This window comes from Kitasatospora sp. NPDC088861, assembly GCF_044750105.1.
Lineage (GTDB): Bacteria > Actinomycetota > Actinomycetes > Streptomycetales > Streptomycetaceae > Kitasatospora.
This window is the reverse complement of record NZ_JBIVJF010000029.1, coordinates 1-55480: the sequence shown is the minus strand read 5'-3', so window position 1 is coordinate 55480 and position 55480 is coordinate 1. Positions and strand designations below refer to the sequence as shown.

At 72.2% G+C, this 55480-nt stretch carries 56 protein-coding genes and 1 pseudogene (1 of these 57 cut by a window edge); 26 read left to right on the top strand and 31 right to left on the bottom strand.

What is annotated here, in order from left to right:
* Both ACIP37_RS31830 and ACIP37_RS31825 read right to left on the bottom strand, forming a co-directional pair.
* Positions 1 to 244, bottom strand: partial view of a hypothetical protein gene (locus ACIP37_RS31830; protein ID WP_400810497.1) — the 5' portion only. 113 nt of this gene lie to the left of the window's left edge; only the first 244 of its 357 coding nucleotides appear in the window; its start codon is at positions 242 to 244; its stop codon lies beyond the left edge, outside the window.
* Positions 241 to 681 carry an ATP-binding protein gene (locus tag ACIP37_RS31825; RefSeq protein WP_400810499.1) on the bottom strand — a complete coding sequence of 147 codons (441 nt, stop codon included), beginning with the start codon at positions 679 to 681 and terminating at the stop codon, positions 241 to 243. The genes ACIP37_RS31830 and ACIP37_RS31825 overlap by 4 nt, the downstream gene beginning before the upstream one ends.
* Before the next feature lie 252 nt (positions 682 to 933).
* Between ACIP37_RS31825 and ACIP37_RS31820 the strand changes: the two genes are divergently transcribed.
* The 6 genes from ACIP37_RS31820 to ACIP37_RS31795 all read left to right on the top strand — a co-directional run bounded on the left by ACIP37_RS31820 (position 934) and on the right by ACIP37_RS31795 (position 6649).
* The gene (locus ACIP37_RS31820; protein ID WP_400810501.1) at positions 934 to 1791 is read left to right on the top strand and encodes a helix-turn-helix domain-containing protein; all 858 of its coding nucleotides are present in this window, start codon (positions 934 to 936) and stop codon (positions 1789 to 1791) included.
* Between the two features lie 28 nt (positions 1792 to 1819).
* A complete protein-coding gene (locus ACIP37_RS31815; RefSeq protein WP_400810503.1) occupies positions 1820 to 2029 on the top strand; it encodes a DUF397 domain-containing protein in 210 nt (69 codons plus the stop codon).
* A 790-nt stretch (positions 2030 to 2819) separates the two neighbouring features.
* Positions 2820 to 3674, top strand: a complete 855-nt coding sequence (locus tag ACIP37_RS31810) for a class I SAM-dependent methyltransferase (protein WP_400844918.1) — start codon at positions 2820 to 2822, stop codon at positions 3672 to 3674.
* 875 nt (positions 3675 to 4549) lie between these two features.
* Positions 4550 to 5188: a helix-turn-helix transcriptional regulator gene (locus ACIP37_RS31805; protein WP_400844915.1), complete on the top strand. Its 639-nt coding sequence runs from the start codon at positions 4550 to 4552 to the stop codon at positions 5186 to 5188.
* Positions 5185 to 6087: an NAD(P)H-binding protein gene (locus ACIP37_RS31800; RefSeq protein WP_400844912.1), complete on the top strand. Its 903-nt coding sequence runs from the start codon at positions 5185 to 5187 to the stop codon at positions 6085 to 6087. The genes ACIP37_RS31805 and ACIP37_RS31800 overlap by 4 nt, the downstream gene beginning before the upstream one ends.
* Positions 6080 to 6649 carry a cupin domain-containing protein gene (locus tag ACIP37_RS31795; RefSeq protein ID WP_400844909.1) on the top strand — a complete coding sequence of 190 codons (570 nt, stop codon included), beginning with the start codon at positions 6080 to 6082 and terminating at the stop codon, positions 6647 to 6649. The genes ACIP37_RS31800 and ACIP37_RS31795 overlap by 8 nt, the downstream gene beginning before the upstream one ends.
* Before the next feature lie 23 nt (positions 6650 to 6672).
* Here the strand turns inward: ACIP37_RS31795 and ACIP37_RS31790 are convergent, their stop codons facing one another.
* Positions 6673 to 7560 carry a fructosamine kinase family protein gene (locus ACIP37_RS31790; protein WP_400810510.1) on the bottom strand — a complete coding sequence of 296 codons (888 nt, stop codon included), beginning with the start codon at positions 7558 to 7560 and terminating at the stop codon, positions 6673 to 6675.
* A gap of 119 nt (positions 7561 to 7679) precedes the next feature.
* Here ACIP37_RS31790 and ACIP37_RS31785 point away from each other — a divergent pair, with 119 nt between their 5' ends.
* The gene (locus tag ACIP37_RS31785; protein ID WP_400810512.1) at positions 7680 to 8243 is read left to right on the top strand and encodes a YbaK/EbsC family protein; all 564 of its coding nucleotides are present in this window, start codon (positions 7680 to 7682) and stop codon (positions 8241 to 8243) included.
* 123 nt (positions 8244 to 8366) lie between these two features.
* Positions 8367 to 9155: an SDR family NAD(P)-dependent oxidoreductase gene (locus ACIP37_RS31780; protein ID WP_400810514.1), complete on the top strand. Its 789-nt coding sequence runs from the start codon at positions 8367 to 8369 to the stop codon at positions 9153 to 9155.
* Positions 9156 to 9440: 285 nt separating this feature from the next.
* Here ACIP37_RS31780 and ACIP37_RS31775 read toward each other — a convergent pair whose 3' ends face one another.
* Both ACIP37_RS31775 and ACIP37_RS31770 read right to left on the bottom strand, forming a co-directional pair.
* Positions 9441 to 11108: an FAD-dependent monooxygenase gene (locus ACIP37_RS31775; protein WP_400844906.1), complete on the bottom strand. Its 1668-nt coding sequence runs from the start codon at positions 11106 to 11108 to the stop codon at positions 9441 to 9443.
* A complete protein-coding gene (locus ACIP37_RS31770; RefSeq protein ID WP_363589049.1) occupies positions 11101 to 11688 on the bottom strand; it encodes a PadR family transcriptional regulator in 588 nt (195 codons plus the stop codon). The genes ACIP37_RS31775 and ACIP37_RS31770 overlap by 8 nt, the downstream gene beginning before the upstream one ends.
* A 210-nt stretch (positions 11689 to 11898) precedes the next feature.
* Here ACIP37_RS31770 and ACIP37_RS31765 point away from each other — a divergent pair, with 210 nt between their 5' ends.
* From ACIP37_RS31765 to tpx, 7 genes are all read left to right on the top strand, one after another.
* Positions 11899 to 12435, top strand: a complete 537-nt coding sequence (locus ACIP37_RS31765) for a hypothetical protein (RefSeq protein WP_363589047.1) — start codon at positions 11899 to 11901, stop codon at positions 12433 to 12435.
* A 159-nt stretch (positions 12436 to 12594) separates the two neighbouring features.
* Positions 12595 to 13329, top strand: coding sequence for a class I SAM-dependent methyltransferase (locus tag ACIP37_RS31760; RefSeq protein WP_400810519.1), 735 nt, complete (start codon positions 12595 to 12597; stop codon positions 13327 to 13329).
* A gap of 341 nt (positions 13330 to 13670) precedes the next feature.
* Positions 13671 to 14060, top strand: coding sequence for a type VII secretion target (locus ACIP37_RS31755; RefSeq protein WP_363632285.1), 390 nt, complete (start codon positions 13671 to 13673; stop codon positions 14058 to 14060).
* Positions 14060 to 15826, top strand: a complete 1767-nt coding sequence (locus ACIP37_RS31750; RefSeq protein ID WP_363632284.1) for an alpha/beta hydrolase — start codon at positions 14060 to 14062, stop codon at positions 15824 to 15826. The genes ACIP37_RS31755 and ACIP37_RS31750 overlap by 1 nt, the downstream gene beginning before the upstream one ends.
* Positions 15823 to 16470, top strand: coding sequence for a hypothetical protein (locus tag ACIP37_RS31745; RefSeq protein ID WP_400810522.1), 648 nt, complete (start codon positions 15823 to 15825; stop codon positions 16468 to 16470). Before ACIP37_RS31750 ends, ACIP37_RS31745 begins: the two co-directional genes overlap by 4 nt.
* 159 nt (positions 16471 to 16629) lie before the next feature.
* Entirely contained in the window at positions 16630 to 17112 is a 483-nt protein-coding gene (locus ACIP37_RS31740) for a hypothetical protein (protein ID WP_363589039.1), read from the top strand.
* A gap of 335 nt (positions 17113 to 17447) precedes the next feature.
* Positions 17448 to 17948, top strand: a complete 501-nt coding sequence (tpx, locus tag ACIP37_RS31735; RefSeq protein WP_063350790.1) for a thiol peroxidase — start codon at positions 17448 to 17450, stop codon at positions 17946 to 17948.
* Between the two features lie 242 nt (positions 17949 to 18190).
* On the opposite strand, the gene ACIP37_RS31730 is transcribed toward tpx, so the two are convergent.
* Genes ACIP37_RS31730 through ACIP37_RS31720 form a run of 3 tightly spaced genes read right to left on the bottom strand, consistent with a single transcriptional unit; the run spans position 18191 to position 20204 of the window.
* Positions 18191 to 18946: an SDR family NAD(P)-dependent oxidoreductase gene (locus tag ACIP37_RS31730; protein ID WP_400810524.1), complete on the bottom strand. Its 756-nt coding sequence runs from the start codon at positions 18944 to 18946 to the stop codon at positions 18191 to 18193.
* Positions 18943 to 19926 (bottom strand): beta-ketoacyl-ACP synthase 3, encoded by a 984-nt coding sequence (locus ACIP37_RS31725; RefSeq protein ID WP_363589035.1) that lies wholly within the window; start codon positions 19924 to 19926, stop codon positions 18943 to 18945. Before ACIP37_RS31725 ends, ACIP37_RS31730 begins: the two co-directional genes overlap by 4 nt.
* Positions 19927 to 19943: 17 nt before the next feature.
* Complete coding sequence (locus tag ACIP37_RS31720) at positions 19944 to 20204, bottom strand: hypothetical protein (RefSeq protein ID WP_063350787.1); 261 nt, start codon at positions 20202 to 20204, stop codon at positions 19944 to 19946.
* Between the two features lie 927 nt (positions 20205 to 21131).
* Here ACIP37_RS31720 and ACIP37_RS31715 point away from each other — a divergent pair.
* The 7 genes from ACIP37_RS31715 to ACIP37_RS31685 all read left to right on the top strand — a co-directional run bounded on the left by ACIP37_RS31715 (position 21132) and on the right by ACIP37_RS31685 (position 29769).
* A complete protein-coding gene (locus ACIP37_RS31715) occupies positions 21132 to 22019 on the top strand; it encodes a class I SAM-dependent methyltransferase (protein WP_363589033.1) in 888 nt (295 codons plus the stop codon).
* A gap of 17 nt (positions 22020 to 22036) precedes the next feature.
* A complete protein-coding gene (locus ACIP37_RS31710; protein ID WP_363632279.1) occupies positions 22037 to 23596 on the top strand; it encodes an NAD(P)/FAD-dependent oxidoreductase in 1560 nt (519 codons plus the stop codon).
* A 343-nt stretch (positions 23597 to 23939) separates the two neighbouring features.
* Entirely contained in the window at positions 23940 to 25427 is a 1488-nt protein-coding gene (locus tag ACIP37_RS31705) for an FAD-binding protein (protein ID WP_363632278.1), read from the top strand.
* 718 nt (positions 25428 to 26145) lie between these two features.
* Positions 26146 to 26628 carry an SRPBCC family protein gene (locus tag ACIP37_RS31700; protein ID WP_400844938.1) on the top strand — a complete coding sequence of 161 codons (483 nt, stop codon included), beginning with the start codon at positions 26146 to 26148 and terminating at the stop codon, positions 26626 to 26628.
* A gap of 268 nt (positions 26629 to 26896) precedes the next feature.
* Positions 26897 to 27976, top strand: a complete 1080-nt coding sequence (locus tag ACIP37_RS31695; RefSeq protein ID WP_400812129.1) for a hypothetical protein — start codon at positions 26897 to 26899, stop codon at positions 27974 to 27976.
* A gap of 180 nt (positions 27977 to 28156) precedes the next feature.
* Positions 28157 to 29017 (top strand): DUF3592 domain-containing protein, encoded by an 861-nt coding sequence (locus ACIP37_RS31690; protein ID WP_363589708.1) that lies wholly within the window; start codon positions 28157 to 28159, stop codon positions 29015 to 29017.
* Between the two features lie 92 nt (positions 29018 to 29109).
* Positions 29110 to 29769, top strand: coding sequence for an ATP-binding protein (locus ACIP37_RS31685; protein ID WP_400812131.1), 660 nt, complete (start codon positions 29110 to 29112; stop codon positions 29767 to 29769).
* A gap of 77 nt (positions 29770 to 29846) precedes the next feature.
* Here the strand turns inward: ACIP37_RS31685 and ACIP37_RS31680 are convergent, their stop codons facing one another.
* The gene (locus ACIP37_RS31680; RefSeq protein ID WP_400812133.1) at positions 29847 to 31091 is read right to left on the bottom strand and encodes an MFS transporter; all 1245 of its coding nucleotides are present in this window, start codon (positions 31089 to 31091) and stop codon (positions 29847 to 29849) included.
* Between the two features lie 250 nt (positions 31092 to 31341).
* Positions 31342 to 31617 (bottom strand): hypothetical protein, encoded by a 276-nt coding sequence (locus tag ACIP37_RS31675; protein ID WP_400812135.1) that lies wholly within the window; start codon positions 31615 to 31617, stop codon positions 31342 to 31344.
* A gap of 173 nt (positions 31618 to 31790) precedes the next feature.
* Between ACIP37_RS31675 and ACIP37_RS31670 the strand changes: the two genes are divergently transcribed.
* Together ACIP37_RS31670 and ACIP37_RS31665 are read left to right on the top strand one after the other, a co-directional pair.
* Complete coding sequence (locus ACIP37_RS31670; protein WP_400812136.1) at positions 31791 to 32294, top strand: GNAT family N-acetyltransferase; 504 nt, start codon at positions 31791 to 31793, stop codon at positions 32292 to 32294.
* 190 nt (positions 32295 to 32484) lie between these two features.
* Positions 32485 to 32679 (top strand): hypothetical protein, encoded by a 195-nt coding sequence (locus tag ACIP37_RS31665; RefSeq protein ID WP_363588681.1) that lies wholly within the window; start codon positions 32485 to 32487, stop codon positions 32677 to 32679.
* A 179-nt stretch (positions 32680 to 32858) separates the two neighbouring features.
* On the opposite strand, the gene hypE is transcribed toward ACIP37_RS31665, so the two are convergent.
* The 14 genes from hypE to ACIP37_RS31595 all read right to left on the bottom strand — a co-directional run bounded on the left by hypE (position 32859) and on the right by ACIP37_RS31595 (position 45957).
* The gene (hypE, locus tag ACIP37_RS31660) at positions 32859 to 33926 is read right to left on the bottom strand and encodes a hydrogenase expression/formation protein HypE (protein WP_363588712.1); all 1068 of its coding nucleotides are present in this window, start codon (positions 33924 to 33926) and stop codon (positions 32859 to 32861) included.
* A gap of 40 nt (positions 33927 to 33966) precedes the next feature.
* Positions 33967 to 35091 carry a hydrogenase formation protein HypD gene (hypD, locus tag ACIP37_RS31655; protein ID WP_363588683.1) on the bottom strand — a complete coding sequence of 375 codons (1125 nt, stop codon included), beginning with the start codon at positions 35089 to 35091 and terminating at the stop codon, positions 33967 to 33969.
* Positions 35088 to 35414, bottom strand: coding sequence for a HypC/HybG/HupF family hydrogenase formation chaperone (locus ACIP37_RS31650; protein WP_400812186.1), 327 nt, complete (start codon positions 35412 to 35414; stop codon positions 35088 to 35090). Before ACIP37_RS31650 ends, hypD begins: the two co-directional genes overlap by 4 nt.
* A 60-nt stretch (positions 35415 to 35474) precedes the next feature.
* On the bottom strand, positions 35475 to 37808 hold the full coding sequence (hypF, locus tag ACIP37_RS31645) for a carbamoyltransferase HypF (protein ID WP_400812139.1): 2334 nt from the start codon (positions 37806 to 37808) through the stop codon (positions 35475 to 35477).
* Positions 37805 to 38605, bottom strand: a complete 801-nt coding sequence (hypB, locus tag ACIP37_RS31640) for a hydrogenase nickel incorporation protein HypB (protein WP_400812141.1) — start codon at positions 38603 to 38605, stop codon at positions 37805 to 37807. The genes hypF and hypB overlap by 4 nt, the downstream gene beginning before the upstream one ends.
* A 5-nt stretch (positions 38606 to 38610) precedes the next feature.
* Entirely contained in the window at positions 38611 to 38991 is a 381-nt protein-coding gene (gene hypA / locus ACIP37_RS31635) for a hydrogenase maturation nickel metallochaperone HypA (protein WP_363588689.1), read from the bottom strand.
* Between the two features lie 217 nt (positions 38992 to 39208).
* On the bottom strand, positions 39209 to 39322 hold the full coding sequence (locus ACIP37_RS31630; RefSeq protein ID WP_380345916.1) for a DUF6893 family small protein: 114 nt from the start codon (positions 39320 to 39322) through the stop codon (positions 39209 to 39211).
* Positions 39316 to 39831, bottom strand: coding sequence for a hydrogenase maturation protease (locus ACIP37_RS31625; RefSeq protein WP_363588691.1), 516 nt, complete (start codon positions 39829 to 39831; stop codon positions 39316 to 39318). The genes ACIP37_RS31630 and ACIP37_RS31625 overlap by 7 nt, the downstream gene beginning before the upstream one ends.
* On the bottom strand, positions 39828 to 41198 hold the full coding sequence (locus tag ACIP37_RS31620) for a hypothetical protein (RefSeq protein WP_363633403.1): 1371 nt from the start codon (positions 41196 to 41198) through the stop codon (positions 39828 to 39830). The genes ACIP37_RS31625 and ACIP37_RS31620 overlap by 4 nt, the downstream gene beginning before the upstream one ends.
* A complete protein-coding gene (locus ACIP37_RS31615; RefSeq protein WP_400812145.1) occupies positions 41195 to 41929 on the bottom strand; it encodes a DUF6084 family protein in 735 nt (244 codons plus the stop codon). Before ACIP37_RS31615 ends, ACIP37_RS31620 begins: the two co-directional genes overlap by 4 nt.
* Positions 41926 to 42573, bottom strand: coding sequence for a DUF5947 family protein (locus ACIP37_RS31610; protein ID WP_363588697.1), 648 nt, complete (start codon positions 42571 to 42573; stop codon positions 41926 to 41928). The genes ACIP37_RS31615 and ACIP37_RS31610 overlap by 4 nt, the downstream gene beginning before the upstream one ends.
* The gene (locus ACIP37_RS31605) at positions 42570 to 43031 is read right to left on the bottom strand and encodes a thioredoxin (RefSeq protein WP_363588699.1); all 462 of its coding nucleotides are present in this window, start codon (positions 43029 to 43031) and stop codon (positions 42570 to 42572) included. Before ACIP37_RS31605 ends, ACIP37_RS31610 begins: the two co-directional genes overlap by 4 nt.
* A complete protein-coding gene (locus ACIP37_RS31600; protein WP_363588701.1) occupies positions 43028 to 44812 on the bottom strand; it encodes a nickel-dependent hydrogenase large subunit in 1785 nt (594 codons plus the stop codon). Before ACIP37_RS31600 ends, ACIP37_RS31605 begins: the two co-directional genes overlap by 4 nt.
* 89 nt (positions 44813 to 44901) lie before the next feature.
* Positions 44902 to 45957, bottom strand: coding sequence for a hydrogenase expression protein HypE (locus ACIP37_RS31595; protein ID WP_363588702.1), 1056 nt, complete (start codon positions 45955 to 45957; stop codon positions 44902 to 44904).
* A 176-nt stretch (positions 45958 to 46133) separates the two neighbouring features.
* Here ACIP37_RS31595 and ACIP37_RS31590 point away from each other — a divergent pair, with 176 nt between their 5' ends.
* Entirely contained in the window at positions 46134 to 47387 is a 1254-nt protein-coding gene (locus ACIP37_RS31590; RefSeq protein WP_400812188.1) for an SLC13 family permease, read from the top strand.
* Positions 47388 to 47431: 44 nt separating this feature from the next.
* Here the strand turns inward: ACIP37_RS31590 and ACIP37_RS31585 are convergent, their stop codons facing one another.
* The 4 genes from ACIP37_RS31585 to ACIP37_RS31570 all read right to left on the bottom strand — a co-directional run bounded on the left by ACIP37_RS31585 (position 47432) and on the right by ACIP37_RS31570 (position 52600).
* On the bottom strand, positions 47432 to 49405 hold the full coding sequence (locus tag ACIP37_RS31585; protein ID WP_400812148.1) for a LamG-like jellyroll fold domain-containing protein: 1974 nt from the start codon (positions 49403 to 49405) through the stop codon (positions 47432 to 47434).
* 156 nt (positions 49406 to 49561) lie between these two features.
* On the bottom strand, positions 49562 to 50158 hold the full coding sequence (locus ACIP37_RS31580) for a hypothetical protein (RefSeq protein ID WP_363588706.1): 597 nt from the start codon (positions 50156 to 50158) through the stop codon (positions 49562 to 49564).
* Between the two features lie 102 nt (positions 50159 to 50260).
* A complete protein-coding gene (locus ACIP37_RS31575) occupies positions 50261 to 51421 on the bottom strand; it encodes a GDSL-type esterase/lipase family protein (RefSeq protein ID WP_363588708.1) in 1161 nt (386 codons plus the stop codon).
* Between the two features lie 171 nt (positions 51422 to 51592).
* Positions 51593 to 52600: an AraC family transcriptional regulator gene (locus tag ACIP37_RS31570; RefSeq protein ID WP_350886904.1), complete on the bottom strand. Its 1008-nt coding sequence runs from the start codon at positions 52598 to 52600 to the stop codon at positions 51593 to 51595.
* Between the two features lie 164 nt (positions 52601 to 52764).
* On the opposite strand from ACIP37_RS31570, the gene ACIP37_RS31565 reads away from it, so the two are divergent.
* The gene (locus ACIP37_RS31565) at positions 52765 to 53259 is read left to right on the top strand and encodes a DUF1772 domain-containing protein (RefSeq protein WP_063350758.1); all 495 of its coding nucleotides are present in this window, start codon (positions 52765 to 52767) and stop codon (positions 53257 to 53259) included.
* A gap of 114 nt (positions 53260 to 53373) precedes the next feature.
* Here the strand turns inward: ACIP37_RS31565 and ACIP37_RS31560 are convergent, their stop codons facing one another.
* The 3 genes and pseudogenes from ACIP37_RS31560 to ACIP37_RS31550 form a co-directional block, all read right to left on the bottom strand.
* Positions 53374 to 54078, bottom strand: coding sequence for a polysaccharide deacetylase family protein (locus tag ACIP37_RS31560; protein ID WP_400812152.1), 705 nt, complete (start codon positions 54076 to 54078; stop codon positions 53374 to 53376).
* A 223-nt stretch (positions 54079 to 54301) separates the two neighbouring features.
* A complete protein-coding gene (locus tag ACIP37_RS31555) occupies positions 54302 to 54895 on the bottom strand; it encodes a DUF1772 domain-containing protein (RefSeq protein ID WP_063350756.1) in 594 nt (197 codons plus the stop codon).
* Positions 54896 to 55076: 181 nt separating this feature from the next.
* A pseudogene (locus ACIP37_RS31550) lies at positions 55077 to 55480 on the bottom strand (NmrA family transcriptional regulator); the annotation flags it as partial.

The window sequence follows — 55480 nt, the reverse complement described above, 5'->3', positions numbered from 1 at the left end:
CGACGAAGGCGATCGTGCGCAGCGCGCCGACGTCGGTGAGCCGGCGGGCGACGCGGGCGGTGGATTCGGGGGCGAACAGGTCGGTGAGATAGGCAGCGTGGTCGTCGTCGAGGGGAAGGCGGGCCAGGGCGGTGCGCACGGCGGCCAGGGCGTCGGCGAGCCGGGCGAAGGTGGCGGTCCGGGTGACGCCGCCGATCTCGACGGTGACCGGGTGCGGGTAGTCGCGGGGAGGGATGGCAGTCACGACGCGTCCCCGCTCTGGGGTCCGAGGACCGCCCACACCGCTTTGCCGACCCCGCCCGCGCGGGGGCGACAGCCCCATCGGAGGGCGAGTTCGGACACCAGCCACAGCCCCCGCCCGCATTCTTCGTCCCCGCCCACGCGGCGCAGCACGGGCCGGCGGGAGTCGGCGTCGTGGACCTCGATCCGCAGGTCGTCGGCCGAGAGGGCGAAGCGCACGAACAGCAGCCGGTCGGACGGGGTGCGGGCGTGCTGGACGGCGTTGGTGACGAGTTCGCCGAGCACCAGCCCGGAGTGGTCGGCGAACAGTTCACCCCCCGCGTGGTCGGAGAGGAAGCCGCGCAGCAGCCCGCGTGCGGTGGGCACGGACTTCTGGTGGCGCGACAGCCAGCAGGAGTACTCCCCCACGGCGGAGGGCGGGATCTTCAGCGTTTCGGACATGGCGACGCCTCCTCGGCGGCGTGGTGATCCGGGCACGTGAGGCAAGGCCCGAGGACGGTCGGCGGGCATGGAGATGCCCGGGTGACGATCCATCAAGATCACGCTGTGTCTTTCATGGACTACTCCCTGTAGCATGCCACTGCGCCAATGCTGTCTGCAACAAGAACGACTGCAACCGTGCAGATTTGCGAGGCGCGTGGCCCCGACGGTCCGTCACGGGGCAGACTGGGCAGTTCAAGGGAGGAATCGCGCATGACCGACGAACCGAGGCCGACCGTCCGCGGCCGCCGCCTGGGGTCGGAGCTCCGTCGGCTCCGGGAATCAGCGAACAAGACCACCGAGGACGCCGCATCCGCGCTCGCGTGCTCGCGCGCGAAGATCAGCCGGATAGAGACCGGCGCGGTCGGGATCCGCCGGCTGGACCTCGGCGTCCTGATGGGCCTGTACGGCGTCACGGAGCCGAGGGACCGCGATTCCCTTGAGACGCTGGCCCGCGACAGCAAGAAGCGCGGCTGGTGGCACGACTACGGCGACACGGTCCCGCCCGCCTACGCCGAATTCCTCGGGCTGGAAGAGGACGCCCGCTACATTCGGACCTGGCAATCCCTGGTCGTTCCAGGCCTGTTGCAGACCGAGGACTACGCCCGCGCTCTGCTTCAGGCCAACCCCGCCGCCGTCCGCCCGGAACGCATCGACCAGTTGGTCAAGATCCGGATGGAGCGCAAGGAGGTTCTGACCAAGCCCGATCCGGCCCGGTTCTGGGCGATCATCTGGGAACCGGCTCTGCGATGCCCCGTGGGCGGCGCAGAGGTACGCCGGGCGCAGTTGGGCTATCTCACCGAAGCAGCACGACTTCCCAACGTCACACTGCAGGTGGTACCGCTCGATGTCGGCGCGACCGCCGGAGCGTGCGGGGCATTCGTGATGTACGGATTCACAGACTCACCCACGCCCGGCGCGGTGTTCCTGGAGACGCTGACGAAGAGTCACTATCTGGAACAGGAGGCGGAGCTGGACGGCTACGGACTCGCCTTCGAGTACCTGCGGTCAGCGGCCCTGAACCCCGCCCAGTCGCTGGATATGATCACCACAATCGCAACAGAAACGTGAGTACGAGATCAGACAAGAGGGTGAGCGCATGACCAAGCCGGAGATCTCAACTCAGGGCTGGCACAAAAGCAGCTACAGTGCGCAGGCGAGCGAGTGCGTGGAGGCGGGGCGCGTCGTCGTCGGCGGCATGGCCGTCCGCGACTCCAAGGACCCCGACGGCCCCGCACTGGTCTTCCCCGCCGACGCCTGGGCCGCCTTCGTCACCGGAGTCAAGGCCAGCGACTTCCCCACCGCCTGACCCTTCAACCACCTCCGCCACCGCCGGGGCTGCGACGTACCGTGAGCGCCAAGGACCCGCCCCGGCGGATCCACCGGGCCTCGGAGCGGGAGCCGAACAGGACCCGGTAGGACGGGGGCCCGACAAACCAGTGGTTCCGCGCGGGAAGTCGGACCGGCCGACTTCCCGCGCTTCGGTCCGCCCTCGTCGCCTTCGCCGCCCTGCGGGCCTTGGGGACTCGGGGGCGGCGGCCGGCCGCAGCCGGCAGCGCTCCGGCCTCCTGCGGGTGCGGGGTGCGGGGCGCCGCTGCCCCGCCGTGCTCGCCGATGGCGGCGGTCAGGCTCCGGCGACAGTCCTCCGTCTGCGCCCCGGGCTTGACACCGGGCAGAAGACTGCGCGGCTGCGGCCCGCCGGCCTCGACACTCAGCTGGCAGCGGGGCGCCCCACGCACCCACCACACCGCCTCGACCAGCAGAATCACCAGGCCGAACAGAACGGCGAGCACGAGAAGGACCGGAAAGCCGTCGGAACAGGCCGCGCCGCCGTCCGGCGGAAGGCCGTGAACAGGTCCGTACAGCCGCAGTGTCTGCAGCAGGTTCCGCTGGTACCACCGCGGCAGCTCGAAGTGGCTCCACTGAGGAGCAAGTTGACCTGGCTCCAGTTGTCCCGTCCCGGATGATCTGGTCGTCATCACGGCTGGATGGTCGGCCATGTCTGGTAGTTCTTGGGGATCAACGAGCGGCGCCGATCCGGACCTGCGCAACAGCGGTCTCGGCACGTACCGCTCCCGAAGAGCACGACGAAGGATTCTGTGAACAAGACCGACCTGATCGCGACGGCACCCTCGATCGCGGCCGCCATGGCCGCCGCCGACGTGAGCCCCGACATCCAGCTGACCCAGACCCGCTACCGGGCCGCACTCGTCTCCAGCTGGGGCATCCCGGCCGGAGCGTCGGTCCTGGAGGTCGGCTGCGGACAGGGTGACATGACGGCCGTCCTCGCCGAGGCCGTCGGCCCGCAGGGCCGGGTGGTCGCGGTCGACATCGCGGATCCGTCGTACGGCGCCCCGGTCACCCTGGGGCAGTCGGCGGAGCGCCTCAAGGCGACGCCTCTGGGCTCTCGCATCGACTTCCGCTTCGGCCTGGACGTCCTCGACGAGGCGGTCACCTTCCCCGACAGCGGATTCGACTACGCCGTCCTGGCACACTGCTCCTGGTACTTCGCCTCCCTGGACCAGCTGCGGGAGACCCTCGCCCGGGTCCGCCGCTGGGCACGGAACCTTTGCTTCGCCGAGTGGGACCTCGCACCCTGCTCGGCCGACCAACTGCCCCACCTGTTGGCCGTCCTGATCCAGGGGCAGATCATGGCGAGCGGGTCGCGGGGCGAAGGCAATGTGCGCACTCCGTTCTCCCACGCAAGCCTGCTCCGGGTCCTCGCGGCGACAGGCTGGGATCCCGTCCCGGGGCAGCCCGTGGACACAACCGCCCTACAGGACGGCGACTGGGAGGTGGACGCCTGCACGGCACTGCTCGACACCGTCGACCGGATGGCCGAGCTGCCGCAGCCGGTACTGGACCTGGTGCTGAGCCAGGCGGATGTGCTCCGGTCCCTGGCGAAGGACCACGGCAACACGCCGCTGCCGGCCTACTCGCTGACCGCCCGCTGAGCGGACCGGGACGCCGGTCCGGGGCCGCGACCGCCCGACGGGCGCGAACCGAAATCGGGCCCGGACCAGGCCGCGCGTCCGGTCGACATGCCCGCGCCCGAGTGAATGCGGTACGCCGTCCGCCCGGCACGTCGGGGTGAGTCCGGCGATCACGGTCCTGTCGGAGACCGCTCTGTGGTCGCGGTCATGTCGGGAGGCCGGCGTCGGGATTGCCGCGGGTTGGACCTGACCGCGCCGCGCAAGCAGAAGCACACCATCGAACAGGCCTTCCAGCGGCTGGCGAGCCCGTACGACTTCCGCGACGCGCCCTACGACACGGTGCGCGACTACATCGACAAGCGCCGCCCGGAGACCGCGGACGAGGAGCGCGAGGGCCACCGGCACGTCGACGGGATGGTCCCGCGGATCCACCTGCCCGGCGAGGAAGCCGAGGTGGGGCCTTCGGTCACCGGCAGCAGTCATATCCGCCGGCCCGGAAACCCAGTGCCGGCCCGGCGATTGCCCGCTCCCGTCCAGCCACCGCGGCACTGGGCGACCAGCAGCCCGATTCGAGTCGGGTCGGCTGACACCACGCACCTGTCGGGGAACGCGGCCCGTCGGCCGAGACCACGGCGGCCACGACCTCCCCCGCGCAGGTGTCGGAGACGCCAGGGACGCCCAACTCTGTTGTAACGGCGCCCCCTTGCGGGGAGCAGCGGGGCCGCGGGAACGCTTCGCCCCGGGGCGCACCCGCCCCTGGCGGTGGACGCGGCGGCGTGGGAAGTCGGACCGGCCGACTTCCCGCGCCGTCCCCACGTCCGGGCCCGCAGAACCATCACGGCCCCGCACCCGTAGTCGCGTTTGACTATGGGTCGTAGTCGTGTTCGACTAGTGCTGTGAGCACTTCGCGACTCTTCGCACTCAGCGCGCTGGCCCGGGGCGGGCCGATGCACGGCTACCAGATCCGCCAGGCGGCCCAGCTCGACCGCACCGAGCTGTGGACCGACGTCAAGCCCGGATCGCTCTACAGCGTCCTGCACCGGATGGCCGACGACGGCCTGGTCGAGGTGGTGCGCAGCGAGAAGGTCGGCAACCCGCCCGAGCGGACCGTCTACGCGATCACCGACCGGGGCCGCCGGGAGCTCGCCGCCCTGCGCGACGCGGCGCTGGGCAGGGTGCGCCTGCTGCCCGACCCGGTCGACCTGGCCCTGCAGTACACCGCGGACCTCACCGACGAGGACCTGGCCGGGGCCGTGGCCGCGCGCCGGCGGGCCGTGGCCGACCAGGTGGCCCTGTTCGAGGAGCAGTTCGAGGCCGCCAGGCCGGACCTGACCGGCCTCGAACCGTGGATCTTCGAGCACTGCCTCGCCCGTCTGAAGGCCGACCTGGCCTGGCACGACGACCTGCTCGGCACCCTGACGAAGAACACCCCGTCGAAGAACACCCCGTCGAAGAACACCCCGTCGAAGAACACCCCGCCGAAGAACACCCCGGCAAAAAACACCCCGCCGAGGAACACCCGGAGGACCCCGTGATACTCGTGACCGGCGCGACCGGCACCGTCGGCCGCGCCCTCGTCGGCCACCTGACCGCCCTGGGCGCCCCCGTGCGCGCCGCCACCCGCCGCCCCGACCGGGCCCGCCTGCCGGGCGGCGTGGACGTCGTCGGCGCGGACCTCGGCGAGCCGGACAGCCTGGCCGCCGCCCTGCGGGGCGTGCGCAAGGTGTTCCTGCTCTCCGACGGCCCCGACATCCCGCGCCACGACGCCAACCTCGCCGCCGCGGCCGCCCGCGCCGGCGCCGAGGCCGTCGTCAAGCTGTCCTCCGGCCGGGCCGCCGACCCGGACGCGGACGACCCCGTCGCCCGCTGGCACCGCGCGGGCGAACAGGCCGTCCAGGACAGCGGCCTGGCATGGACGTTCCTGCGCCCGATGGGCTTCATGTCCAACACCCTCGCCTGGGCCGGGACGATCCGCGCGGCCCGCACCGTGCGGGCCCCGTTCGCCGCCGGCCGGGTCTCCGTCATCGACCCCGCCGACATCGCCGCCGTCGCGGCCCGCGCCCTGACCGAGCCCGGACACGACGGCCGGGCCCACCTGCTGACCGGCCCCCAGGCCCTCACCCCCGGCGAGATGACCACGATCCTGGCCGACGTCCTGGGCACCCCGCTGGCCTTCACCGAGATCCCGCCCCACGCCGCCCGCCGGGCACTCCTGGACCACGGCCTGCGCCCGGAGACCGCGGACGCGGTCATGGCGCTGCGCGCCGCCTCCCTGGAACCGTTCGCCGCGACCGTCACGCCCGCGGTCCAGCAGCTCACCGGCCGCGCGGCGACGCCCTTCCGGGCCTGGGCCGAACGCCACCGCGAACAGTTCACCGAGGAACCCGGCGCGGAGCCCGGCGCGGAGCCCGGCGCGGAGCCCGGTCGTGGCTGACACCCACCGCAAGCAGCCCGGCGCGGAACCCGGCGGCGAGCCCGGCGGGGAGCCCCGCGGGGAGCCCGGCCGTGGCGGCGTCCACCGCGAACCCGTCGCCCTGGCCCCCGGACACGGCGGGCGCCGCCACGTGCCGGGCAGCCCGTACGTCGTCAAACTCGCGGGCGCCCAGAGCGGCGGATCGATCGCCGTCCTGGAGTCCACCTTCGAACCCGGCCAGGGCGCACCCCTGCACCTGCACCGCGGCCACGACGAGACGTTCTACGTCGTCAGCGGCGCGTTCCGCCTGCGGTGCGACGAGCACACCACCGAGGCGGGCCCCGGCGCCTTCCTGCACGTCCCGCGCACCCACCCGCACTCCTTCACCGCGATCGGCGACACCCCCGCCACGATCCTGGTGACGCTGACCCCGGCCGGCTTCGAGGAGTTCTTCATCGAGGCCGCCGCCCTCGCCGCCGACGGCCGCCCGAACCGCCGGATGATGCAGACCCTCCTGGCCCGCTACGACCAGGAACTGGTCCCCGACACACCGCAGGACCACCACAGGCCGGACGGCCGCTGAGGCCACCGTCCGAGCGGCCCGCGTCAGCGGTAGGTGCGCAGCACGTCGAGCAGGTCGCCGGTGTGGCCGTCGCGCGCGCCGAAGTGGGCGGCGCAGCTGAGCTGTTCGCGCAGGTGGAGCAGCCGCATGCGGTCCTGCCAGCCGTCGGTGAGGGGGTGGTGTTCGCGGTAGGCGTCGAAGAAGCGGGCGGGGACGCCGCCGGTGCAGAACATCATGCTCAGGTCCGTCTCCGCCCACGTCCAGCACACCGCCGGGTCGATGAACGCCGGTGTCGCGTCCGGGCGGGCGAGGATGTTGCCGTGCCACAGGTCGCCGTGGGTGAGGACGGGTGGTGCGGCGGGGAGGAGTTGGGGCAGCCGGTCGCAGATCCGTTCCAGGTCGGCGCGGCCCCGGGGCCCGAGCACCTGGCGTGCCAGGGGTTCGTCGAGGTAGCGCAGCAGGCGGTGGCGGGCGAAGAACTCGTGTCCGTCCTCGGTCCAGGGGTTGCGCTGTGCCAGGCGGCCGAGCCAGCCGTCCTCGGCCCAGCCGAAGCGCTGTCCGGTGGTGGCGTGCAGGCCGGCCAGCGCGTGTGCGGCGCGTTCCCAGAAGCCGGTGTCGTGCGCGGGCGGCTGTTCGAGGGCTTCCAGGACCAGGCCGTCCGGGTGAAGGGCCAGCACCCGCGGGGTCGCCAGCGCGCCGTGGGTGCGCAGGGCTTGCAGGCCCTGGGCCTCCTTCGCGTACGCGTCGGGGGCCAGTGCCGGGGTGGACTTCACCACCACGCGTCCGCCGCCGGCCAGGGTGACCAGCCAGACGGTGTTCGCGGCGCCGCCGGCCAGGCGCACCGCGTGCGCCGGCGGGCCGGGGAGCAGGTGCGGCGGCGGACCGTCGTGTCCGGCGGCCGCCTCATCGGTGTTCTGCGCAAGATCTTCCATGGCGGGCCCCTTTCCCGCGCCCGGCGCCACCGACTCCGGCCGGCACCGGATTTCGCCGCCCCGGGGGCAGCGGCAGGACCCGCGCCAGGCCTGCCGGGGTGCGCGGTACAGTCCGCTGCATGAACGAGAACGTGCGCGCCCCGTTCGGGAACTTCACCCTCGTCCGCGCGGCGATCGAGGTCTGCGGCGACCTCGCCGCCCCCGTCGCCGACGCGTTGAAGAACGCGGACGCGCAACGGTGGGCCGGATCCGTGCTGTACGTGGACACCGACCCCGACAAGGCGGACACCGCGGTGTTCTGCCAGGCCTACGACGTGCCGCTGGAGCTCTCCGCGAACTGCGTGGTGGTCGCCGCCAGACGCGGCGGCGACGTCACCTTGGCCGCCTGCCTGGTGCGCGCCGACACCCGCCTGGACGTCAACACCGCCGTGCGCAGGCACCTGGGCGCGCGCAAGGCCTCCTTCGCGCCGGTGGACGTCGCCGTCGCCGCCACCGGCATGGAGTACGGCGGCATCACCGCCGTCGGCCTGCCGGACGGCTGGCCGCTGCTGGTCGACGAGGCGGTGGCCGCCGCCGATCACGTGCTCATCGGCAGCGGGCGGCGGCGGGGCAAGCTGATCCTGCCCGGCTGGGCGGTGGCCCGGCTGCCCGGCGCCGAGGTCCTCCCGGGCCTGGCCGCCTGAGCCCGGCGGGGCCGTGGCCGGGCACCATACCCCGCAGTACCTGAGTGGACGTCAAACCCGGCTGAGGCTGACCTTGGGGGTCGGGCGGCGGGATCTGGGCGGAACACGGTCGAAAGGGTGGACATGGGAAACCTCAGCGGGAAGGTCGCGCTGGTCACCGGCGCCAGCCGGGGCATCGGGCGGGGCATCGGGCGGGGCATCGGGCGGGGCATCGCCGAACGCCTGGCCCGGGACGGCGCCCTGGTCGCCGTGCACTACGGCAGCAACGAGGCGGCGGCGAAGGAGTGCGTCGCGGCGATCGCCGGGGCCGGTGGCCGGGCGTTAACCGTGGGCGCCGAACTGGGCGTTCCCGGCGACGTGGACACCCTCGTGGGCGGGCTGGAGGCCGGGCTGCGCGCGCACGGGGAAGCGGCGCTCGACATCCTGGTCCACAATGCCGGGCTCAATCTCATGGGGCGCCCGATCGAGGTCCTCACTCCCGAGGAGTTCGACGAGATGGTCGCGGTCAACGTCAAGGCGCCGTTCTTCCTCACCCAGCGGCTGCTGCCACGGCTGCACGACGGCGGCCGGATCATCAACATCTCCTCCGTCTCCACCCGTATCGCCTCCGCCCACGGCATCGGCTACCCGCTCACCAAGGGCGCCCTGGAGGTGTTCGGCCACACCCTGGCCAAGTACCTCGGACCCCGCAACATCACCGTCAACTCCGTCGTCGTCGGGTTCACCCGCACCGACATGACCGCCGACGTGCTGGCCGACCCGGCGAACCTGGAACGCAACCTCGCCCTGACCGCCCTCGGCCGGATCGGCGAGATCCCGGACATCGCCGACGCGGTCGCCTTCCTCGCCTCCGACGACGCCCGCTGGATCACCGGCACCAAGATCGACGTCACCGGCGGCGTCAACCTGTAGCGGCCGCAGCGGGGGCCGCACCGCGCACAGGCCGTACCGCGCGCAGGCCGTACCCGGGCCCGGGCAACCCGCCGCCCCGGGCGGCCGCGGGAGCTGCCCCGCCCGGCGGGCGGGACGGCGGGCAGGACGGCGGGCGGGCGGGACGGGCCTCGCGGCACAGCGGACCCCTGTGCCGCGGACGCCGCCAACGCCTCGCGCACCACCGCCGGTTCGCCCGGCGGCACACCGGCGGCACACGGCCGGATGGCCGGAGCACCCGGACCCCGCGCGGAACCCGGCGCCGCGTTACGGGAGGTCGGGCGCCCCCGGCCCCGGCACCGCCGCCGCCGGGTGCCCGAACCACAGGTGCAGGGCCGCGCGCAGCTGTTCGGCGGCGGTCTGGGGTGCCTGGTCGGGTGGTGCGGTCCAGGCGGCGTGGCCGTCCGGGCGCACCAGGACCGCGGGCGTGTCGGGCAGGGCGCCGGGCCGCACCGTCGCCGCGCTCACCCGGTCCGCCCAGGGGCCGGCCGCCGTGCGCAGCGCCTCGGCCGCGGTGGTGTCCTCCAGGAGCAGGGCGCCGGCGCCGGTGTGGGCCAGCAGTGGTATCAGGGCGCCGTGTTGGAGGGTTTCGTCGTGGAGGGTGTCGTGTTGGAGGGGGATGTCCGGGACCATCGCGCCTTCCCAGGGGTGGCCGCTGCCGTGGGGGGCCGGGTAGCGGGTGGCGATGCCGGTGATCTCCTCGGCCAGGGGGCCGGCCGTGTCCTTGGCCTGTGCGAGTTCGGCGAGCAGGTCGCGCACCGGCGCGAGTTCCTCGTCGTCGCCGGCGAGCAGTGCCTGGGCGCGGGTGTTGCGCAGCAGTCTGGCGCCGGCCGCGTGCCGTTCGGTGTGGTAGGTGTCCAGGAGGGTTTCGGGGGCTTGTCCGCGGGCGACGAGGGCGAGTTTCCAGCCGAGGTTCATCGCGTCGTCGATGGCGGCGTTGACGCCGATGGCGCCGGCGGGCGGGTGGATGTGGGCAGCGTCTCCCGCCAGCAGGACCCGGCCCTGGCGCAGCCGTTCGGCCAGGCGGGCGGCGTCGCCGAAGCGGGTCAGCCAGTGGGCGCGGGCGATCGGGACGCGGTGTCCCAGGGCGTGGTCCAGTGCCTGCTGGAAGCGGGGCAGGGTGAGGGGTTCGTGCCGGTCCTGGGGCGGGTGGGGGTCTGCGGTGATCAGGCGGACGTAGCCGGGCCTGGGGATGGCGAACACGGTGCCGCCCGGGCCGGTGTTCACGCCGAAGGGGATCTGCCGGGGGTCGGTCAGGACCACGTCCGCGAGCAGGGTGAAGCGGCGGGCGGGGGTGCCGGGGAAGGCGATGGCGGCGAGTTTGCGTACGGTGCTGCGGCCGCCGTCGCAGCCGGCCAGCCAGCCGGCGTGCAGCAGTGCGGGGCCGTCGGGGGTGTCGGTGTGGGCGTGGACGCCGTCGTCGTCGAGGTCGAGGGCGTTCAGGCGGTGGCCGCGCAGGATGCGTACGCCCAGGTGGTGGGCGTGTTCGGTGAGGATCTCCTCCACCCTGGTCTGGGCGATGCCCAGGACGTAGGGGTGGCGGGTGCGCATGGCGGCGAGGTCGAGGCGGGCCTGTGCGGTGAACGCGGTGGTCGCCGCGGTGGGGCCTTCGGCGAGGAGGCGTTCGGCCAGGCCGCGGCGTTCCAGCAGTTCCAGGCTGCGGGCGTTGAGGTTGAAGCCGCGGCAGAAGCCGGGCGGGGCGGGGTCACGTTCCAGGAGCACGGTGCGCACGCGGGCCAGGGCCAGTTCGCAGGCCAGCATCAGGCCGGCGGGGCCGGCGCCGACGACCAGGACGCCCGCGTCTGCGGCCCCGGGCGCGGCGGCTCCGGGCGCGGCGGCCCCGGGCGCGGCGGCGGGTAAGCGCTGTCCGGTACCGGCCGGCGCGGACATGGGCGTGGCGGCGGGGATGGGTGCGGGTGCGGGGGTGTCAGGCATCGGGGGCGGCCTCCGGCCAGGCCAGGGTGCCCTGTTCGATCTCCTCGGCGGTGCGCAGGACCCATTGGCGTTCGGCGTGCAGCATGGCGTGGGCGTACTCGGCCTCGATGACGAACAGTCGGGGGGCGTGGTGTTCGTGGGTGGCGCTGTGGTGGGCGTGTTCGCTCTCGGTGATGCGGGTGTGCAGGGCGGCGGCCCGTTCGCGCAGTGCCTGGGCGGCGCGGTGTGGTCCCAGGGCGCCGAGGTAGCTGACGGCGGACAGGAATTTCGGGTATTCGCGGGAGGGTTCGCGGATGAGTTCGTCCAGCCACTGGGTGAAGTACTGGCGGCCCTGGGGGGTGTGGCGGTAGACGGTGCGGGTGGGGCGCGCGCCGACCTGTTCGGTGTCGGTGGCCTCGATCCAGCCGTCGCGGGCCAGGGCGCGCACCGTGTCGTAGAGCGAACCGGTGGTCAGTTTGAAGGCCTGGTCGAGGTGGCGCTCGCGCAGGGTGGTGGCCATGGCGTGGGGGTGCAGGGGCTGTTCGAGGAGCAGGCCGAGCAGGGCCAGGGCCAGGGGGTTGGCGGGTCGTTTGGCGGTCATGGCACTCCGTGGTCGCACGCGGGGCCCCGGGGCCGGGGCCCCGGGCGTGATACTCGGATCGTACTACTCGGATCGTACTACTCGGATCCGAGTATGTGGAGGGGGTGGCCCGGGTCGCCCGCCGCCGGGCCGTGCCGCACCGGCCGCGCGGCGCGGGGGAGTTCGGGCCCGGCCGCGGCCGGGGCGCCGCCGGGTGCGATCATGGCGGGCATGGCTTTCGACGACGCACGGCCCCGGGCCGGCCTGGTCCATGAGCGCTGGCGTGCCCGCGAGGCGCCCCACGGGGACTTCATCGTGTTCGGCGACGGGTCGCTGTCGGTGATGCGGCTCATGCGGCTCTCCCCCGCCGACCGGCTCCACGACCCGCGGGCCCAGCAGTGGAGTTGGGGGGAACTGCTGCGGGCCGGCACGTGGACCCCCACCGACTGGACGGACGTCGACACGGTGTTCGCCACCAGCACCCACGCCGGCAGCCGCGCGCTCGCGGGCGAGGCGTCCGAGCACGGCAGCATCGGCTGGGTCGCGCTGACCCGCGACGACGAGGAGAACACCCTGGAGTGGCTCGCGATCTCCTGCTCGTCCAACCCGTTCGCCGACGTCGCCCTGGACGACACCACGGTGACCGCCACCAGCACCCTGGGACGGATCTGGACCTTCCCCCGCGACGCCCCGCAGCAGGTACGGATCACCGAGGACCCCGACTACCCCTGGCACTCCCCGGCCGGGCCGGCGGGCCCCGCCTCCTGAGCCGCCCGGGCCCAACCCTCCCTGCGCCCGGCCCGGTTCGGCCCAGCCGGTCCAGCCCGGCCGGCCGACACCACCGGGCGGCGGGTCCGGGCGGCGGATCCGGGCGGGACGGCGGATGACAGCGGCCTCGCGGCGCCCTTCGCCGCTACCGTCGCCCGCATGGCCGACGAGAACTTCACCCACCCCCGGCTCGCCGCGCTCTACGACGCGCTGCAGGCCGGCCGCGACGACCTGGACGTCTACCTCGCCCTCGCCGCGGGCCTCGGCGCGCGCACGGTGCTGGACCTCGGGTGCGGGACCGGGGTGTTCGCGCTGCTGCTGGCCGCACGCGGGGCCGAGGTCGTCGCCGTGGACCCGGCCCGGGCGTGCCTGGAGGTGGCCCGGGCCAAACCCGGCGCCGGGCGCGTGCGCTGGATCCACGGCGACGCCAGGACCCTGCCCCCGCTGCGGGCCGACCTGGTGACCATGACCGCGAACACCGCCCAGGAGATCACCGACCCGCGCCTGTGGCACGCCACCCTCGCCCGGGCCTTCGCGGCGCTGCGCCCGGGCGGGCACCTGGTGTTCGAGACCCGCGACCCGGCCCGGCGGGCCTGGGAGGACTGGCACCGCGACGCCACCCGCACCGTCACCGACGTCCCCGGCACCGGCCCGGTCGAGACCTGGATCGACCTGGTCGCCGTCGACGGCCCACTGGTGACCTTCCGCTGGACCTACGGGTTCACCGCCGACGGGCAGCGGCTCACCTCCACCTCCACCCTGCGCTTTCGCCAACGCGGCGAGGTGGAAGCGGACTTGGCCGCCCACGGCTTCATCCTGCGCGAGGTCCGCGACGCCCCCGACCGGCCGGGCCGCGAACTCGTCTTCATCGCCGCCCGGCCACCGCAGCCGTAGACCCGCGCCACCACCCGGCCGCCCGGTCGCCCCACCGTCCGCCCGTCCCTGCCCCGGATCCGCCGTGCGCGCCCGGGTGACGGGGCGCCACCCCCGGGACACGGGCACCGAAAGCCTCCCCCGGGCCGTCACCGGGCAGGCTCCGGACCGTCACCGGGCAGGCGCCGGGCCGCGGCCGGGTCGCGGCCGGGTCGGCGCCGGTGGGCTGATCTGCTATTTTCGCCATGCTTCGACGCGAACCGTACAAGCGTGCGGTTTCGCATGCCCGCACGGGACCCCGGCCGCGAGCCCGGCCCCGAGGCGGGCACGGCAGTAGGTCGACCAGCGGGGGGACGGGATCCATGAACGCGTACGCGGGCTCCGACGGGCCTGGCCTGTACGGGCCGTACGGGCCGCCGGCGGGCGGGTCCCTGTTCGGGGTGAACCCGGTGGACCTGGACGCGGCGGCGAAGGTCGCCAAGGACACCGGTGAGGCGATGCCGGGCGAGCTCAAGCACATCCACGAGCCCTCCGACACGGCGGTCGCGGCGCTGTCGGGCTGGCGCACCGGGGCGTCGCTGCACGCCTGCACGGCGGCGTGGGAGGAGTGCCTGAACAAGCTGGCCTCGGAGGTGGACGGGGTGAGCCTGAAACTGGGCCAGACCGCCGGCAACTACCGCGGCACCGACACGGGCAACGCCGGCGCCCTCAAGCCGCCCGGCGCCGGACCCTACGCGCCGGCGGTGAACTGATGGTCACCCTCGCCCAGCTGCGCGACGCGGACCTGTCCTCCCTGGCCGGCGCCGCCGGCGCCTACGACACCCTGGCCGGCGCGTTCGGCAAGCACGTCCAGGCGATGGACACCGAGGTCACCAAGCACGTCTTCAACAGCCAGTGGGTCGGCACCGCGGCCGGCGCCGCCAACGCCTCCCTGCAGCGCACCAGCGGGCGCCTGGACGCCGCGCACACCGAGATGTCCGCGGTCTCGGGACTGCTGCGCGAGGCCTCGGAGAGCTTCCAGCTGGCGCAGTCCAAGCTGAAGGAGGCCCTCCAGGAGGCGCAGGGCGCGGGGCTGACGGTCGCCGAGGACGGCACGGTCAGCTGGCCGGCGCCCTCGCAGGCCGAACGCCACGACCCCGGCTACGACACGCCGCAGCGGGCCAGGGCCCTGGCGGATCGCATCTCCCACGCCGTCACCGAGGCCGACGGCGCCGACCAGAAGATCGCCAAGCTGCTGGACGACCTGACCGTGCGGGCCCGCACCGGCACCGGACTGGACCTGACGCAGGCCGGCGCCGACCGCAAGGCCGTCGACGAGCTCGGCACCGGCCTGATGGCCGCCGGCTGGCCGCCCGCCGGCGCCGCCCCCACCGAGGTCAACTCCTGGTGGAAGGGCCTGACCCCGGACGAGCAGCAGCGCCTGCTCCAGGCCCACCCCGACCTGCTGGGCCTGCGCGACGGCATCCCCGCCACCGCCCGCGACCAGGCCAACCGCCTCAACCTGGCACACCTGATCGACACCTACGAGCACAAGCCGAACCCGTCGGACGACGACAAGCAGAAACTGGACGGCTTCCGCGCGATCCGGGACAAGCTGAACGTGCAGAACGGCAAGCAGCCGCCCGCGTTCCTGCTGGGCGTCGGCGAACAGGGCCAGGGCCGCGGCATCCTGTCCTTCGGCGACCCCGACACCGCGAAGAACGTCAGCGCCTACGTGCCGGGACTGGGCACCACACTGTCCGCCGTCGGCGGCAAGGACGCCGACCGGGCCCTGAACGTGTGGACCGCCGCGCACAACGCCGACCCCACCAGCGCGACCGCCTCCATGGTCTGGCTCGGCTACGACCCGCCGCCCGGACTGGAGAAACTCGCCGACGGCGACACCCGGCCCCTGGACGTGATGGACACCGACCGCGCCGCCAAGGGCGGCGCCGCCTACGACACGTTCATGGCCGGACTGCGCGCCACCCACGAGGGCACCCCCGCGCACCTGGTCGCCCTCGCCCACAGCTACGGCTCCACCACCGTGGGCCTGGGCGCACAGCGCCCCGGCGGCACCGGCGCCGACGACATCATCCTGGTCGGCTCCCCCGGCACCGGCGCCGCCAACGCCTCCCAGCTGCACATCGACCCCCACCACGTGTGGGTCGGCGACGCCGAGAACGACCCGGTCAGCCACCTGCCCTCCAAGGGCCGCGTCTCCAACGACCTCGGCGGCGTCCTGGGCGGCGCCTCCGCCGGCCCGCTCGGCATGCTCGGCGGCGGCTACATCGCCGACAAGGTGTACGACTGGTTCGGCCCCGACAACCAGCTCTGGTTCGGCCAGGACCCCGCCGGCGAGGAGTTCGGCGCCAACCGGTTCAAAGTCGCCGACGGAGCGGAGAACTCCTTCCAGTCCCACTCCGACTACATGACCGACCCCGGCGAGAAGGACTCCAAGACCCTGGAATCGGTCAACAACATCGGCCAGATCGTGGCCGGCCGGTACGACAACGTGAAAACCCAGGGCCAGCGATGAACCAGACCCCCCACCAGACCCCCCGGCCCGTCCCCCGGCCCGCTTCCCGGCCGGCGCCCCTGGCCGCGGCCTGCGCCGCCCTCGCCCTCGCCCTGACCGCCGGCGGCTGCGCCGCCACCGGCGGCGGGGGCGGGGGCGGGGACACCAGCGCGACACCCGGCCCGCTCATGCAGCCCGCACAGGCCCTGCACCGGCTCGACGACCTGCTCCAGGAGGCGACCTCCGGCATCCAGCCCGCACTGCGCTACCGGGACGCCTGGCCCGACTGGCGCGAGCAGTACGCCAAGGGCCTGGACGAGCACTCCCTGGGCTACGCCCGGGCCTCACGCCGGCGCAACATCACGACCAAGGTCGCCCCCGCCAAGTACGGCGCCCTGCTCGACGCGGTACGCGGCACCTGGCAGACCAAGGGCTACCGCCTCACCACCGGCCCCGACAGCGTGGCCGCCACCACCCCCGACGGCGCAAGCCTCGGCATCACCATCCACCCCTACGCCGGCAACATCGACATCAGCGCGGCGGTGGGACCCATCCCGCTCCCCCACGGCGCCGACCCCTTCGGCACCCCCACCCCCGAACCGACCCTGCCCGGCGGCAGCCCCGACATCCTCCCCGCCTACGACGACCCCTACTGGTCCACCTGACCCGCCCCCGCCCGCCACACCCTCCCCGGACCCGCCGTCCCCTCGCCAGGACCCGCCCCTCCCCAGGGCCCGCCCCCGCCCCCTCGCCAGGACCCGTCCCCTCGCCAGGACCCGCCCCGCCCCCGCCGCGTGACCCCGCACCAGCCGAAGGCCCCCGCCATGACCCCCGAACAGGCCGTCCACACCCTCGACGCGCTCCTCGACGAGGCGATGTCCGCCATCCGCCCCCCGCTGCGCCACCGGGACGGCTGGCCGCGCTCCACCGAGCAGACCACCGGCGGCCTCCAGGACCGCTCCCTGGGCTACGCCACCGCCACCCGCGAACGGCACGTCACCACCCGGGTCGCCCCCGCCAAGTACGGGGCGCTGCTGGGCGTCACCGAACGCGGCTGGCAGGACCGCGGCTACCGGATCACCGCCGTCAACCCCCGCCAGCCCGCCATGTTCGCCACCACACCCGCCGGATACGGCGTCGCCGTGCTGTTCGGCGCCGCTGGGAACATCACCTTCCAGGCCACCGTCGGCCCCATCCCCGTCATCCGCGACCGCGACCCCTTCGGCACCTACGTGCCCGAACCGACCCTGCCCGACGGCACCCTGGACGTCCTGCCCCGCCACGACGACCCGTTCTGGTCCGCCTGAACGCCAGACCCGTTGGCGGGCACACCCGCAGACCCGCCGGCGAGCGGCACCGGCAGGCTCACCGCCAGCCCCGCCGGCAGACGCACCGGTGAGCGCACCGGCAGACCCACCGGCAGACGCACCGGTGAGCGCACCGGCAGACCCACCGGCAGACGTGCCGGCAGACGCACCGGCAGACGTGCCGGCAGACGTGCCGGCAGACGTGCCGGCAGGCACGGTGGCGGCACCCCACGCCCTCCCGCGTCCGAGGGATGGCCGCCCGGCGTCCGGGACCGGGCGCGCGCAGTAGGATCGGCGGCGTTGTCACCACATTCCACGCTGGTAGGAGGCTTTTCATGGCTCAGGTCACGCTGAAGGGGAACCCGGTCCAGGTCGGCGGCGCGCTGCCCCAGGCCGGCAGCCAGGCCCCGGCGTTCACGCTGGTCGGCGAGGGACTCGCCGACACCTCGCTGCAGGACTTCGCCGGCAAGCGCAAGGTCCTCAACATCTTCCCCAGCATCGACACCCCCACCTGCGCCACCTCGGTGCGCACCTTCAACGCCAAGGCCGGCTCGCTGGCCAACACCGTGGTGCTGTGCATCTCCGCCGACCTGCCGTTCGCGCAGGCCCGCTTCTGCGGCGCCGAGGGCCTGGACAGCGTCCGGACCCTGTCCACCCTGCGCGGACGCGACTTCCACGAGAACTACGGCGTGGCCCTGGCCGACGGCCCGCTGGCGGGGCTGACCGCCCGCGCCGTCGTCGTCCTGGACGAGAACGACACCGTCCTGCACACCGAACTGGTCGCGGAGATCGCCGACGAGCCGAACTACGAGGCCGCGCTCGCCGTCCTCGCCTAGAACCGATGCCGGTGACTTTGCGGTCTTCCACGGCCCTCTGGCCGAAACACTGCCGCAGGTCAGCGGCTCGCGATCGTTGCTAAGTCACCGGCATCGCGCCTAGAACCCCCGCGGCACACCCGCCCCCGGCCCCGGGCCGGCCCGCGCACACCGCCCGCGCACGCCGCCCGGCCCGCCCCCCAGGTCTTCACCAAGGAGGGCGGGCCGGGAAGGGGGCCGGGCGGGCCGGGAACAGGGGCGGGTCAGGTGATGGAGGCTCCCGAGTCGATGCTGATGACCTGTCCGGTCATGCAGTCCTGGTCGAGGAAGAGCCCGATGGAACGGGCGACCTCCTGCGGGGTCACGAACCGCGGCACCGGCACCTTCTCCCGCATCCCGGCGACCACGTGCTCGGGCAGGGTGTCCGTCATCCCCGTGATCATGAACCCGGGCGACAGCGCGTTCACCGTCACCCCCCGGCGCCCGCACTCCGCCGCCAGCGTGCGGGTCAGCCCGATCAGCCCCGCCTTGGACGCCGCGTAGGCGGTCTGCCCGGCGGTGGCGATCAGCGCGGACGGGGAGACGATGTTGACCACCCTGCCCCAGCGGGCCCGCAGCATCGCCGGCACGCACACCCGCGCGGTGTGGAAGGAACCGACCAGGTTCGTGTCGATCACCTGCCGCCACTGCGCCGGATCCTGCATGGCCATCAGCGCATCCCTGCGCACCGCCCCGTTGTTGACGAGCACGTCCACCGGGCCCAGCGCCTCGGTGATCCGCTCGTACATCGCGGTGACCTGCGCGTAGTCCGCGACGTCCCCACTGACCAGGACATGGTCGCCGGCCAGCTTGCCCGCCACCTCCTCCGCGCCCTGGCGGGCACTGTTGTAGTGCACCGCGACCCGGCACCCGGCCGCGTCCAGCGCCAGCGCCAGCTCCCGGCCCAGCCCCCCCGAAGCGCCGGTCACCAGCGCCACCGGGGACGCCGGCCGCTGCCCGAAAGCACCCTTGCCGCTCACCGCGCCCCTCCCCACGTCAACAGGACCGAACCCCACGTCATCCCGGCACCGAACCCGGCCAGCAGCACCGTGTCCCCGTCCTGGATACGCCCGGCGTCCAACGCCTCCGCCAGCGCGATCGGGATCGACGCCGAAGCGGTGTTGCCGTACCGGTCCAGATTCGCCACCAGACGGTCCGCGGGAATCCCGGTATGGGCGAGCACCGAGTTGATGATCCGGATGTTCGCCTGGTGCGGCACCACATGGTCCACGTCCGCCGGCGTCAGCTTCGCCTGCTCCAGCGTCTCGCGGATCGTACGCACCGTGTAGCGCACCGCGTTCAGGTAGATCTCGTTGCCGTTGATCTGCGCGTAGTGCAGACCGCGACGCACCGTCTCCTCGGTCGTGGGCATCCGCGAACCCCCCGCCAGGACCTTCAGACTGTCCTTGCACGAGCCGTCCGCGCCCAGGTTCCACGCCAGGACCCGCTCCACCGGGCCGGGCTGCAGGACCACCGCACCGGCCCCGTCACCCACCAGGATCGACAGGTCCCGGTCCGCCGGGTTCGCGGTCAGCGTGTGGGTGTCCGAACCGATCACCAGGATCGGCCGCGGATCCATGCGCAGCAGACCCACCGCCGTCACCAGCGCGTACACGAACCCCGCGCACTCGGAGTTCACGTCGTGCGCGCTGCCCGCGATGCCCAGCTCGTCGTGGACGAACGCCGACGTCGCCGGCGAGGGCTGCTCCGGCGTCGCCGTCGCCACGATCAGGTGCGCGATGTCCGCACCCGACAGCCCCGCCCGCTCCAGCGCCCGGCGCCCGGCCTGAACCGCCATCGACGCGGTGCTCTGCCCCGCCCCGACCGCCCGCCGCTCCCGGATCCCGCACCTGGAGACGATCCAGTGCTCGTCCACACCGAAACGCTCCGCCAGCTCCACGCTGGTCACCACGCGCTCGGGGACCGAGATCCCCCACCCGGTGATGTCGAAGCCGCTCATCGAGCAGTGCCCCGCGCTCAGACGCCGGCCTGGCCCACGAGCGCCAGGATCCGCTCGTGCACCACCCGCAGCGTCGTCGTGTCGTCGATGTCCGCGAACAGCGACTCGTCCGCCGGAATGTGCGGGTACTGGTTCTGGAACCCGTACAGCCACTCCATCAGATCCAGCGAGTCCACGTCCGCGATGTGCTGCAGCGCCGCGTCCGCGTCGATCTCCTGCGCTCCGGAGACCGCCTGCAACTGCGCGGCCAGGTCCTCGATGGTGGGGATGTCGGACATGAGTGATCGTTCCTTCCTGGACGCCCCGGAACGGGCGCCAACACGTGATGAGGCAGAACAGACCCGGAGAACACACCCCCGGGGGGTGACGGACACCGCCACCGCGCACCCCGCCGCCCACAGGCCACGGGACGCACCGCGACGGAACCCGAAAACCCCCCGGGGAAACCCGGGAAGGCCGTGGGGGCCGCGTGTCTTGTCGAAACCGCATGAAACCCACCCCCACGCAAACGCCCCGCAACCCCGGCCCCCCACCCACGCTTGCGCACCGCTTGCGAGACACGCGCTTACCTGACCCGAGACACCGCACCCACACGCACGACACCCACCACCCACCACCGCGCCGCACCGGGAGGGAACGACCCGCACCACCCCCCACCGCGACGCACCACGGCCCGGACACCGCACCGCGACGCGACCCACCGCACCACCCCGCACCGCGACGCGGACACCGCACCGCACAACGCCGCACCGCACAACGCCGCACCGCCGGCGACCGTGCCGGGACCCACCGCACCAGGAACGCACGCACCGGGGACGCACCACACCGCACCGCGACGCACCGCGGCGTGGACACCGCACCGCCGGCGACCATGCCGGGACCCACCGCACCAGGGCCCTACCGCGCCGGGGACGCACGCACCGGGGACGCACGCACCGGGGACGCACCACACCGGGCACGCACCGCGTCAGGGCGGCCCGGCCACCACACGGACGCCCGCCAACCGCCCTCACCGGCACCAACGCCCGCACCGCACGGGACCGACCACCGCCACCGACACGGCCGTCCACCCGGGCAACGGCGCCCCCGGCCCCACCGCCCGGCCGAGCCCGGCCGGGCACCACCCGGCACCACCCGGCCCGGCCGAACACGGCCGAGCCCAGTCCAGTCCACCCGATCCGCCATCAGAACAGGGGCACACCCGCATGACCACCGCCGAGACCCGCTCCATCAACCCCGACGTCGACGCGATCCGCCACCACTACGAGGTCGGCAACGACCTCTACCGGCTCATCCTCGGCCCCACCATGATGTACTCCGGCGGCTACTGGGAGGACGGCGAGGACCTCGTCGCCACCCTCGACGAGGCCCAGGAACGCAAGCTCGACGTCTTCACCGACCTCGCCCAGGCCGCCGGCAAGGCCAAGGTCCTGGACATCGGCTGCGGCTGGGGCACCATGCTCAACCGCCTCACCACCGTCCACGGCGTCCAGCAGGCCGTCGGCGTCACCCTCTCCCGCACCCAGGCCGACTTCGTCGCCGCCCTCGACAACCCCGCCATCCACGCCCGCGTCGAGAGCTGGGAGGACCACAAGGCCGAAGGCGAGCCCTACGACGCCGCGTTCTGCATCAACGCCCTCGAACACTTCGTACTCTCCTCCCTCACCCCCAAGGAGCGCACCCAGCGCTACCGCGTCTTCTTCAAGCAGGTCCACTCCCTCCTCAAGCCCGGCGCCCGCTTCGTCCTGCACACCATGACCGTCGAGAACCCCCCGCTGCGCCGCCAGCTCCTGGACGACCTCAAGTTCCTCCAGCGCGAGGAGTTCGAAGGCTGCCACATCCCGCGCCTGCCCGAACTCGCCGCCGGCCTCGACGGCCTCTTCGAGGTCACCGAGATCCGCAACGAACCCGAGTCCTTCGCCCGCGCCTGCCGCGCCTGGCTCCAGCTCCTGGCCGCCCGCCGCGACGAAGCCGTCGCCATGGCCGACGAGACCACCGTCCAGCGCTTCGAGCGCTACCTCGACATCTTCGCCTACACCCTCGAAGACCACATCTTCAACAACTTCCGCGTCACCCTCACCCGCCGCGCCTGAAAGGGGACACCCCGGCCATGACCACCACCGCCGAACACCCCGCCCCCTCCGGCGCCGACCAGCCCGAACCCGCCGGCGCCACCACCCACCCCGACACCACCGCCGTACGCCACCTCAAAGTCGCCATCATCGGCGCCGGCATCTCCGGCCTGGGCACCGCGATCCGCCTCCTGCAGACCGGCACCGACGACTTCCTCGTCTTCGAACGCGCCACCGACCTCGGCGGCACCTGGCGCGACAACACCTACCCCGGCTGCGCCTGCGACGTCCAGGCCCACCTCTACTCCTTCTCCTTCGCCCGCAACCCGGAGTGGAAGTCCACCTTCGCCACCCAGGCCGAAGTCCACGCCTACCTCAAGGACACCGCCCACCGCTTCGGCGTCGAACCCCACCTGCGCTACGGCCACGAACTCCTCGACGCCCACTGGGACACCGACCACCGCCACTGGCGCATCCACACCACCCACGGCCGCTACACCGCGCAGATCCTCATCACCGGCACCGGCTACCTCTCCGAACCCGCCGTCCCCGACCTGCCGGGCCTGGCCACCTTCACCGGCACCCTCTTCCACTCCGCCCGCTGGCGCCACGACCACGACCTCACCGGCCGCAACGTCGCCGTCATCGGCACCGGCGCCTCCGCCATCCAGTTCGTCCCCGCCATCCAGAACCAGGTCGCCCGCCTCGACCTCTACCAGCGCACCCCGCCCTGGGTCGCCCACAAACCCGACAAGCCCAACACCCCGCGCCACACCTGGATGCTGCGCCACCTACCCGGCTACCAGCGCTTCCGCCGCGCCTTCAACAAGAACGGCCGCGAGATCGTCGCGTTCTTCATGTCCCGCCCAGGCCGCACCACCGGCATGAAGAACATGGCCGCCGGCCACCTCAAGAAATCCGTCCCCGACCCCGGCCTGCGCCAGCGCCTCACCCCCGACTACACCGTCGGCTGCAAACGCCTCCTCTTCTCCAACACCTGGTACCCCGCCATCCAGCAACCCAACGTCGACATCGTCTCCGACACCATCACCGACATCGGCCCCACCCACATCACCACCGCCGACGGCACCACCCGCACCATCGACACCATCATCCTCGCCACCGGCTTCACCGCCACCGACCGCCCCGTCGCCCGCCGCATCCACGGCCGCGACGGAGCCACCCTGCGCGACACCTGGCACACCCACGGCATGAAAGCCCACCGCGGCACCACCATCCACGGCTTCCCCAACCTCTTCATGCTCCTGGGCCCCAACACCACCCTGGGCCACTCCTCCCAGACCGTCATGATCGAAGCCCAGATCGCCTACATCATCGACGCCCTCAAAACCATCGACACCCACGGCATCACCTCCGTCGAGGTCCGCCCCGAAGCCCAGAACACCTACAACCAGACCCTCACCGACCGCCTGAAGAACACCGTCTGGAACACCGGCGGCTGCCAGAGCTGGTACACCGACCAACACGGCAACAACCCCTCCATCTGGCCCACCTACACCTACCGCTTCCGCCGCCAGACCCGCCGCTTCGACCTCCTCAACTACCAACGCGCCACCGTCACCCACACCACCCCCTAACCCCCACCCCCCTGCCCGGCACACAGGCACACGGGCACACGGGCACAACCACACAGGCACACCCAACACGGCCGGGCGGCACCCGCCCACCCACGGACCCCGCCGCCCGGCCGGCCCACACCCCAGGAACACCCCACCGGAAACCAGAACCGGACACACAACCGACAACCGAACACCCACACAGCCCCCACCACCTCAGGGACCCACCCACCCGCCCTCACACACTAACCACCACCAGGCCGCCCACCCGGCCGCCAACCCCAGAACATCACACCATCAGACACCCACACCACGAACAGACACACACCACCCCAACACCCACCCCTACCCGAACAGGACCCCCATGCCCAACCCCAACCTCACCAGGCGCACCCTCCTCACCACCACCGCCACCACCGCCCTCATCACCGCCTACAACACCACCACCCGCACCTGGGCCACCACCAACACCCCCACCACCCACGGCCACCTCTCCCCCGTCCCCACCCTCGACGGCACCCTCACCACCGACACCGCCACCCTCACCGAATTCAGCCACGACTTCGGCCGCCTCACCACCAACACCCCCCACGCCGTCCTCAAACCCGGCTCCGACCAAGACATCATCAAAATCATCAACTACGCCCGCTGCAACGGCCTCAAAGTCGCCATGAACGGCCGCAGCGGCACCGACAACGACCTCGAATCACACTCCAACTACGGCCAGGCCTCCCCCGCCGGCGGCATCAGCATCGACGCCCGCACCCTCAACCGCATCCACACCATCACCCCCACCAACGCCACCGTCGACGCCGGCGTCACCTGGGCCCAACTCACCGACGCCGCCCTCGACCAAGGCCTCACCCCACCCTGCCTCACCGACTACCTCCACCTCTCCATCGGCGGCACCATCAGCATCGGCGGCATCGGCAACACCGTCCAAAAACACGGCCTCCAAGCCGACACCGTCGAATCCATCGACATCATCACCGGCACCGGCCGCCTCCTCACCGCCACCCCCACCAAAAACCGCGACCTCTTCCACGCCGCCCTCGCCGGCGCCGGACAATTCGGCATCATCATCCGCGCCACCGTCAAACTCATCCCCGCCCCCCAACGCGCCCTCGTCTTCAACCTCTACTACAACAACCTCACCACCTACCTCACCGACCAACAAACCATCCTCAACGACGGCCGCTTCCACACCCAAATCGGCGAAATCATCCCCCGACCCGACACCACCCCCCACTACAAAATCGAAACCGCCACCTACTACAACGGCACCACACCCCCCAACCCCACCCCCCTCCTCACCGGACTCAACCCCGACCCCGGCCAAACCACCATCACCGACCAGACCTACCGCGAATACACCTACCGCGCCGACACCTGGACCCAAAACCTCAAAAACCTCGGCTACTGGAACCAACCCAAACCCTGGCTCAGCCTCTTCCTCCCCGCCACCCAAGCCGCCAACTTCATCACCTACGCCACCCCCCTCCTCACCCCCGAAACCCTCGGCCAAGGCCTCCTCCTCTTCTACCCCTTCCCCACCAACAAAATCACCCACCCCTACGCCATCACCCCCAACGAACCCACCACCTACCTCTTCGACCTCCTCACCTTCCCCCACCCCAACACCAACCCCACCACCCAACTCACCCACAACCGCACCCTCTACGACCACGCCACCACCCTCGGCGCCAAACGCTACCTCGTCGGCGCCATCCCCCACATGACCCCCACCGACTGGAAAAACCACTACGGCCCCCAATGGAACAACCTCACCAACACCAAACACAAATACGACCCCACCCACACCCTCACCCCCGGCCAAAACATCTTCCCCTAACAACACAAACACACAAAAACACACACAGGAACACGCACAGGAACAGACCCACAGAAACACAGACACAGGTAACGCACACAAACACAGACACAGACACAGGTAACGCACGCAGACACAGACACAGGCACAGGAATAGGCGCACAGGCCACGAGCCACCGGCCGCAGGCACACAAGCACAAGCACAAGCCACGAGCACCGAGCACAGGCACAGGCGCCAACACAGGCATAGACATAGGCACACAGGCACCGGCATAGCCCCACAGGCCACGAGCACCGACAAATAAACACACAGGCACGCAAGCACCGACACAGGCACAAAAACGCCGACACGCGGCACACGGAAACGTCGGCACGCAGGCACGCAAACAGAAGACACCAGAAACACGGCAGCCCAGACACAAGAACACACGCGCAGGCACAAGCACACAGCAGACATGCGCCAATAAAACAAGCAGACACAAAAACACAAACAGACCAACAAGCAAACCACAGACACAAGCAACAAACGCCGGACCGCAGACGGCAAGCGGTGAACGGCAAGCGGCAAGCGGCAAGCGGTGAACGGCAAGCGGTGAACGGCAGGCGACAGACAGAAAAGAAATACAGACCAAAATACCAATAAACCAGAAGACCCTAAGGCTCGAACGCCCGAAAAAAGAACTCAGGAACGCAAGGCACCAGAACTCCAGGAACCCAGAAAAAGACAGGAGGGCCCGCCATCCACACCTACGACCTCGTCAACGAAGCCGTCATCCACGCCCCCACCCACCAGGTCTGGAACCACCTCATCGCCGAACTCAACGGCACCACCACCTGGTGGACCCCCCACAACACCCACCAACCCGGCAACCCCACCCCCGAACACCCCGGCGGCACCACCCACATCACCGTCCACCCCAACGGCCACACCAAACCCGGACCCAAAATCCACTTCACCGCCACCACCACCCACATCACACCCCCACACACCCTCACCACCACCCACACCGGCCACTTCACCGGCACCACCACCTACACCCTCACCCCCACCCACAACAACCAACACACCAAACTCACCATCACCTTCACCACCACCCCCCACGGATGGCCCACCCTCCTCCCCAAACACACCATCCCCAACCAACACACCAAAGCCACCCACAACGCCCTCACCAACCTCAACCACCAACTCACACACAACACAAACACAGACACCCGATAGCCACCCGCGGCCCCCTCGTGCCCGACCCGCGACTCGCGCACAGACCACCTGCTCACCGCCAACTCCCGTGAAGTCGACCGCGGGAGCTGGCGAACCGGGCCACCCGTCGAAACCGCCCCCGCGACGGGCGCGACCCGGGACCTGCTTTCCGCCCGTCGCTCCGACTACTACTGACAGCCGTCGCCCACTCCGCGCCCCGCCGGCCCCGCGCGAACAACGCCCGCCCCAGCCCTACCGGCTGTCACCCCGGCCCGGCACAATCACCCGTATGACGATCACCCCGAGCGCGCCGCCTCCGCGCAGCACTCCGGTCGCCCTCGCCCGCAGTTTCCTGACGGGGGCCGTGATCGGGGGCTCGCTGGCCGCGCTCGTCGTCGGCGTGGTCGTCGAGAAGGTGCCCTTGTTCATCGGGGGTTTGGGACTGCCCATCGTCTACGGCCTGTTGCTCCTCCTCGCCGGGGCGCCGCGGCGGGCCCGGGAGGCGGCGGTCGTGCCCCGGACAGCGCTCGCGATGATCGAGAGCCTGCGCGCCATTGGGGGTGAGACGAGCGACGTGCCGGTGCGGTTCGATCTCACCGTCGCACCGGACGACGAGCCGGCCTACCGCGTCGGGATCACTCAGGACATCAACCTGGTCGACCTCCCCGACTACCGGCCGCGCGGCGTCCTGGTGGTGAAGTATCCGCAGGACAGGCCGTGGCGGGTGAGGATCGTGAAGCGGCCGACCCCGGAGTGGGAGGAGCGGGCGGCCGGCGCTCAGCTGGATTCGGCTCCCGAGTCGACCATGGTGACCGAGCCTCCCGAGGGCCGTTCGACCGGCTTCGTCGGGCTCTTCGGCCTGCTGCTCGCCGCGGCTGCCGTGGTCTTCCTGTTCCGCGTGGACCTGTTCGAACAGCAGGACTCCGCTTCTCCGGCACCGACGGTCACTTCGACGTGGTCGACCACGGTGGTGTCGTCCGGGACCGGGACTGTCTCCCTCGGGCCGGACCAGTCGTTCCTCGACGACGGCGAACTGCGCAAGGCCATCAACTCCCTTACCGAGGGGAAGGATCCGCGCCAGGCGATCACCGTCTTCGCGCAGGAACGCGTGCTGTCGGTCGTGTTCTCCCCGAGCGGCACGAAGGCCCCCCAGTTCGATCCGCTGTCCCTGCCCTACGAGCGGTTCCCGGCCCTGGTCAAGGAGGCCGAGACGACGCTCGGCGTCCACTCCCCGACGTCCTGGCAGATCACCGCCGACCATCTCGCCGGCTCCCTCACGATCAGGGTCGGCGTGACCGGGCCCGAGGGCAGTGCCTCGCTGGAGGCGAACGGTGAGGGCCAGGTGGTGCGACGCACCCCGGCACGCTGATCACCCCGCTTCACCCGCGCTCGACGCGCTTCGACATCAAGACTGCTTTCCACCAGCCGACTTGGGCCGGCCGCCGCGGCTCCCCACCGGCCCGGACGTGGTAGATCTTGCACGCGACGGGTTGCCACGGCAGCGAGGAAACCCCGGCGGACCGTACCCGGAGGGACAGGAGGAGGACACATGGGCTGGCACGACTGTCTGGCGCTCTGGTGCGGGGTGTTCGGCACATTGGCACTGCTCGGGTACGGGCGGTCGCTGGCGGGGGTGACCCGAGCCCAGCGGACGGTCCGGGTGATGGGACGGATCGAGCGGGTGCAGGAGCCGCGGCACGGAGGTTCCGAGGGGGACGGCATAGCGGTCGTCGTCACCTTCCAAGACTCCTCCACCGGGCAGGAGTTCACCGTGACGAACGACGGTGACTGCGGCGACAGGATCAACACGGCCTGGACGGGCCGGGAGATCGGGATCCGCTATCCGCCCGGGAGACCGCACGCCTTCCGGTTCACCAACGACCTCTGGGCCGGCCGCTACGGGCTCGGCTGGCCGAACTTCGCGGTGTTCCTGATCTACGTCGGGCTGGTGGTCGTCGCCGCGATCGACTGGGGCTGGCCGTGGGCCCTGATCGGTGTCGGCGCGCCGTGGAGCGTGTTCCTCGCGTGCTCCCTGCCCCAGGAGGTCCGCCAGGCGCGGAGCCGGTTCGACACCCTGGCCGCGATGGTTCCCGTTCCGGGCCGTGTGGTCGCCGTCGTCAGGAACGTCCGCACCGACGAGGACGGCTACACGTCCACCAGCCAGACGCCGGTGGTCGCCTTCACCACCCACGAGGGCGTGGCCGTCACCGCCTACTGCTTTTCGGGCCTGCCGGACCCGACCAACTCGTACGGCCGGAACGTCACGATCCACTACTCCCCCGCCGACCCGGCCGACTTCACCCCGGACCTCGCGTCCGCACAGCGGTCCTGGAGGAGCGGAGTCACCAGCGGCATCGTGGGCCTTCTCGTCACGGCGTCGGCGGCAGTCGTGGGAGCGGTCCTGCTCTGACACCCAACGGCCGTAGCACCATCGGCCAGCGAACCGTCCTCAGTCACGGGGCCGGTCCCGGAGCCGTCGTCGGCCTGCGGCATCCTGGCCCGATGAATGCACCGAGGGCCCAGTGGGTCAACACGACACATGACTGGTCGAGCGCCGTCGATACGGACCATCTCGCGCACATCAGGCAGAACCCGGCGAAGTTCGCTCCGGACGGACCCTGGCACCTCGTCCTGGAAGTCCTCGGCTATGCGGCCGACGAAGCGTCAGTCAGTGGCGGCGGGCGCTGTGTCCTCGTTCTCCACGCCGACGGCTCGCTGTCCGTCAGGGATGACGGGCGGGGCACCGACACCCGGGTGGACGAGCGGGGCCGGAGCGTGAAGAAGCCGGTCATGGCGACGAAGGACCTTCGGTTCTTCGACTCCCCACAGGCCGAAGTGCTGCCCGACGGTCATCCCCGGCGCGGCATGTCCGTCGTCGCAGCGCTCAGCGACTGGCTCGTCCACACCAACCGCCGTCTCAACGGAGCCTGGACCCAGCGCTACGAACTCGGCATCCCCGTCACCGGCCTGGAGCCCATCGAGGTGGACGGCACGACCGGGACACTGGTCCACTTCAAGCCGAGCGCACCAGTCGGCCCGCTCACCACCCCAACGCTCACCGGCCCGACACTCACCGGCCCGACGCCGGACGACCTCACACACCTGGCCGCGACCTGGCCGCAGTTGGAGGTCCAGCTCGACGACCGGCGTGGGCCGTACTGACATTCGAGATATCCAGGACATCTGAGATATCTGGCCGGCAGCTGTCCGAGCTCCCGTGTGCCAGGTCCTCCCGCGTCTCAGGTCAGGCTCGCGGCCTGTTCCCCTGCCTTCCGGGGCGTCCTCTCGCGACGCGGGAGCAGCAGCGGGGTGGCGAGGAGGAGGATTCCGGCGGCGGCGATCGCGGTGCGGGGGCTGGTGGTGGCGGCCAGCAGGCCCCAGAGGGCGGTGAGGGCCGCGATGGCGGCGCTGCTGCTGATCGACCATGCGGCGAGGGTGCGGGCGAGCTTGTCGGGGTCGATCTGTTCGAGCCGGTGGGTGGCCAGCAGCGGATTGAACAGGCCGCAGCAGGTGACCAGCCCGAGCTGGACGGTGACGATGAGGACGATCCCGGGGGCGCCGGGCTGGACGAACGCCAGCCCGATGGGCCAGCACGCGCGCAGCACTCCGGCGGTGAGCAGCGTCCGGTGCTGTCCGAAGCGCGTCGCGAGCGGGCGGGCGAGGCGTGAGCCGAGCAGGCCGCCGACGCAGGGGGAGGCGAACACGAGGCCGTACTGCCAGGGTGCGTAGCCGAGGCGGCCGAGGAGGAGTACGGCCATCAGCGGTTCGGCGGCCATGATCAGGCCGTTGACCACGATCGTGTTGAGGAACAGCGGGCGCAGTGTGGGGTGGGCGAGGATGTGGCGCCACCCTTCGAGCAGGTCCCCGGCGCGCAGCCGTGGTGCGCCGGTCGGCGCGGGGTGCGGTTCGGTGCCGCCGATGGCGCGGATGCCGAGGGCCGAGAGCAGGTAGCTGAGGGCGTCGGCGACCACGGTCACCACCGGGCCGAACAGTCCGATGGCGGCCCCGCCGAGCGGTGGCCCGATGGTGGTGGCGGTCCACGTCGTCGATTCGAACCGACTGTTCGCGACGAGCAGGCCCTGGGCTGGCACGAGCGTCTTGAGGTACGCGCCGCCGGCGGCCTTGAAGGCGATGTCGGCCGCGGCGGTGACGACGGAGACGACGAGGAGCTGGGCGAAGCTGAGCCGGCCGAGCGCGAACGCGGCGGGGACGCTCAACAGCACCGCGAACCGGGTCAGGTCCATCGCCATCATGACCGGCCGTTTGCGCCGGAACTCCATCCACGGACCGAGCGGCACAGCGACCAGGGCCCCCACTGCCCGCCCCGCGGCGGACAGCAGCGCCACCTGGGTCGGTCCGGAGTGCAGCACGAGGATAGCGAGGAGGGGGAACGCGCCGAATCCGAGCCCCGAGCCGTAGGAGCTGACCGCGAACGCCGCCCACAGCCATCCGAACCGTCGCCCCAGTGCCCGCCGCCCGTTCATGCCCGTACGCCTTTCGCCGATCCGAACAACCACCCGATGACCACCGGCATCAAAGCGGATGGCGAATGGCGGGATCAAACAACCGATCCGCCGGGAAGGCACAACCATCCGTTGTGTGGCCACGATGGGCGGCGTGGATCTCGACGCTGTGCGGGTCGACGGCGACGGCTTCGACCAGTTGCCCTGGTGGGAGCGTGCCGGAGGCACCGGCACGACGAGTGCGCGGTGCCTCCAGGCCGGGCGGGTGGGGTCAGGCGCGGACCAGGGCCCAGGCGCCGAGGCCGCTGCACCCGCCGGCGCTGTACGTGGCGGCGCGGAAGCCGGCCGGGATGGGCGAGCTCGGGCAGGTCCACAGGCCGACGCGCGCGAGGTTGTGCCGCCAGGACCCGACGCCGTTGCAGCCGTTGCGGATGTGGTCGGTGATGACGTACCCGGGGACGATCGGCGAGCCCGAACAGGTCCAGATCCCGTCCTTGACCGGTTCCTGGAACGGCCACACCCTGCGGGGAGGAGGTGTGCACGACATGTGCCGATCGCATGAACAGGCAATCTTGGCCCAAAGTCGCCCTGCGCACGGGAGCCCGTCAGGTCGGAGCGGTGGAAGCTGCGAGGTGGAAGCCCTGCGGGGGAGGCCGCGCGGTCGATGACGAAAGCGCCTGCGCCTGGCACCCGCAGGTCAGTCGGAGCAGAATCACGTCCATGTTCACGACCAATCGCCTGACGATACGCCAGTGGCAGCCCGAGGACCGCGAGCGGGCACTCGACATCTACTCCCGCTGGGAGGTGACGCAGTGGCTGGGCCGCGATCCCCGCACCCTGGAGAACCTCACTGACGCCGAGGCGACGATCGAACGTTTCCGCTCCCGCTCGGCCGACCCGCGCTTCGGCATCTGGGCGGCGGAACGGAAGGACACCGGCGTGGTCGCCGGCTCCGTCCTGCTCGCCCCGATCCCGGACGGCGACGGAGAGGTCGAGGTCGGCTGGCACCTCCATCCGGACAGCTGGGGGCAGGGCTACGCCACCGAGGCCGCGCAGGGCGTCGTGGCCAAGGGATTCGCGGACGGCCTGGCCGAGATCCACTCGGTGGTCCGGCCGGACAACCGGCCGTCGCTGGCCGTCTGCCACCGGCTCGGCATGACCGCGCTGGGCCGCACCACCCGCTGGTACGGCATGGAGTTGGAGGAGTTCCGACTCACCCCCTGACGGGGATCCGGGCAAGGACAGCCCGTTCGGCTCGCCCGTCGCCCGGGCGGGCCGGTCCGCCGGATCCCGGCGCCGATTCGGTGACGGGTGGTCAGGTGAGGTCAGTCCCGGGGATCATCCCGTTCCCGTGTCGCTATCTGAGCGCATTAAGCCCGGATAGGCCGGTTCGCCCCCTTGAGGAGGACTTCGCATGCGTCGTCGCACGACCTGCCCCGTCTTGACCGCAGCCGTCGCGCCGGCCTTCGTGCCGCTCGCGGGCTGCACCGGTGTGGGCAGCGACGCTGCCGCGCCGGCGGTCTCCGCGCCTCCCCCGCCGGAGCAGGCGTTCGGCCCGAACTGCGCTGCGGGCGGCCTGCTGCTGACGCTCCGCCGGACCCGCCGCTGACCGCCGCCCTGCCGGTTCCGGGCACACCCGGGACCGGCAGGATTCCGGCTCCGTCGGGCCGTGCGGCACTGGTGCCCCCGGGCTGATCGCACGCCCTGGACAAGGATCGGGGCTCGTACCGGTGAAGCCGGTACGAGCCCCGATCCTGTTCCCCCACCCGCGCGAGGCGGGCGGAACCCTCAGCAGATCCGCGGGAGTTGCTCCCCCATCGGCAGGTCGATGACGCGGGTGCCACCGAAGGGGGTGCGGCAGACGACCATGCCGGGGTGGTCCACCACGCACTCGCCGATCACTGCCGAGCCCGCGCCCAGCGGGTGCGCCCGCATCGCGGCGAGGACGGCGTCGGCGTGCTCGCGCGGGACGAAGGCGACCAGCTTGCCCTCGTTGGCGACGTAGAACGGGTCGAGACCGAGGATCGCACAGGCGTTGGCGACCTGCGCGGGCACGGGGACGGCCCGCTCGTTCACCACGACGCCCACCCGGGCGGCCTCGGCGATCTCACCGAGCGCCGCCGCGAGGCCGCCCCGGGTGGGGTCGCGCAGCACGTGCAGGTCGGGTGTGACGGCCAGCATCGCGGCCACCAGTCCGCCGAGGGCTGCGCAGTCGCTCTCGATCTCGACGCCGAATTCCAGGCCCTCGCGCACGCTCATGATGGCCACGCCGTGCAGGCCGATCTCACCGCTGACGATCACCACGTCACCGGGGGCGGCGCGCTGCGGCCGGATGTCGACTCCGGCCGGGACGAGCCCGATGCCGGCGGTGTTCAGGTACACGCCGTCGCCGTGCCCGGCCTCGACGACCTTGGTGTCGCCGGTGACCACCTCCACCCCGGCGGCCCGGGCGGCGGCGCCCAGCGCCTGGGCGACGTGCGCGACCACGGCCGTCTCCACGCCCTCCTCCAGGATGAAGCCGCAGGACAGATAGGCCGCCTGGGCCCCGCTCATGGCCAGGTCGTTGACGGTTCCGTTGACCGCGAGGTCGCCGATGCTGCCGCCGGGGAAGAAGAGCGGCCGCACGACGTAGGAATCGGTGGAGAAGGCGAGCCGGGCACCGCCGAGCTCGACGACCGCCGAGTCCGCGAGCCCGGCGAGCACCGGCCCGCCGAAGGCCGGGGCGAACAGGTTCGCCACCAGTTCGGCCGACAGCACCCCGCCTCCGCCGTGCCCCATCACCACCCGGGGGTGATCGCGTAGCGGCAGCGGGCAGCTCCACCCGAGGATGTCCGGGGCGCCGCCGGCGCCGGTCAGGGTCTGCGTCTGCGTCTGGGTCTGGGTCTGGGTCTGGGTCTCAGCCAACGGGGCTCGCCTCCCGGGCGATGCCCGGCGCGTCGAGCCGCCGGTAGAGGTAGTAGGCGGCGCAGGCGCCCTCGCTGGAGACCATGGTGGCGCCGAGCGGGGTGCGCGGGGTGCAGACGGTGCCGAAGGCCTCGCACTGGTGCGGCTTGAGCAGCCCCTGGAGGACTTCCCCGCTGCGGCACTGCGCGGGTTCGACGGTGGTGATCCGCGCGACGTCGAAGCGGTGCTCGGCGTCGTGGTCGCGGTAGCGCGGGGAGAGCCGCCAGCCACTGTCCGGGATGACGCCGATGCCGCGCCAGGCCCGGTCCGTCACTTCGAAGACGTCCTCCAGCATGGCCCGGGCCGCCGGGTTGCCCTCCGGGCGTACGGCCCGCGCGTAGGCGTTGTCGACGGTGTGCTCGCCGTTCTCCAACTGCCGTACGGTGCGCCGGATTCCCTCCAGGATGTCCAGCGGTTCGAAGCCGGTGACGACGATCGGCACCCGGTGGCGATCGGCGAGCGCAGGGTATTCGTCGGTCCCCATCACGCTGCACACGTGTCCGGCGGCGAGGAAGCCCTGGACCCGGCACTGCGGCGAGTTCATGATGGCCTCGATGGCGGGTGGCACCCGTACGTGCGAGACCAGCATGCTGAAGTTGCCGATGCCCCGCTTCCTGGCCTGGTGCACCGCCATGGCGTTGGGTGGTGCGGTGGTCTCGAAGCCGATGCCGAAGAAGACGACCTCCCGGTGCGGGTTCTCCTCGGCGATCCGCAGCGCGTCCAGCGGGGAGTACACCACCCGGACGTCGCCACCCTCGCCGCGTACCCGGAAGAGGTCACGGCCGGTGCCGGGCACGCGCAGCATGTCGCCGAAGGAGCAGAAGATCACCTCGGGCCGGGCCGCGATCTCCAGCGCCTTGTCGATCACCTCCAGCGGGGTGACGCACACCGGGCAGCCCGGGCCGTGGATCAACTCGACTTCGGGAGGAAGTAGTTGGTCGATCCCGTGTCGGATGATGCTGTGTGTCTGACCGCCGCACACCTCCATCAGCGCCCACGGTCGAGTGACCGTCGCCCTGATGTCGGCGAGCAGGCCGCCGGCCAGCTCGGGGTTCTGGAACTCCTCCAGGTATCTCACCGTTCCTCCTCCCGCTTCGCCGAGGCTGCCGAGGCTGCCGAGGCCGCGGCATCCTCCGCAGTCTCCGCGGCCTCCCAGGGGTCGCCGAACTCCTCCTGGAGCAGGCCGAGTTCCTCGAACAGCTGCAAGGTCCGGCGAGCCGATTCCTCATCCAGCCGCTGCAGGGCGAACCCGACGTGGACGATGGCGTACTCGCCCACCTTCAGGTCCGGCAGGTACTCCAGGCACACATCCTTGACGACCCCGCCGAAGTCGACGACCGCCATCCTGGTCCCGTCGCGTTCCGCGATCTCCAACACTCTTCCGGGTACCGCCAGGCACATCGCGGTCTCCCTCCTCTCTCCGGTTCCTCCGAACCTGCCGAACTTCGTGCGGGCGGCCACTCAGCCGTCGGCCCGCGCCGCCACCATCAACTGGCCGAGCGCGAGCCCCGCGTCGTTGGGCGGCACCCGGCGGTGCCGCAGCACGGTGAACCCGTCCTCCGCCAGGCCCCGCGCGCACGCCGAGGACAGCAGCGCGTTGGCGAAGACGCCGCCACTCAGCGCGACCGTCTGGGTGCCGTGCCGCCGCCCGATCTCGGCGCACACCGCCCGTACCAGCGCGGCCACCGCCGCGTGGAACCGGGCGGCGATCAGTCCGGGTGGCGCCCCTGACGCCAGGTCCGCCACCACCGCGGCCAGCACCGGCCCCGGTCGGGCGGTCACCACCCCGCCCTCGTCGGCGAGTTGGAATGCGTAGGCCTCCCCCGGGCCAGCCACCGGCCCGTGCGCGAGGGCAGCCGCCTCCAGCTCGATCGCTGCCTGCGCCTCGTACCCGGCTTGCTGGCAGACCCCGGCCAGCGAGGACACCGCATCGAACAGCCGACCCATGCTGGAGGTCGGCACGCAGTTCACCGATCGGTCCAACTGCTGTGACAGCAGTCGGAGTTCTTCAGCAGGGCAGGAGCGCACCGGCGGCAGGCCGGCCGCCCACGGGAGTCCTGCCGCCCGCAGATGGGCCAGCGCCATCCGGTACGGGCGCACCACGGCCGCGTCGCCCCCCGGCAGCGGAACGTAGTCGAGCCGGGCGAGACGCCGAAAGCCCCGGTAGTCGGCCAGCAGCGCCTCTCCGCCCCACACCGCGCCGTCCTCTCCGTAGCCGGTGCCGTCGAAGGCGATCCCGATCACGGGCCGACTGCCGTCGAGGCCGTGCTCGGCCATCACCGAGGCGATGTGCGCGTGATGGTGCTGGACGTCCCGCACCTCACGGCCCCGGGCCGACCTGCGCACGTGCCGGGCAGAGCGGTAGCCGGGGTGGCGGTCGACGACGAGCACTTCGGGCTGCACGCCGGTGACGGCGCCGAGGTGGTCCACCGCGCGGTCGAAGGCCCGGAGGGTGGCGAGGTCGTCCATGTCGCCGAGGTGGCCGGACAGCCAGGCGTAGCCGTCCCGGGCCAGCGCGAAGGTGTTCTTGAGGTCGCCGCCCGCGGCCAGCGCGGGCCGCACCGGCACCGGCAGGGGCACCGGGAGCGGCACGTAGCCGCGCGAGCGCCGTACCGGCAGCGGCTGCCCGTCCACCACCCGCACCACGGAGTCCTCGCAGGGCACGTGGATGGGGCGGTCGTGGGTGAGCCAGCCGTCGACCAGCGGGGCGAGGCGGGCGAGGGCCTCCCGGTCGTCCGTCACGATGGGCTCGCCGGACAGGTTCGCGCTGGTCATGACCAGCAGTCCGGGGCCGGGAGGGGCGAGCAGGAGGTGGTGCAGCGGGGTGTACGGCAGCAGCACGCCGAGGTCGGGGCTGCGCGGAGCGGCTGCTTCCAGTTCCGCGAGCCGGTGTTGCCCCCGGCGCAGCAGTACGATCGGCCGCACCGGGCCGGTGAGCAGTTCTTCCTCGACGGGCCCCAGTTCCACCGCCCCGGATGCCACCAGGGCCCTGAGCTGTTCGAGGTCGCGGGCCATCAGGGCGAAGGGCTTGTCACCGCGCCGCTTGCGCCTGCGCAGCAGGGCGACGGTGTCCGCGTCGGTGGCGTCGCAGGCCAGGTGGTAGCCGCCGATGCCCTTGACGGCCAGGACCGCTCCGCAGGTGATCAGGCGCCGGGCCTCGGCGAGCGCCTGCTCACCGTCGAGCACGGGGAGCCCGGGGACGGACAGGGTGAGGGTCGGGCCGCAGGTGTGGCAGGCGACGGGCTGGGCGTGGAAGCGCCGGTCGGCCGGGTCGGCGTACTCGCGGGCGCAGTCGGGGCACATCGCGAAGGCCGCCATCGTGGTGTTGGCCCGGTCGTACGGCAGGGCGGTGACGATGGTGTGGCGGGGCCCGCAGTTGGTGCAGCTGATGAACGGGTGCCGGTAGCGGCGGTCGGCGGGGTCGGCCAGTTCGGCGAGGCAGTCGGCGCAGGTGGCGGTGTCCGGGGGGATCTGGGTGCGGTGCGGTCCGTCGGCGCGGGAGGGGGTGATGACGAAGCCCGGTGTGCCGGTGACGGCCAGCGGCTGGTGGTCCACCGAGGCGACGTCGGCGAGCGGGGGCGCGTCGCTGGCGATGCGCCGGCAGAACGCGGTCACCGCCTCGCCGGTGCCCTCGATCTCGGCGAGCACGCCCTCGCCGGTGTTGGTGACGCTGCCGGACAGCCCGAGTTCGGTGGCGAGGGTGAAGACGAACGGTCGGAAGCCGACGCCCTGGACGAGTCCGCGCACGGCGACCCGGCGGCGCTGGAGCAGGGGCGGCTGCTGATCCGTGGTCACGGCAGGTCCACGGCCGGGTGCGGGTGGTCGTGGGCCCCCGCGTGGTCGTTGCCGTGGTCGTGGTCGTGGTGGTTGCCGAGGTCGTGGTGGTTGCCGTGGTCGTGGTCGTGCGCGCCGGCCATCACCGGCCGGTGGACCTGCGCTCCGGCCAGCACCGCGAGCGCCCGGTCCAGCAGCGCCCCGGCGCCCTGCCCGGTGCGGGCCGAGGTGAAGACCACCTCCACCCCCGGGTTGACCCGCGCGACGCTCGCGAGGAAGGCCGCTTCGTCGAACTGTGCCGCGACCGCGAGGTCCGCCTTGGTGACCAGCACCAGGTTGGCCAGTCCGAAGGCGGTCGGGTACTTGAGCGGTTTGTCCTCTCCCTCGGTGACCGAGGCGAGGACGACCCGCAGCGATTCGCCGAGGTCGTAGGAGGCGGGGCAGACCAGGTTGCCGACGTTCTCGACGAACACCAGCCGGGTGTCCGGCGGCAGCCAGCCGGCCAGGTGCCCGCGCAGCATCGCCGTCTCCAGGTGGCACAGGCCGTCGGTGAGGACCTGCTTCACCGGCGCGCCCGAACGGGCCAGCCGGCGCGCGTCGTTCTCGGTCGCGAGGTCGGCGGTGAGGGCCGCGACGGGCACCTCGCGCTCCCGGGCCAGGCCGAGTTCGGCCTCCAGGAGCGCCGTCTTGCCGCTGCCCGGGCTGGACAGCAGGTTCACCACGACGGTGCCCCGAGCGGCCAGTTCCGCCCGCAGCCGCCGGGCGTCGTCGTCGTTGCGGGCGAGAACCGCCTGCCGGAGATCAACGGTGCGACACATCGGTTTCAGCCTCCTTGATCGGTCCGGGCGCCCGTCGGGGGCTCGGACCACTCGACGCCGAGGATCTGCAGCTCACGCCCGGCCAGCAGTTCGACCCTGGCGCCGGCGCAGCGCGGGCAGCCCAGGTCGGGCGGCATGCCGACGCTCCACTCGACCCCGCAGGGCGTGCACTTCGCCCGTGCGGCGACGGCCTCGGTCTCCAGCACCGCACCTTCCAACAGCGTTCCGGCGCAGGCCAGTTCGAAGCAGAAGTCGAGTGCCGACGGAACGACTCCGGCCAGTTCGCCGATCTGCAGCCGGACTCTGGCCACGGCGCTCTCCCCGTGTGCGCGGGCGGCCCGGTCCACCTGGTCGACGACGGCCGTCGCGATCGACATCTCGTGCATCTGTCTCGTTTCCCGCGGTTGGAGGCGCCCGGCTCCGTGGGGGCGCGGGCCCGGTGTCCAGGCCCCGTGAGCAACAGGCCCCGTGAGCAACAGGCCCCATTACAGGGTGCGGCGGCGGGAACGGCTCGAAGCCGCGCCGCCGCCGTATCCGTGACTACCTGTTCGCAGCACGCCGGTGGTGGTCCCCGCGCGTACTGCTCCGCTACCGCATCCGCTCCTACATCCGCCGGATCCGCAGGTAGCGCCTCAGGTCGGGAAGGCTCTGCCAGATCAGCGCCGCGGCTGCGGCCAGGACGGCCGCGGCAGCCGCGACGGCGAGGTTCTTCAGCATGGTGCCGCCTCTCTGTGGGTGTGTGCGTCCGTGGTGAGGACGCGCAGGATCACGGCGACCGCCTCGTCGACGGCGGCGGCCACCGGGGTGCTCAGTCCGATTCCCTCCTCCAGTGAGGCGGGTTCGCAGCCGACCACCAGGACCCGCCCGGGCGCGGTGCCGCCCGTTCCGGCGGCCAGGGTCGCGAGCAGGGCGAGCACGGCGTCCGGGCCCATCCGGTGGCCGTCCAGGACCATCGATTCCACCGGTCCGGCGTCCGCTTCGATCAGGTACACCGTCCCCGGCTCGCCGCCGCGTGCGGTGGCGTCGACGAGCACCAGCGTCCGGTAGCCGTCGAGGAGTTGGTAGGCCAGGTGCACGCCGCGCACGCCGACGTCGAGGAGCTCGACGCCGGCGGGCAGCTCCCGGGCGGCGAGGCGCCGGACGGTCTCGACCCCGAAGCCGTCGTCGCCGAGGAAGATGTTGCCGACCCCGGCGACCAGGACCCGCCCGGTCCGGTCGGCGCTCACGGCCCTTCCACCGGGGCGACCTCGTCCGGCTGGAAATACCGGAAGCGGCCCTGCGCCCGCCACAGGTCGGCACCCGGGTCGTCGTCCACGGTGACGGCCAGGTGCACCGAACCGTCGACGTCGTGCAGCACCGCCTCCACCAGCGCGGTGCGCCCGTGCAGGAACACGTCCTGGGCGTCGGTGCGGCGGCGCCCGGGCCGGAGCCGCACCCGGCTGCCGGCGGCGACCGGGCGGCCGTCGATCATCACCTGGTCCCGTTCGGGGTCGGTCTGCGGGTCGTTGCCCGGGTCCCACCAGGGCCGGTCCGCCCCGGCTTCGGGGTGGGTGAGTTCGCGCAGCCCCCGGACGGCGCCGTGCAGCCGTTCCAGGATCTCGGGGGGCATCGAGTCGGCGAGGTCGATCACCGCGCCGGCCCGGTCGTCGGTGCCCCGGGCCTCGCGCTTCTCCCGCTCGGTCAGGGCCGCGGTGCGCAGCGCGAGGATCTCGTCGATCTCGGTGGCGTCGTAGAGCGCGCCGGGGCTCTCGGGGGCGATGTGCGGGTGGTCATCCAGGATGATCGGCGAGGAGAGCAGCACCTTGCCGCTGCCGGGCGGGCCCGCCAGCACGGGCCAGGTGTGCTCGTTGCGGCAGGCGCGCACCGCCTCGCCCGCCCACTCGGGCGGGTCGGTCGCCGAGAGGAAGGAGCCGCGGTCGAGGCCGAGCAGCAGGTGGGCCGAGACGAGGGCGTGCGCCAGTGCGGCCTCGCGTCGGGTGCCGGGCACCGGGTCCCAGTCGGAGGTGTTCTCCACCAGGACGGTCAGCCGCTGCGCCCGGTAGGGGCCGGGTACGTCCTGGGCGGTGATCCGCAGTCGGCCCTGGACCCGTTCGCGGCGGCGCAGGAGCCGCCCGGCCAGCGCACCGTCCTCGACGAGCGGCTCCTCGTCCTCGGACGCGTCGAGTTCGAAGCCGCGGACGGCTTCACCGGCCGCCAATTCCTCGACCGGGATGAGGAGTTCGATCCGCTCCTCGACCCCTTCGTCCCAGGGGACGAGCACCCGGTCGGCGAGCTCCAGCTCATCGACGGTCCGGAATCCGCCCTGTCTGCCGGCCTCTTGGACCGTCCGCCGTTGGAGGCGCAGGAACCGCAGCTCGACGGCCAGCTGGTCGCCCTGGCGCGCTTCCATCACGCACTCGGTGCGCTGGTGGGAGTGCTCGCCGCTGTCGGCGCCGTAGCGCGGCGGGGTCAGGACGCCGAACTGCCAGCGCAGCCGGTTCTTGGCCGCTGACGCCCGGTAGGGGTAGAGCACGTAGCCCTCGAACAGGACGGCGTCGGCGATCTGCCGGGCGTGGGCGAACCTGTTCTCGCTCTCGTGGGCGGGCGCGGTCACCGCTCCCCCTTCGCGGTCTGGGCCGCCTTGACGGCCTGGGGTGGCTTCGCGGCCTGGGTCGTCGCTGTGGTCCGGGTCGGCGCTGTGGTCCGGGTCGGCTTCGTGGTCGGGGCCGTGCCGAGCAGCTCGCGCACGGTGGCCTCCCAGGACGGCAGGGCGTGCCGGGAGCGGTAGGCGAGCAGTTCGGCCATCAGGTCGGCGGGCAGCCGGAGCCAGCCACAGCCCGGGAAGTGCGCGTCGATCGCCTCCCGCCAGACCTTGACCGGCATCCGCACGGCGGCTTCCTGGTCCCAGGCCACCGGGGTGACCTGGAAGCCGCCGGGGCCGGCGAAGGCGGTACCCGAGAAGAGCAGCAACAGCGGCACGTCCCCGTCGTCCAGTGCGGCGAGGTAGCGGGCGGCGGAGACGTCCATGTCGTAGGTGCAGGGCACCACCAGGTCGGTCTCGGTTTCGCCGGTGAACGCGCCGACCAGCAGCGGGACCTGGGCGAACTGGACCGGGTGGAGGGTGCCGGCCCAGCGTGAGCGCTCGCCGAACAGGTCGGTCAGCCGCCCGCCCTCGGCGTCGCCGTAGCGGCGGCGGGCCGGTTCGATCCGCAGTTGGCAGCGCAGCGCCAGCGCGTGCACCCGCACGTCGGCGGGGGCGGTGATGCGCAGCCGGAAGACGAGGGCGGGCCCGGCGGCGTAGGGATCGGCCCGCACTCCGGTGCAGGCGAAGGAGATCGAGGTCACCGGGCGCCGCCTTCGGGGAGGACGCGGGACCGGGCGGCCAGGCGGTCGAAGAAGGCGGCCTGTTCGGCGCGCGCCTCGGCCCCGCCGTCGAAGCCCTTCCAGCAGCGCCGCAGCCGGCCGACGAGTTCGTAGCAGACGTCGACCGGCACCAGGTAGCACTGGATGCCATCGGTGTCGCGCCGCAGCAGTAGCGCCTCGACGTCCGGCCGCAGCGCGGCGTGGAGGCGGCTGCCGCCGAGCGCGGCCTGCCAGGCGGCCTCGTCGGGTTCGGCCTCGGTCGCGCCACCCGGGCCGGGGTAGAGCAGGACGGACCGCTGCAGACGCGTGGTGCGCAGCAGGAACGCGGTGGCGACCGGGATGCCGAGGGCTGCCCAGGCGTCCTCGCCGAGGGGGTGGGCCGGGTCGGTCAGGTAGCGGTCGGGGACGGCGCGGTAGCGGCCGTCGGCCGCGCCGGGCTGCTGGAACAGCAGGGCGCAGGCGGTGCAGGCGCAGGTGAGCGCCTGCTGGTCGGTGTCCGCCAGGTGGCGGTGCTCGGCGGGCAGGTGCCGGCCGCAGAACTCGCAGCGTTGCGGCTGCGGGGGTGCGGGCTCCCGCAGCCGGCGCAGCAGCGCGGTGCCGGGCCGGTCGAGCTGGCGGAAGGTCATCGCGGGTCCGCCGGGGGCCGAGCGCCGATCTGCAGCAGTTCCGCGGGGCGTTCGAGCTCGACCGCGGTGACCTCGGGGGCGTGGCAGGCCAGGGCGTTCTCGATGTCCTGTTCGCCGCACCCGCAGCCGCTGCGGGTGCGGCGCAGCCGGGCGGTGCCGGTGGCGGGGTCGAAGGCGGCCAGGTCGACCGGTTCGGGCAGGGTGGCGAGTGCGCGGGTGATGCGGGCGGTGACGTCCTCGGGGTGCAGGTCGTGCAGGACGAGCAGCCCGGCCAGCGACGGTTCGTCCAGCAGCCGGGCCAGCGCGGCGGGCGGCAGGGCCTGGACGAGGCGGGCCAGGGCGTCGCCGTAGAGGGCCATCAGTTCGCGGACGAGGTGCTCGCCGGCCTCCTGCGCGTCGGCGCCGGCCAGTTGGTCCAGGGCCTCCTGGATGCGGGCCCCCGCCTGTTCCGGGGTCATGCGGTGAGTCCGCTCAGCCCAGTGGGCACGTGCATGGTCTGCACCGTCTTCCCGTCACCCAGGTACATGTGGACGCCGCAGGGCAGGCAGGGGTCGAAGCTGCGCACGGCGCGCATGATGTCGATGCCCTTGAAGGTCTCCGGGGGGTTCTCCTCGAAGATCGGGGTGTTCTGGACGGCGTCCTCGTAGGGGCCGGGGGTGCCGAAGCTGTCGCGGACGCTGGCGTTCCACGGGGTCGGCGGGTAGGGGTGGTAGTTGGCGATCTTGCCGTCCCGGATCACCATGTGGTGGGACAGCACGCCGCGTACGGCCTCGGTGAAGCCGCAGCCGATCGACTCGTCCGGCACCTCGAAGCGCTCCCAGGTCTGGCTGCGCCCGGCCCGGACCTCGTCGAGCGCCTTCTCGGCGAAGTGCAGGGCCGCGGCGGCCGCGTAGGCCTGGAAGTAGGTGCGGGCGCGGTTGCGTTCGATGGCGTTGCTCCACTGCGGGATCTTCCACTCGAAGGTGGTCTCCGGCTTGGTCATGGAGCGCGGCAGATTGATCTGCACGCTGTGTCCGGTGGCCTTGATGTAGCCGATGTCGACCAGTCCGGACAGCGCGGTGGACCACAGGCGGGCGATCGGACCGCCGCCGGTGTCGAGGGCGAGGTAGTCCTTGCCGTCGAACCAGCGGGGGGACATCACCCAGCTGTACTTGTCGTCGAAGTCGCGTTTCTGCGGGGCCGGGATGGTGTGCTGGTTCCAGGGGTGGCGGGGGTCGACGGGGTTGCCCAGCGGGTCGTGGGTGACGAAGAGCTCCTTGCCCTCCCAGTCCTGGTAGTAGGAACTGCCGAGCAGGATGCGGATGCCGAGGTTGATCTCGGTGAGGTCGTTGGTGACGAGCTTGCCGTCCACCACGATGCCCGGGGTGACGAACATCCGCCGGCCCCAGTCCGTCATGTTGCGGTAGGTGAAGTCGCAGTGGTCCGGGTCGTTGAGGCTGCCCCAGCAGCCGAGCATGACGCGGCGCCGGCCGACCTCCTCGTAGCCGGGCAGGGCCTCGTAGAAGAAGTCGAAGAGGTCGTCGTGCAGCGGCACGACCTTCTTCATGAACTCCACGTAGCGCATCAGCCGGGTCAGGTAGTCGGTGAACAGCTGGACGGTGGCCACCGTGCCGACGCCGCCGGGGTAGAGGGTGGAGGGGTGCACGTGGCGGCCCTCCATCAGGCAGAACATCTCCCGGGTGTAGCGGCTGACCTGGAGCGCCTCGCGGTAGAACTCGCCCTCGATGGGGTTCAGTGAGCGCATGATGTCGGCGATGGTGCGGTACCCGTGGTCGCCGGCGTGCGGTGCCTCGGTGCGTTCGGCCAGTTCCAGGACGCCGGGGTTGGTCTCGCGGACCATCTTCTCGCAGTAGTCGACCCCGACCAGGTTCTCCTGGAAGATGTTGTGGTCGAACATGTACTCGGCGGCCTCGCCGAGGTTGATGATCCACTCGCCGAGGTGCGGGGGCTTGACCCCGTAGGCCATGTTCTGCGCGTAGACGGAACAGGTGGCGTGGTTGTCGCCGCAGATGCCGCAGATCCGGCTGGTGATGAAGTGCGCGTCGCGCGGGTCCTTGCCGCGCATGAAGACGCTGTAGCCGCGGAAGACCGAGGAGGTGCTGTAGCACTCCGCGACCTTCTTCTGCTTGAAGTCGATCTTCGTGTGGATGCCCAGGCTGCCCACGATCCGGGTGATCGGGTCCCAGGACATCTCCACCAGACCGCTGCCGTCGCCGGCCGTCCTGGTCGTCGGTGCCATCGTCTGTCATGCCCTTCTGTCAGCGGGAGGAGGCTCTGCAACGGCCCGCCCGCCCCGGGCGGGGCGGGCGGGCCGAAGGGGGAAAGGGGTCACCACGGCGGGCGGTAACCGGTGGTCAGGCGGCGCCCCGTGTGCCGCCACTTGGGCTCCCGGTCGACCGTCCGGCCCGTGATCGTGCGCAGGCGGCGGATCACCGCCCCGTACGCCGAGCTGGCACCCGTCGAGACCCGGGAGCCGGGAGGCGGGTCCATGAACGGCATGAACTTGTCGGGGAAGCCCGGCATGGTGCAGGCGATGCAGATGCCGCCGACGTTGGGGCAGCCTCCGATGCCGTTGATCCAGCCGCGTTTGGCGACGTTGCACTTGACGACCGGGCCCCAGCAGCCGAGGCGCACCAGGCACTCGGGCGTGCCGTAGTCGGTGGCGAACTGGCCCTGTTCGTAGTACCCGCCGCGGTCGCAGCCCTCGTGCACGGTCGCGCCGAACAGCCAGGCCGGACGCAGCTTGTCGTCCAACGGGATCATCGGCGCGGAACCGGCCAGCTGGTACAGCAGGTAGGTCAGCGTCTCGGCGAAGTTGTCGGGCTGGATCGGGCAGCCCGGCACGCAGACGATCGGCAGGCCCGCCTTGGACTTCCAGTCCCAGCCCAGGTAGTCGGGCACGCCCATGGCACCGGTCGGGTTGCCGGCCATCGCGTGGATGCCGCCGTAGGTGGCGCAGGTCCCGATGGCGACCACCGCGGTGGCCTTGGGGGTGAGGCGGTCCAGCCACTCACTGGTGGTGATCGGCTGGCCGGTGTCCGGGTTGTCGCCGAAACCGCACCAGTAGCCCTCCTCCTTGATCGTCTCGTTCGGGATGGAACCCTCGACGACCAGGACGAAGGGGTCGAGCTCGCCGCGGTCCGCCTTGAAGAACCACTCCACGAAGTTGTCCGCGCCCTGGACCGGACCGCACTCGAAGTCGATCAGCGGCCAGTGGACGGCGACCTCCGGCAGGCCGGGGAGCGCGCCGGTGACGATCTCCTCGATGCTGGGCTGCATCGCCGCGGTCAGGGAGACCGAGTCCCCGTCGCAGCTCAGACCCGCATTGATCCAGAGAATGTGCACCACGGCGGCATCGGCTGAAGTTGTTGCAACCGCACCCATGAGGATGCCTCCTCAAAAAAACGGGAGCCGAACAGATAGGCTCAAAAAATTCATAGCAGCAGTTCAGTCCGGCCGCCGGTCCAGAGAGCCGGGCAGGTCGCTCGAAGGGACGCGCGCCGGTGCACCCGTCCGGGTGGCCGTCAGCCGGACTCGGCTGGTCTCGAAGGGAGCCCGCACTGAACACCCCGCTCGCGGAGGGCCTGGCACTGGTACTGCTGCTGGCCGTGCTGGCCTGTGCCGTCGCCCGGCCGTGGGGCTGGCCCGAGGCCGCCGTCGCGGTGCCCGCCGCCGCCCTGCTGGTCGCCACCGGAGCGATATCGCCCGCGCACGCGTTGGAGGAGGCCGAACGGCTGGGGCCGGTGGTCGGGTTCCTGGCGGCGGTGCTGGTACTGGCGCAGCTGTGCGACGAGGAGGGGCTGTTCCACGCCTGCGGGGCGTGGATGGCCCGGACCGCCGCGCGGCCCGGACGGCTGCTGGTGCAGGTGTTCGCCCTGTCCTCGGTGATCACCGCGGTGCTGAGCCTGGACGCGACGGTGGTGCTGCTGACCCCGGTGGTGTTCGCGACCGCCACCCGGCTCGGCGCCCGGCCGAAGCCGCACGTCTACGCCTGCGCACACCTGTCGAACACCGCGTCGCTGCTGCTTCCGGTGTCCAACCTGACCAACCTGCTGGCGTTCGCGGCCAGCGGCCTGAGCTTCACCCGGTTCGCCGCGCTGATGGCCCTGCCGTGGCTGGTGGCGATCGGCGCCGAGTACGCGGTCTTCCGCCGGTTCTTCGCCGCCGACCTGGACAGCGGGGCCCCGCCGCCACCGGACGAGGCGGCCCCCGAGCTGCCGCTGTTCGCGCTCGTCGTGGTGGCCTGCACGCTCGGCGGGTTCGTCCTCACCTCCGCGCTGGGCGTCAATCCGGCGTGGGCGGCCGCGGCGGGGGCCCTCGTGCTGGCCGGCCGGGCGCTCGCCCGGCGCCGCATCACGCCGACGGCGGTCGTCCGGGCCGCGAACGTTCCGTTCCTCGCCTTCGTCGTCGCCCTCGCGATCGTCGTCCGCGCCGTCGTCGACAACGGCCTCGCCACCGCGCTCGGCCACGTGGTCCCCGCCGGCACCGGACTGCCGTCCCTGCTCGCGGTCGCCGTGCTGGCCGCCGTCCTCGCGAACGTGATCAACAACCTGCCCGCCGTCCTGGTCCTCCTGCCGCTGACGGCGGCCTCCGGCCCGGGTGCGGTGCTGGCGATGCTGCTCGGCGTGAACATCGGCCCCAACCTCACCTACGCCGGCTCCCTGGCCACCCTGCTGTGGCGCAAGATCGTCCACCAGCACGGGAGCACCGTCCGGCTGGGCGAGTTCACCCGCCTCGGTCTGCTCACCGTCCCGTCGGCGCTGGTGCTGTCCGTCCTGGCGCTGTGGGTGTCGCTGCGGGCGCTGGGAGGCTGACGGGCGGGGCGCCCGTGGGGCGGGCGCCCCGGGGCGCGGGGGTGTCAGGAGATCATGAAGTCCCGGACCGGCAGGGGGCGGTTGACCACGCGGACGTCGCCGATCCAGCCGTGGAAGACCTGACTGAGCGCGCCGCCGTACTCGTAACCGCCGAGCAGCCAGGGGTGGCCGAGGGTGCTGAGGCCCTCGGACGGTGTCGAGGGGTTGCGGACGACCTCGCAACCGTTCACGTACATCCGGGTGAGCCGCTTGTTGTTGACGACCGCGACGTGCCACCAGGCGCCGAGCGGGAGTTCGTGGCCCCAGTTGGTGACGGGGCCGCTCAGGTTGGTCGGGTAGACGCACCACTGCAGTTCCCGCCCGCCGGACAGGCTGAGCGTGGCGACCGGCTCCTGCGGGTCGGTGTCGGGGCCGGTCTTCCCCGCCTCCCCGCTCGTGCCCCAGCGGCTGAGCAGCGCCGTCCAGGCGTTGCGGCCGGCGTCCCAGTCGGCCGGCAGCTTGAAGAACGCCTCGAAGGTGTAGCCCTGCTGGAAGGTGTCGGCGTTCATCGGGGCCTTGGCGACGGTCTGCAGGTACGCGCCCTGGACCGGTTTGCCCCGGCCCTCGAAGTAGAGGCTGCCGCGGCCGGGCTGGTCGGGGTGCGACTCGGTGGACCAGGTGAGCGTCCCGGCCGGGCTGCCCGGGGCGGTCTGCTTGACGAGGTCGTTGCCGTGACCGCTCAGGTCCTTGACGACCTGGGAGTCGGCGACGGCGCTGCCGGCCGGCCGGCCGCCGTCGAAGCGCCAGTAGGCGACCGTGCCCGGGATCGTCACCTGACGCGCGGGGCGGGCCGGGCGGGCCGGGACCGGGGCGAAGCCGGCGAACCGCCGCGCGAAGTCCACCTGCACCGAGAAGCTGTCCACCGGGCCGGTCAGCTCGATCTCCTGGCTGGCGAGGCGGTTGACCTTCTCGGCGGCCAGCTGCTGGATCCAGGGCGAGTACGTCCGCACGTCGATGGTGTTGCGGTCCAGGTCGAAGCGGTAGGCGCGGATCATCGCCGCGCCGCCGTAGTACCGGTTCTGGTAGTTGGTGATGTGGACGTGGACGTCGTGGCCTGCCTTGTTGGTCAGCGTGGTGCTGCCGGGCGGCCAGTAGTGGCCGTTCAGGGCGAGGAAGATCTGGTCGTTGCCGCTGATCAGCCTGTCCCAGAGCGCGTGCCCGTGGTCGGACAGCTGGGCGGCGCCGCCGTCGTCGGCGTAGGCGAGGTCGTGGGTGGTGAGGATGACCGGCACGGTCGGGTGCTGGGCGATCACCGAGTTCGCCCAGGCGAAGCCGCGGTCGGACAGCCGCCAGTCCAGCGAGAGCACCATCCAGTCCCGGCCCGCTCCCCGGAACAGATGGTAGGTGTTGTAGCCGTCCGGGCTCGCGCCCTTGAAGGTCGCCGAGCGGGCGAACCGGGCCGGGTTGAAGGTGTCCAGGTACGCCGTCCGGCCCCGCTGGTCGTCGCTGCCCGAGCCGACGTCGTGGTTTCCGGCCAGGACGCTGTAGGCCGCGCCGTGGCGGTCGAGGAGGGTGAAGGCCTTGCCCGCGGCGGCGAACTCCTCGGCCTTGCCGTTCTGGGTGACGTCGCCCAGGTGCGCGAGGAAGACGAAGTTCTCGTCGCTGCCGTCCAGCACGTGGCGCAGCGAGGCCTCCAGCGGGGCGGGGTGGATCCGGTCGTCGTCGAAGAGGTACTGGGTGTCGGGCATCACCGCCAGCGAGAAGCGGGGGCCGTCCGGGTCCGGATCCCAGGCGCCCCGGCCGTCGTCCGCGGCGGCGGGCGCGCCGAAGGCGTCGGCCGTCGCGTCGGCGGGCTCGTCCGCCGACGCCGTCGCCGTGGAGCCCGCCCCGAGGACCGCCAGCCCGGCGCCTACCAGCCCCGTCGCGCGCAGGAAGGCGCGGCGTCCGGCCGCCGCCGGCGCGTCGGAGTCGAACCCGACGGTCCGCGGGCAGCTCGAGCCGTGGTCGTCGTGGGGAAGGTCGTTCTGATGGTGGTTCATCGGGGCAGCTCCTCGGGCCGTGCACGGTGATCGCGACGTTAGGGGCACGACGCGGACCGCCGATCGGACGGCCGGCCTCCGCACGGTGAACGCCCGGGGAACGTCCCCCGCGGGCCTGTTCCCCGTCCGGCTTCTGCTGCTGGGTCAGTGGCCGGGTCAGTGGCCGCCCTTGGGTTCGGTGCAGCCGCCGTCCAGGTACATGCCGTGCGGGTGGATGTCGGGCGGGGAGGTCAGCAGGCCGCTGACGCACAAGACGGCTTCGGGGATTTGGAGGTCGAATCCGGGGGCGCCGGTGGAGGTGCGGACGTTGACCAGCTCGGCGGGGTAGCCGAGGCGTTGGAGCGCCGCGCGGAGGCCGGCTTCGTCGAGGACGGCCGGCGTGCCGGCGGGCCGCAGGGCGTCCGCGATCCGTGCCGCGTGGGCCTCGCCGCGGCACTGGGCGTCGGCGAGGAGCCTGACGGTCTGTTTGTAGGCGTGGTTCTCCGCGTACTTGTCGGCCCAGGTACCGCCGTCGCCCGTGGGGGCGGCGGCCGGGGCGGACGGCGGTGTGGCGGCGACGCCCGCGCATGTCGCCGCGACCTGGGGGAAGAGCCGGTCGTGGCGGGCCAGGGCCTCGGCCCCGGCCTGGCCGGGCTCGCGGGATTCGGTGTGTGATGCGTTGCTCGGTGCGCTCGTCGATCCGCAGCCGGCGAGCGCCAGCGCCGTCACGGCCGCCGCCAGGCCGGTGGCTGTCCTGCTCCAGGTGTGCCTCATCTGCCTTCTCCCCCTCGGTCGTTGACCCTCGGTCGTTGACCCTTGGCCCGTTGCCCCCCGATCACCGGATGATTGTCGCGCACGAGGGCGGCGGCGGGCGGGTCAGTCAGCGAACGGGCCGGTGTCTCCGAAGGCGAGGCGGGTGAAGTGCTCGGCGATGCGGTGGTGGCCGGCCTGGTCCGGGTGCAGGTCGTCGGGGAGCGGGTGGTCGTCGTGGTCGGTCCGGCCGTAGAGCGAACGGCCGTCCAGGTAGTGCAGGTTGAGGTCGCCGTCGGCGGCGCGGGCGGCGACGATGCGGGCGAGTTCGGTCCGGATGACGGTGAGGGTGAGGCGGCCCGCCGCGGTCTCGGCCGGGTCGCCGGTGGCCCGGAAGCGCAGTGCCCCGGTGCTGAAGTCGACGGCGAGGGGTCCCGGGGTGTCCTCCTGGATCGGGCAGAGGATCGGGGAGACGACGAGCAGCGGCGTGGCCGGGTGTCCTTCGCGGACGGTGTCGAGGAAGCCGTGCACCGCCGGGACGAAGGCGCGCAGGCGCATCACGTCGGCGTTGACGAGGTTGATGCCGATCTTCAGGCTGATCAGGTCGGCGGGGGTGTCGCGGATGGCGCGGGCGGTGAACGGGTCGAGCAGCGCGCTGCCGCCGAAGCCGAGGTTGACCAGGTCGACGCCGCCCGCGGCCGCCGCCAGGGCGGGCCAGGTGCCGGTCGGGTGGGTGGCGTTGGAGCCGTGGCTGATCGAGCTGCCGTGGTGCAGCCAGCGACGGCGGGTGCCGTCCGGGACCGGGGTGACGGGGGCGTCGGTGTCGAGGGCGAGGAGTTCGGTGGTCTCGGTGTGCGGGAGCCAGATCTCGACGGTCTTGTCCCGTGCGGGCAGACCGGTGAACCGGGCGGTGCCGGGCGGGCCCTGGGTCAGCTCGACGCGGCCGGCGCCCAGGTCGATGGTGCGCAGGTTGCCGCCGGACACCGTGGTCTGCGCCGTCAGCTGCCCGTCGACGAGGAGGTCGTACACCCCGTCGGGCGGGGTGGGCACGCCCACGTAGGCCCGCTTGGTCGGGACGGTGTGCAGGTCGATCGCGGTGGCGCGGGTGCGGAAGGCCAGCCGGACGCCGGTGGGCTGGGACTCGGCGATCGCGAGCTGTTCGTCGGGGATCTGCCGGCGGGCCCGGGCGGGCAGGCGGTGCGGCAGCAGGCCGCGTTCGGTGTGCTCGACGTCGAGGTGGCCGTGCAGCAGGGCCTCGGTGACGGGGGTGGTGAAAGAGGTGTTCATCGCTGTTCCATCGCGTTCTGCGCGGGCCCTGCCCGCGCCATGTGCTTTCTGCCATCCGGCTATAGTCAGTATGGGATTACCTAATGAGTTTAGGCAAATGGGATTACAGCCTTGGATTCCCGGTCCTGGATCCCCAGGCCTTGGCTGTCGGCGGCGGCCACGGCCGCGGCGTCAACCCGCCAGGATGACCGTCTCCGCCGGACCGGAGAAGCCGGCCTGCTGGGCCGGGGCGCCGGTCGCGGCGAGGCGGCGGTGCTCCTGCGGACTGACCCCGCGGACGCGCTTGAAGGCCGCCGAGAGGGCGAAGGCGTTGCTGTAGCCGACCTTGCGGGCCGCGAAGGCGACGGTGCACTCGGGTTCGCGCAGCAGGTCGGCGGCGACGGCCAGCCGCCAGCCCGCCAGGTAGGCCATCGGCGGTTCGCCGACCAGGCCGGTGAAGCGGCGGGCCAGGCCCGCCCGCGACACCCCGACCCGCTGGGCGAGGTCGGCGACCGTCCAGGCGGTGGCCGGGTCGTCGTGCATCAGCCGCAACACCGGTCCGACGACGGCGTCGTGCTGGGCGCGGTACCAGGCCGGGGCGCCGGAGTCGGGGGCGGCGAGCCAGGAGCGCAGCACGGAGACGACCAGCAGGTCCAGGATGCGGTCCAGGACCAGCTCCTGACCGGGCTCGTTGCGCCCTATCTCGGCGGCCAGCAGGTGCACCAGGGTGTCGTCGGCGCCGGTGCCGGCCGGGCGGACCAGCAGGGCCGGCAGGCAGGCGAGCAGGCGCTGACCGATCTCGTGCTCGGCCTGGTAGGTGCCGGACAGGACCACCGAGGATGCCTGGTCGCCCTCCCGGCCCTGCCCCCAGGTCCGGACGCCGAGCGACATCACCTCGGAGACGTCCACACCGCCGCGCGTGCAGACCTGCCCGGGGCCGACGATCACGTCCACGGGGGTGTCGGGGTCGTCCGCCACCGTGTACGGCTCCGGGCCGCGGACGATCGCCACGTCGCCGGGGTGCAGCAGCAGCGGCGTGCCGCGCTCGGGCAGGATCCAGGCCTCGCCGCGAACCATCGTCACCACCGACAGCGGGGCCCGGTCCTCGATCCGCAGCGACCACGGCGGGGTGAGGATCGAGCGCAGCAGGAACGCACCGCGGGCCTTGGGGCCGTCGAGGAGTCCCGTCAGAGTGTCCATGGCCCCAAGTGTAGACGGCAAGACATCATTTGACGGTTCGTCATTTGAGAGGGTCTTGAGTGATCGAGGTGGCCCGAGCGGCCCGGATGCCGGATGATCGGCGCACGGGGGACGAACCGATACGCAGATACGCAGATACGCAGAGACAGTGAGGGGCTACGAAGATGGAACTGGCACGCACACTCGCACTGGTGGCGGCCACCGTCACCTGTGGACTGACCGCCGGGTTGTTCTACGCCTTCGCGTGCTCGGTCATGCCCGCGCTCGCGCGGGTCGAGGACCGCACCTTCATCGAGGTCATGCAGCGCATCAACGTGGCCATCCTGAACGGCTGGTTCGTCCTCGGCTTCGTCGGCGCCCTCCTCACCACCGGCGCCGCCGTCGCCCTCCACCTGCCCTCCGACGGCCACCACGCGCTACCCGCCACCGTGGCCGCCCTGGTGCTCTACATCGCCGCGATCGGCGTCACCCGCTCCGTCAACATCCCGCTCAACGACGAGCTCGCCGCCGGCGGCGAGCCCCGACGCATCACCGACCCGGCCGCCGTCCGGGGGCGCTTCGAAGCCCGCTGGGTCCGCTTCAACGTGCTGCGCGCCCTGCTCTGCACCGCCGCCGTCGCCTGCCTCGCCTGGGCGCTGATCCTGCACGGCCAGGCCTGACCCGCGCCCGGCCGGACCCCCGGATACACCTTCGAACTCCCGCGTGCCTCGTGGGAGTTCGAAGTCGTATCCGGGGGCTATGGCCCGTCCGGCGGATCTTGCCCCGGACAGGGCCTAGCCGCAGAGGGTCCCGAAGGTGTACCCGCGTGACTTGAGGGTGGAGAGGATCGTCGGAAGTGCGGCGGCGGTCTGGCTGCGGTCTCCGCCGCCGTCGTGCAGCAGGATCACCGAGCCCGGGCGGACGTTCTTCAGCACCCGGGACTGGATGGCCGCCGTTCCCGGCCGGGACCAGTCGGTCGGGTCAACCGACCACAGCACGACCTGCTTGCCGAGCGCCGCCGCCCGCGAGCGCACCGCGCCGTCGACCGAACCGTAGGGCGGGCGCAGGCAGCTCGGGGTGCGGCCGGTCTGGGCGCGGATCGCCTTGTCCGTGTTCGCCACCTGGGCGTTGACGGCGGAGGCCGAGAGCCGGCGCAGGTCCGGGTGCGACCAGGAGTGGTTCTGCACGCTGTGGCCCGCCCGGGCGACCTGCCCGGTGAGCGCCGGATGGGCGGCGACGTTCTGCCCGACCTCGAAGAACGTCGCACGCACGCCGTAGCGGGCGAGGATCCCGAGGATCTTCGGCGTGTACGTGGGGCTGGGGCCGTCGTCGAAGGTGAGGTAGACGACCTTTCCTCCCTTGTCGGCCTTGGCGCCCGCCGCCTCGGCGGGTGCGGCCGGCACCGCGACCGCCGCTCCCGCCACCAGGGCGACGGCGAGTGCGCCGATCGCGGTCCGAATCCGCCCAACCGCCCTGCGCCTGCCGGAATGTACGGCCATGCCTGCCCCCTGCCCCTGGTGCCGGAACCGCCCTGTACCGACCAGTCTGCGCCGAACGGCGCCGTCGCCGCGACCGGCCGGGGGTGAATTCGGCCAGCTGCCCGGCGGGTTGACCAGCCGCGGAAACAGGGCCGGGAACAGGGCCAGGCACAGGGCCGGGCATGGCGACCGCCCCCGGTGGGGATCCACCAGGGGCGTCAACCCCGTTGCGGGGCCCGGCCGTTCAGCGCGAGGCGCGGCCGTGCAGGACCAGCGCCCGGGTCAGGGCCGCCAGGCCGCCCGTGCAGAGCAGCGTGCGGAGCATGTTGGTGGCCACCCAGGTGCCCTCGAACTTGGCGCGCACGCCCGCGAAGTCGGTGATCTGGGACGGGTCGCCGGCCTGCGCCAGCTGGTTGTTAAGCGGGATGTTGACGCCCATGGTGACCATCAGGGCCACCACGTAGAGCACCGTCGCCCCGGCGGCCCACAGCGCCGCCTGCCGCCGCCCGGCCTTGTGCTGGAGCCAGGCCGCCACGCCCGTCGCCACGAAGGCTCCGACGAAGACCAGGCCGAACATGCCGTTCTCGATCGACTTGTTGATGTGCTGCATCGCCGTCACGTACGTCCGGTCGTCGCCCGCCGCGAGGCCCGGCATCACGGACACGTCGAAGGCGAAGAACAGGCCCGCCATCAGGCCCATCGCGATGGTGGCGCCCGCCAGGACGGGCCCGGCGGCCTTGCTCCGTGCGGCGGGGGCCGCCGAGGCGCCCGGCGCGAGGCCGCCGAAGGAGGATGGAGCGGAGTAGGAAGCTGGAGTCGCGGTCTGGTTCGAGCGCATCGGTAATCCTTCGATTTCTCCCCGGCCCCCGCCCAGCGCGGGGGCCACCACGGTGCCCGGGCACCGGCTTCCGTACCGCTCCCGGGTTCGACCCGGATGGACGGTCAGGAAGTCGGCGAGGCCCGGCACCGACGATCAACGAAACTGACTGGCCTGCGAGTTGTGCGGAGCGGTGGGCGGCTCACACGTCCCAGACCCCGGACGCGGCGGCCTCGCGGGCGAAGTCGGCGAAGTCCCGCGGCTCACGCCCCAACGCCCGCCGCACCCCGTCCCCCAACGAAGCGTTACGACCGTCCAGGATCACCGAGAACAGCTCCGCGAAATCCCCCGGCAGACCCGCCTCCTCCAACACCCCCCGGTACGCCGCCTCCGACACCGCCTCGAACCGCACCTCACGACCCGTCGCCCGCGACAACTCCACCGCCACCTCCGCGAACGACAGCAACCGCGGCCCCGTCAACTCGTACACCTCCCCCGCATGCCCCGCCTGCGTCAACGCCGCCACCGCCACCTCCGCGATGTCCTCCGCATCCACGAACGGCTCCACCGCACCCCCCACCGGCAACGCCAACTCCCCCGCCAGCA

Excerpts from the sequence above, each read along its gene's own strand:
- hypB (WP_400812141.1), bottom strand. The coding sequence starts at position 38,605 with ATGTGTCGCACCGTTGATCTCCGGCAGGCGGTTCTCGCCCGCAACGAC.
- ACIP37_RS31565 (WP_063350758.1), top strand. The coding sequence starts at position 52,765 with ATGGAACTGGCACGCACACTCGCACTGGTGGCGGCCACCGTCACCTGT.
- ACIP37_RS31675 (WP_400812135.1), bottom strand. The coding sequence starts at position 31,617 with ATGTCGTGCACACCTCCTCCCCGCAGGGTGTGGCCGTTCCAGGAACCG.
- ACIP37_RS31685 (WP_400812131.1), top strand. The coding sequence starts at position 29,110 with ATGAATGCACCGAGGGCCCAGTGGGTCAACACGACACATGACTGGTCG.
- ACIP37_RS31750 (WP_363632284.1), top strand. The coding sequence starts at position 14,060 with ATGGTCACCCTCGCCCAGCTGCGCGACGCGGACCTGTCCTCCCTGGCC.
- ACIP37_RS31775 (WP_400844906.1), bottom strand. The coding sequence starts at position 11,108 with ATGCCTGACACCCCCGCACCCGCACCCATCCCCGCCGCCACGCCCATG.
- ACIP37_RS31790 (WP_400810510.1), bottom strand. The coding sequence starts at position 7,560 with ATGGAAGATCTTGCGCAGAACACCGATGAGGCGGCCGCCGGACACGAC.
- ACIP37_RS31605 (WP_363588699.1), bottom strand. The coding sequence starts at position 43,031 with ATGACCCCGGAACAGGCGGGGGCCCGCATCCAGGAGGCCCTGGACCAA.
- ACIP37_RS31595 (WP_363588702.1), bottom strand. The coding sequence starts at position 45,957 with ATGGGTGCGGTTGCAACAACTTCAGCCGATGCCGCCGTGGTGCACATT.
- ACIP37_RS31820 (WP_400810501.1), top strand. The coding sequence starts at position 934 with ATGACCGACGAACCGAGGCCGACCGTCCGCGGCCGCCGCCTGGGGTCG.
- ACIP37_RS31755 (WP_363632285.1), top strand. The coding sequence starts at position 13,671 with ATGAACGCGTACGCGGGCTCCGACGGGCCTGGCCTGTACGGGCCGTAC.
- ACIP37_RS31715 (WP_363589033.1), top strand. The coding sequence starts at position 21,132 with ATGACCACCGCCGAGACCCGCTCCATCAACCCCGACGTCGACGCGATC.
- ACIP37_RS31705 (WP_363632278.1), top strand. The coding sequence starts at position 23,940 with ATGCCCAACCCCAACCTCACCAGGCGCACCCTCCTCACCACCACCGCC.
- ACIP37_RS31665 (WP_363588681.1), top strand. The coding sequence starts at position 32,485 with ATGCGTCGTCGCACGACCTGCCCCGTCTTGACCGCAGCCGTCGCGCCG.
- tpx (WP_063350790.1), top strand. The coding sequence starts at position 17,448 with ATGGCTCAGGTCACGCTGAAGGGGAACCCGGTCCAGGTCGGCGGCGCG.
- ACIP37_RS31780 (WP_400810514.1), top strand. The coding sequence starts at position 8,367 with ATGGGAAACCTCAGCGGGAAGGTCGCGCTGGTCACCGGCGCCAGCCGG.
- hypA (WP_363588689.1), bottom strand. The coding sequence starts at position 38,991 with ATGCACGAGATGTCGATCGCGACGGCCGTCGTCGACCAGGTGGACCGG.
- ACIP37_RS31585 (WP_400812148.1), bottom strand. The coding sequence starts at position 49,405 with ATGAACCACCATCAGAACGACCTTCCCCACGACGACCACGGCTCGAGC.
- ACIP37_RS31710 (WP_363632279.1), top strand. The coding sequence starts at position 22,037 with ATGACCACCACCGCCGAACACCCCGCCCCCTCCGGCGCCGACCAGCCC.
- ACIP37_RS31670 (WP_400812136.1), top strand. The coding sequence starts at position 31,791 with ATGTTCACGACCAATCGCCTGACGATACGCCAGTGGCAGCCCGAGGAC.
- ACIP37_RS31600 (WP_363588701.1), bottom strand. The coding sequence starts at position 44,812 with ATGGCACCGACGACCAGGACGGCCGGCGACGGCAGCGGTCTGGTGGAG.
- ACIP37_RS31770 (WP_363589049.1), bottom strand. The coding sequence starts at position 11,688 with ATGACCGCCAAACGACCCGCCAACCCCCTGGCCCTGGCCCTGCTCGGC.
- ACIP37_RS31760 (WP_400810519.1), top strand. The coding sequence starts at position 12,595 with ATGGCCGACGAGAACTTCACCCACCCCCGGCTCGCCGCGCTCTACGAC.
- ACIP37_RS31740 (WP_363589039.1), top strand. The coding sequence starts at position 16,630 with ATGACCCCCGAACAGGCCGTCCACACCCTCGACGCGCTCCTCGACGAG.
- ACIP37_RS31695 (WP_400812129.1), top strand. The coding sequence starts at position 26,897 with ATGACGATCACCCCGAGCGCGCCGCCTCCGCGCAGCACTCCGGTCGCC.
- ACIP37_RS31765 (WP_363589047.1), top strand. The coding sequence starts at position 11,899 with ATGGCTTTCGACGACGCACGGCCCCGGGCCGGCCTGGTCCATGAGCGC.
- ACIP37_RS31725 (WP_363589035.1), bottom strand. The coding sequence starts at position 19,926 with ATGAGCGGCTTCGACATCACCGGGTGGGGGATCTCGGTCCCCGAGCGC.
- ACIP37_RS31560 (WP_400812152.1), bottom strand. The coding sequence starts at position 54,078 with ATGGCCGTACATTCCGGCAGGCGCAGGGCGGTTGGGCGGATTCGGACC.
- ACIP37_RS31570 (WP_350886904.1), bottom strand. The coding sequence starts at position 52,600 with ATGGACACTCTGACGGGACTCCTCGACGGCCCCAAGGCCCGCGGTGCG.
- ACIP37_RS31610 (WP_363588697.1), bottom strand. The coding sequence starts at position 42,573 with ATGACCTTCCGCCAGCTCGACCGGCCCGGCACCGCGCTGCTGCGCCGG.
- ACIP37_RS31745 (WP_400810522.1), top strand. The coding sequence starts at position 15,823 with ATGAACCAGACCCCCCACCAGACCCCCCGGCCCGTCCCCCGGCCCGCT.
- ACIP37_RS31690 (WP_363589708.1), top strand. The coding sequence starts at position 28,157 with ATGGGCTGGCACGACTGTCTGGCGCTCTGGTGCGGGGTGTTCGGCACA.
- ACIP37_RS31720 (WP_063350787.1), bottom strand. The coding sequence starts at position 20,204 with ATGTCCGACATCCCCACCATCGAGGACCTGGCCGCGCAGTTGCAGGCG.
- ACIP37_RS31650 (WP_400812186.1), bottom strand. The coding sequence starts at position 35,414 with ATGTGCCTGGCGGTACCCGGAAGAGTGTTGGAGATCGCGGAACGCGAC.
- ACIP37_RS31680 (WP_400812133.1), bottom strand. The coding sequence starts at position 31,091 with ATGAACGGGCGGCGGGCACTGGGGCGACGGTTCGGATGGCTGTGGGCG.
- ACIP37_RS31825 (WP_400810499.1), bottom strand. The coding sequence starts at position 681 with ATGTCCGAAACGCTGAAGATCCCGCCCTCCGCCGTGGGGGAGTACTCC.
- ACIP37_RS31815 (WP_400810503.1), top strand. The coding sequence starts at position 1,820 with ATGACCAAGCCGGAGATCTCAACTCAGGGCTGGCACAAAAGCAGCTAC.
- ACIP37_RS31630 (WP_380345916.1), bottom strand. The coding sequence starts at position 39,322 with ATGCTGAAGAACCTCGCCGTCGCGGCTGCCGCGGCCGTCCTGGCCGCA.
- ACIP37_RS31575 (WP_363588708.1), bottom strand. The coding sequence starts at position 51,421 with ATGAACACCTCTTTCACCACCCCCGTCACCGAGGCCCTGCTGCACGGC.
- ACIP37_RS31555 (WP_063350756.1), bottom strand. The coding sequence starts at position 54,895 with ATGCGCTCGAACCAGACCGCGACTCCAGCTTCCTACTCCGCTCCATCC.
- ACIP37_RS31580 (WP_363588706.1), bottom strand. The coding sequence starts at position 50,158 with ATGAGGCACACCTGGAGCAGGACAGCCACCGGCCTGGCGGCGGCCGTG.
- ACIP37_RS31785 (WP_400810512.1), top strand. The coding sequence starts at position 7,680 with ATGAACGAGAACGTGCGCGCCCCGTTCGGGAACTTCACCCTCGTCCGC.